The sequence below is a fragment of the Microbacterium jepli genome (assembly GCF_047237905.1).
GTDB lineage: Bacteria > Actinomycetota > Actinomycetes > Actinomycetales > Microbacteriaceae > Microbacterium.
Genome location: NZ_JBDFLW010000005.1, coordinates 1,536,313 through 1,593,983 on the forward strand (window position 1 = coordinate 1,536,313; position 57,671 = coordinate 1,593,983).

Annotated in this window: 50 protein-coding genes (2 of these 50 only partly in view); 31 read left to right on the forward strand and 19 right to left on the reverse strand. The window is 71.4% G+C overall.

Features of this window, described 5'->3' with window-relative positions; all coding sequences use genetic code 11:
- Positions 1 to 353, reverse strand: the start of a protein-coding gene (locus ABC304_RS11475; protein ID WP_412930777.1) for a CPBP family intramembrane glutamic endopeptidase. The gene continues 520 nt to the left of window position 1, outside the view; the window shows 353 of its 873 coding nt (coding positions 1-353); it begins with the start codon at positions 351 to 353; its stop codon lies off the left edge, out of view.
- A 143-nt stretch (positions 354 to 496) separates the two neighbouring features.
- On the opposite strand from ABC304_RS11475, the gene ABC304_RS11480 reads away from it, so the two are divergent.
- The 10 genes from ABC304_RS11480 to typA all read left to right on the forward strand — a co-directional run bounded on the left by ABC304_RS11480 (position 497) and on the right by typA (position 14,551).
- Positions 497 to 2,122 (forward strand): peptide ABC transporter substrate-binding protein, encoded by a 1,626-nt coding sequence (locus tag ABC304_RS11480; protein ID WP_412930778.1) that lies wholly within the window; start codon positions 497 to 499, stop codon positions 2,120 to 2,122.
- Positions 2,123 to 2,283: 161 nt separating this feature from the next.
- Positions 2,284 to 3,213, forward strand: coding sequence for an ABC transporter permease (locus tag ABC304_RS11485; RefSeq protein WP_412930780.1), 930 nt, complete (start codon positions 2,284 to 2,286; stop codon positions 3,211 to 3,213).
- On the forward strand, positions 3,203 to 4,150 hold the full coding sequence (locus tag ABC304_RS11490) for an ABC transporter permease (RefSeq protein WP_412930782.1): 948 nt from the start codon (positions 3,203 to 3,205) through the stop codon (positions 4,148 to 4,150). The genes ABC304_RS11485 and ABC304_RS11490 overlap by 11 nt, the downstream gene beginning before the upstream one ends.
- Entirely contained in the window at positions 4,147 to 5,817 is a 1,671-nt protein-coding gene (locus ABC304_RS11495) for a dipeptide ABC transporter ATP-binding protein (RefSeq protein ID WP_412930784.1), read from the forward strand. The genes ABC304_RS11490 and ABC304_RS11495 overlap by 4 nt, the downstream gene beginning before the upstream one ends.
- Positions 5,818 to 5,873: 56 nt before the next feature.
- On the forward strand, positions 5,874 to 6,419 hold the full coding sequence (locus ABC304_RS11500; protein ID WP_412930786.1) for a PH domain-containing protein: 546 nt from the start codon (positions 5,874 to 5,876) through the stop codon (positions 6,417 to 6,419).
- A gap of 238 nt (positions 6,420 to 6,657) precedes the next feature.
- Positions 6,658 to 7,641 carry an ABC transporter permease gene (locus ABC304_RS11505; protein WP_412930788.1) on the forward strand — a complete coding sequence of 328 codons (984 nt, stop codon included), beginning with the start codon at positions 6,658 to 6,660 and terminating at the stop codon, positions 7,639 to 7,641.
- A gap of 10 nt (positions 7,642 to 7,651) precedes the next feature.
- Entirely contained in the window at positions 7,652 to 8,569 is a 918-nt protein-coding gene (locus tag ABC304_RS11510; RefSeq protein WP_412932925.1) for an ABC transporter permease, read from the forward strand.
- A complete protein-coding gene (locus ABC304_RS11515; RefSeq protein WP_412930790.1) occupies positions 8,562 to 10,706 on the forward strand; it encodes an ABC transporter ATP-binding protein in 2,145 nt (714 codons plus the stop codon). The genes ABC304_RS11510 and ABC304_RS11515 overlap by 8 nt, the downstream gene beginning before the upstream one ends.
- Before the next feature lie 64 nt (positions 10,707 to 10,770).
- A complete protein-coding gene (locus tag ABC304_RS11520) occupies positions 10,771 to 12,453 on the forward strand; it encodes an ABC transporter family substrate-binding protein (protein ID WP_412930792.1) in 1,683 nt (560 codons plus the stop codon).
- Between the two features lie 184 nt (positions 12,454 to 12,637).
- Positions 12,638 to 14,551: a translational GTPase TypA gene (typA, locus tag ABC304_RS11525; protein WP_412930794.1), complete on the forward strand. Its 1,914-nt coding sequence runs from the start codon at positions 12,638 to 12,640 to the stop codon at positions 14,549 to 14,551.
- 31 nt (positions 14,552 to 14,582) lie between these two features.
- On the opposite strand, the gene ABC304_RS11530 is transcribed toward typA, so the two are convergent.
- Positions 14,583 to 14,924, reverse strand: a complete 342-nt coding sequence (locus tag ABC304_RS11530) for a DUF2200 domain-containing protein (protein ID WP_412930796.1) — start codon at positions 14,922 to 14,924, stop codon at positions 14,583 to 14,585.
- 70 nt (positions 14,925 to 14,994) lie between these two features.
- On the opposite strand from ABC304_RS11530, the gene ABC304_RS11535 reads away from it, so the two are divergent.
- The 7 genes from ABC304_RS11535 to ddaH all read left to right on the forward strand — a co-directional run bounded on the left by ABC304_RS11535 (position 14,995) and on the right by ddaH (position 20,295).
- Entirely contained in the window at positions 14,995 to 15,750 is a 756-nt protein-coding gene (locus ABC304_RS11535) for an AzlC family ABC transporter permease (protein ID WP_412930798.1), read from the forward strand.
- The gene (locus ABC304_RS11540) at positions 15,747 to 16,061 is read left to right on the forward strand and encodes an AzlD domain-containing protein (RefSeq protein WP_412930800.1); all 315 of its coding nucleotides are present in this window, start codon (positions 15,747 to 15,749) and stop codon (positions 16,059 to 16,061) included. The genes ABC304_RS11535 and ABC304_RS11540 overlap by 4 nt, the downstream gene beginning before the upstream one ends.
- Before the next feature lie 25 nt (positions 16,062 to 16,086).
- On the forward strand, positions 16,087 to 16,509 hold the full coding sequence (locus ABC304_RS11545) for a histidinol dehydrogenase (protein ID WP_412930802.1): 423 nt from the start codon (positions 16,087 to 16,089) through the stop codon (positions 16,507 to 16,509).
- 9 nt (positions 16,510 to 16,518) lie between these two features.
- Positions 16,519 to 16,839, forward strand: a complete 321-nt coding sequence (fdxA, locus tag ABC304_RS11550) for a ferredoxin (protein WP_127095816.1) — start codon at positions 16,519 to 16,521, stop codon at positions 16,837 to 16,839.
- A 22-nt stretch (positions 16,840 to 16,861) separates the two neighbouring features.
- On the forward strand, positions 16,862 to 17,965 hold the full coding sequence (gene dapC / locus ABC304_RS11555; protein WP_412930803.1) for a succinyldiaminopimelate transaminase: 1,104 nt from the start codon (positions 16,862 to 16,864) through the stop codon (positions 17,963 to 17,965).
- Between the two features lie 205 nt (positions 17,966 to 18,170).
- On the forward strand, positions 18,171 to 19,502 hold the full coding sequence (locus tag ABC304_RS11560) for a citrate synthase (RefSeq protein WP_412930805.1): 1,332 nt from the start codon (positions 18,171 to 18,173) through the stop codon (positions 19,500 to 19,502).
- Positions 19,503 to 19,533: 31 nt separating this feature from the next.
- On the forward strand, positions 19,534 to 20,295 hold the full coding sequence (ddaH, locus tag ABC304_RS11565) for a dimethylargininase (RefSeq protein WP_412930806.1): 762 nt from the start codon (positions 19,534 to 19,536) through the stop codon (positions 20,293 to 20,295).
- 12 nt (positions 20,296 to 20,307) lie between these two features.
- On the opposite strand, the gene dapD is transcribed toward ddaH, so the two are convergent.
- Positions 20,308 to 21,264 (reverse strand): 2,3,4,5-tetrahydropyridine-2,6-dicarboxylate N-succinyltransferase, encoded by a 957-nt coding sequence (gene dapD / locus ABC304_RS11570; RefSeq protein WP_412930807.1) that lies wholly within the window; start codon positions 21,262 to 21,264, stop codon positions 20,308 to 20,310.
- Positions 21,265 to 21,317: 53 nt separating this feature from the next.
- Between dapD and dapE the strand changes: the two genes are divergently transcribed.
- The 3 genes from dapE to ABC304_RS11585 all read left to right on the forward strand — a co-directional run bounded on the left by dapE (position 21,318) and on the right by ABC304_RS11585 (position 23,866).
- On the forward strand, positions 21,318 to 22,394 hold the full coding sequence (gene dapE, locus ABC304_RS11575; RefSeq protein WP_412930808.1) for a succinyl-diaminopimelate desuccinylase: 1,077 nt from the start codon (positions 21,318 to 21,320) through the stop codon (positions 22,392 to 22,394).
- Positions 22,376 to 23,602, forward strand: coding sequence for a hypothetical protein (locus tag ABC304_RS11580; RefSeq protein ID WP_412930810.1), 1,227 nt, complete (start codon positions 22,376 to 22,378; stop codon positions 23,600 to 23,602). Before dapE ends, ABC304_RS11580 begins: the two co-directional genes overlap by 19 nt.
- A 90-nt stretch (positions 23,603 to 23,692) precedes the next feature.
- Positions 23,693 to 23,866: a DUF3117 domain-containing protein gene (locus tag ABC304_RS11585; RefSeq protein WP_127095811.1), complete on the forward strand. Its 174-nt coding sequence runs from the start codon at positions 23,693 to 23,695 to the stop codon at positions 23,864 to 23,866.
- Positions 23,867 to 23,946: 80 nt separating this feature from the next.
- Here the strand turns inward: ABC304_RS11585 and ABC304_RS11590 are convergent, their stop codons facing one another.
- Entirely contained in the window at positions 23,947 to 24,588 is a 642-nt protein-coding gene (locus ABC304_RS11590) for an O-methyltransferase (protein ID WP_412930812.1), read from the reverse strand.
- 62 nt (positions 24,589 to 24,650) lie between these two features.
- Here ABC304_RS11590 and ABC304_RS11595 point away from each other — a divergent pair, with 62 nt between their 5' ends.
- Positions 24,651 to 25,037 carry a twin-arginine translocase TatA/TatE family subunit gene (locus ABC304_RS11595; RefSeq protein WP_412930813.1) on the forward strand — a complete coding sequence of 129 codons (387 nt, stop codon included), beginning with the start codon at positions 24,651 to 24,653 and terminating at the stop codon, positions 25,035 to 25,037.
- A 1-nt stretch (position 25,038) separates the two neighbouring features.
- Here ABC304_RS11595 and ABC304_RS11600 read toward each other — a convergent pair whose 3' ends face one another.
- The 3 genes from ABC304_RS11600 to ABC304_RS11610 are packed head-to-tail and all read right to left on the reverse strand — an operon-like array spanning position 25,039 to position 28,051.
- On the reverse strand, positions 25,039 to 26,184 hold the full coding sequence (locus tag ABC304_RS11600) for an Mrp/NBP35 family ATP-binding protein (RefSeq protein WP_412930814.1): 1,146 nt from the start codon (positions 26,182 to 26,184) through the stop codon (positions 25,039 to 25,041).
- Positions 26,181 to 26,756, reverse strand: coding sequence for a DUF1003 domain-containing protein (locus ABC304_RS11605; protein WP_412930816.1), 576 nt, complete (start codon positions 26,754 to 26,756; stop codon positions 26,181 to 26,183). Before ABC304_RS11605 ends, ABC304_RS11600 begins: the two co-directional genes overlap by 4 nt.
- Positions 26,756 to 28,051, reverse strand: coding sequence for a magnesium transporter MgtE N-terminal domain-containing protein (locus ABC304_RS11610; RefSeq protein ID WP_412930818.1), 1,296 nt, complete (start codon positions 28,049 to 28,051; stop codon positions 26,756 to 26,758). The genes ABC304_RS11605 and ABC304_RS11610 overlap by 1 nt, the downstream gene beginning before the upstream one ends.
- A gap of 84 nt (positions 28,052 to 28,135) precedes the next feature.
- Here ABC304_RS11610 and ABC304_RS11615 point away from each other — a divergent pair, with 84 nt between their 5' ends.
- Both ABC304_RS11615 and ABC304_RS11620 read left to right on the forward strand, forming a co-directional pair.
- Positions 28,136 to 28,960 carry a YflT domain-containing protein gene (locus ABC304_RS11615; RefSeq protein ID WP_412930820.1) on the forward strand — a complete coding sequence of 275 codons (825 nt, stop codon included), beginning with the start codon at positions 28,136 to 28,138 and terminating at the stop codon, positions 28,958 to 28,960.
- A gap of 5 nt (positions 28,961 to 28,965) precedes the next feature.
- The gene (locus tag ABC304_RS11620) at positions 28,966 to 29,661 is read left to right on the forward strand and encodes an alpha/beta hydrolase family protein (RefSeq protein ID WP_412930821.1); all 696 of its coding nucleotides are present in this window, start codon (positions 28,966 to 28,968) and stop codon (positions 29,659 to 29,661) included.
- Here ABC304_RS11620 and ABC304_RS11625 read toward each other — a convergent pair.
- The 3 genes from ABC304_RS11625 to ABC304_RS11635 are packed head-to-tail and all read right to left on the reverse strand — an operon-like array spanning position 29,643 to position 33,931.
- Entirely contained in the window at positions 29,643 to 31,442 is a 1,800-nt protein-coding gene (locus tag ABC304_RS11625) for a gamma-glutamyltransferase family protein (RefSeq protein WP_412930822.1), read from the reverse strand. The genes ABC304_RS11620 and ABC304_RS11625 overlap by 19 nt on opposite strands.
- A gap of 2 nt (positions 31,443 to 31,444) precedes the next feature.
- The gene (locus ABC304_RS11630) at positions 31,445 to 32,884 is read right to left on the reverse strand and encodes an aminopeptidase P family protein (RefSeq protein ID WP_412930823.1); all 1,440 of its coding nucleotides are present in this window, start codon (positions 32,882 to 32,884) and stop codon (positions 31,445 to 31,447) included.
- Between the two features lie 27 nt (positions 32,885 to 32,911).
- Positions 32,912 to 33,931 carry an endonuclease/exonuclease/phosphatase family protein gene (locus ABC304_RS11635; RefSeq protein ID WP_412930825.1) on the reverse strand — a complete coding sequence of 340 codons (1,020 nt, stop codon included), beginning with the start codon at positions 33,929 to 33,931 and terminating at the stop codon, positions 32,912 to 32,914.
- Between the two features lie 101 nt (positions 33,932 to 34,032).
- On the opposite strand from ABC304_RS11635, the gene ABC304_RS11640 reads away from it, so the two are divergent.
- Entirely contained in the window at positions 34,033 to 34,896 is an 864-nt protein-coding gene (locus ABC304_RS11640; RefSeq protein ID WP_412930827.1) for a PHP domain-containing protein, read from the forward strand.
- Between the two features lie 84 nt (positions 34,897 to 34,980).
- Here the strand turns inward: ABC304_RS11640 and ABC304_RS11645 are convergent, their stop codons facing one another.
- Positions 34,981 to 36,468, reverse strand: coding sequence for a DEAD/DEAH box helicase (locus tag ABC304_RS11645; protein ID WP_412930829.1), 1,488 nt, complete (start codon positions 36,466 to 36,468; stop codon positions 34,981 to 34,983).
- A gap of 179 nt (positions 36,469 to 36,647) precedes the next feature.
- On the opposite strand from ABC304_RS11645, the gene ABC304_RS11650 reads away from it, so the two are divergent.
- A complete protein-coding gene (locus ABC304_RS11650) occupies positions 36,648 to 37,361 on the forward strand; it encodes a ferritin-like fold-containing protein (protein WP_412930831.1) in 714 nt (237 codons plus the stop codon).
- Here ABC304_RS11650 and ABC304_RS11655 read toward each other — a convergent pair.
- Positions 37,358 to 37,648 (reverse strand): hypothetical protein, encoded by a 291-nt coding sequence (locus ABC304_RS11655; protein ID WP_412930832.1) that lies wholly within the window; start codon positions 37,646 to 37,648, stop codon positions 37,358 to 37,360. The genes ABC304_RS11650 and ABC304_RS11655 overlap by 4 nt on opposite strands.
- Positions 37,649 to 37,650: 2 nt before the next feature.
- Positions 37,651 to 37,875: a DUF3107 domain-containing protein gene (locus ABC304_RS11660; protein WP_127095797.1), complete on the reverse strand. Its 225-nt coding sequence runs from the start codon at positions 37,873 to 37,875 to the stop codon at positions 37,651 to 37,653.
- A 164-nt stretch (positions 37,876 to 38,039) separates the two neighbouring features.
- Between ABC304_RS11660 and ABC304_RS11665 the strand changes: the two genes are divergently transcribed.
- Complete coding sequence (locus ABC304_RS11665; protein WP_412930834.1) at positions 38,040 to 41,213, forward strand: ATP-dependent helicase; 3,174 nt, start codon at positions 38,040 to 38,042, stop codon at positions 41,211 to 41,213.
- Between the two features lie 59 nt (positions 41,214 to 41,272).
- Positions 41,273 to 44,590, forward strand: a complete 3,318-nt coding sequence (locus tag ABC304_RS11670) for an ATP-dependent DNA helicase (RefSeq protein ID WP_412932927.1) — start codon at positions 41,273 to 41,275, stop codon at positions 44,588 to 44,590.
- 68 nt (positions 44,591 to 44,658) lie between these two features.
- On the opposite strand, the gene ABC304_RS11675 is transcribed toward ABC304_RS11670, so the two are convergent.
- Positions 44,659 to 46,044 carry a phosphotransferase gene (locus ABC304_RS11675; protein WP_412930836.1) on the reverse strand — a complete coding sequence of 462 codons (1,386 nt, stop codon included), beginning with the start codon at positions 46,042 to 46,044 and terminating at the stop codon, positions 44,659 to 44,661.
- Between the two features lie 86 nt (positions 46,045 to 46,130).
- On the opposite strand from ABC304_RS11675, the gene nudC reads away from it, so the two are divergent.
- Positions 46,131 to 47,048, forward strand: coding sequence for an NAD(+) diphosphatase (nudC, locus tag ABC304_RS11680; protein WP_412930838.1), 918 nt, complete (start codon positions 46,131 to 46,133; stop codon positions 47,046 to 47,048).
- Positions 47,045 to 48,844 carry an ATP-dependent helicase gene (locus tag ABC304_RS11685; RefSeq protein ID WP_412930839.1) on the forward strand — a complete coding sequence of 600 codons (1,800 nt, stop codon included), beginning with the start codon at positions 47,045 to 47,047 and terminating at the stop codon, positions 48,842 to 48,844. Before nudC ends, ABC304_RS11685 begins: the two co-directional genes overlap by 4 nt.
- A gap of 866 nt (positions 48,845 to 49,710) precedes the next feature.
- On the opposite strand, the gene ABC304_RS11690 is transcribed toward ABC304_RS11685, so the two are convergent.
- On the reverse strand, positions 49,711 to 51,162 hold the full coding sequence (locus ABC304_RS11690) for a zinc-dependent metalloprotease (RefSeq protein ID WP_412930840.1): 1,452 nt from the start codon (positions 51,160 to 51,162) through the stop codon (positions 49,711 to 49,713).
- Between the two features lie 126 nt (positions 51,163 to 51,288).
- Here ABC304_RS11690 and ABC304_RS11695 point away from each other — a divergent pair, with 126 nt between their 5' ends.
- Together ABC304_RS11695 and ABC304_RS11700 are read left to right on the forward strand one after the other, a co-directional pair.
- On the forward strand, positions 51,289 to 52,410 hold the full coding sequence (locus ABC304_RS11695) for a YlbL family protein (protein ID WP_412930842.1): 1,122 nt from the start codon (positions 51,289 to 51,291) through the stop codon (positions 52,408 to 52,410).
- An 89-nt stretch (positions 52,411 to 52,499) separates the two neighbouring features.
- Complete coding sequence (locus ABC304_RS11700; protein WP_412930844.1) at positions 52,500 to 55,418, forward strand: UPF0182 family membrane protein; 2,919 nt, start codon at positions 52,500 to 52,502, stop codon at positions 55,416 to 55,418.
- Between the two features lie 99 nt (positions 55,419 to 55,517).
- On the opposite strand, the gene ABC304_RS11705 is transcribed toward ABC304_RS11700, so the two are convergent.
- The 4 genes in view from ABC304_RS11705 to crtI are tightly spaced (at most 1 nt apart) and all read right to left on the reverse strand, a layout consistent with a single transcriptional unit that may run on beyond the window.
- A complete protein-coding gene (locus tag ABC304_RS11705; RefSeq protein WP_412930845.1) occupies positions 55,518 to 56,414 on the reverse strand; it encodes a prenyltransferase in 897 nt (298 codons plus the stop codon).
- On the reverse strand, positions 56,411 to 56,770 hold the full coding sequence (locus tag ABC304_RS11710) for a lycopene cyclase domain-containing protein (RefSeq protein ID WP_412930846.1): 360 nt from the start codon (positions 56,768 to 56,770) through the stop codon (positions 56,411 to 56,413). Before ABC304_RS11710 ends, ABC304_RS11705 begins: the two co-directional genes overlap by 4 nt.
- Positions 56,767 to 57,132: a lycopene cyclase domain-containing protein gene (locus ABC304_RS11715; RefSeq protein WP_412930847.1), complete on the reverse strand. Its 366-nt coding sequence runs from the start codon at positions 57,130 to 57,132 to the stop codon at positions 56,767 to 56,769. Before ABC304_RS11715 ends, ABC304_RS11710 begins: the two co-directional genes overlap by 4 nt.
- 1 nt (position 57,133) lies before the next feature.
- Positions 57,134 to 57,671, reverse strand: partial view of a phytoene desaturase family protein gene (gene crtI / locus ABC304_RS11720; protein ID WP_412930849.1) — the 3' end only. 1,061 nt of this gene lie beyond the right edge of the window; the window shows 538 of its 1,599 coding nt (coding positions 1,062-1,599); its start codon lies off the right edge, out of view — the gene reads right to left on this strand; its stop codon occupies positions 57,134 to 57,136.

The following is a 57,671-nucleotide window of genomic DNA, read 5'->3' on the forward strand; positions in this document are numbered from 1 at the left end:
CCGATCCGCCGGAGCGCGCTCTTCCCGGGCTCCCAGAGCAGATAGATCACCAGGGCGACGAGGGCGAGGTCGAAGAAGACGGCCAGCGTCCGGTAGAGGACGTCCCAGAGCGCGGCGGAATCCTGCGTCGGGTTCAGCTGCGTGGTCTGCTGCCCGAGGGGAGCGGGCGCCAGCAGTCTGCGCACCAGCGTGAGCACCGAATAGAGCGCGGACTGTCCGACCGTGACGGCGAGCACCAGGCCGATCTCCCACCAGCGGCGCGTGCGGGCAGCCTGTCCCCAGGAGGCGTCGACCGCGGCATCCTGCCCCGCATCTGCGGGTCGATCGAGCGACATGTTGTCAGATTGCCACATCAGTGTGAATTCGAGTTAAGGGTTTGTAACGTTTTCGCCGATCGTTTTGACCATCGCGAACCGTTTACCTAGTGTTCTCGTATCCGCGCCCCAGCATGCTTTGGCATTGCTGTGTGCGCATCATCCCTGCACAGGAGGATTCCTTGAAGCGCAACAAACTCGCCCTCATGGGCGCAGCGCTGCTCGCAGCCGGGAGCATCGCTCTCGCCGGCTGCGCGGGCGGCGGCGGCAGCAGCACTCCCAGCTCCGCGACCGGCGCCAGCACCGCCGTCATCACCACCAACGGCTCCGAGCCCCAGAACCCGCTGATCCCCACCAACACCAACGAGGTGGGCGGCGGAAAGATCCTCGACTCGATCTTCGCCGGCCTGGTGTACTACGACGCCGACGGCAAGCCGGTCAACGACATGGCGGAGTCGATCACCACCGACGACCCGCAGAACCTGACGGTCAAGATCAAGCAGGGCCAGAAGTTCACCGACGGCACCGAGGTCAAGGCCGACAACTTCATCAAGGCGTGGAACTACGGCGCGCTGCTGTCGAACGAGCAGCTCAACAGCTACTTCTTCGAGGACATCGAGGGCTTCAGCTACGACGAGGACTCCGAGCTCACCGGGCTCAAGAAGGTCGACGACTACACCTTCACGATCGCGCTGACCAAGCCCGCGTCCGACTTCGCGCTCCGCCTCGGGTACTCGGCCTTCTTCCCGCTCCCCGACTCGGCCTTCGACGACATGGCCGCCTTCGGCGAGAACCCGATCGGCAACGGACCCTACAAGCTCGCCAGCGACAGCGCGTGGCAGCACAACGTGCAGATCGACCTGGTCAAGAACGACGACTACCAGGGCGGGCGCACCGTGCAGAACGGCGGTCTGACGATCGTCTTCTACGCCTCGCAGGACGCGGCCTACGCCGACCTCCTCGGCGGCAACGTCGACGTGATCGACGGCGTTCCGCCGTCGGCGCTGGCGACCTTCGAGTCGGACCTGGGTGACCGTGCGGTCAACCAGCCCGCGGCCGTCTTCCAGTCCTTCACCATCCCCGAGCGCCTCGCGCACTTCTCGGGCGACGAGGGCAAGCTGCGCCGCCAGGCGCTGTCGATGGCCATCAACCGCGACGAGATCACCCAGACGATCTTCCAGGGCACCCGCACCCCCGCCAGCGACTTCACCTCCCCGGTGATCGCGGGCTGGTCGGACTCCCTCGAGGGCGCCGACGTGCTCAAGTACAACCCCGACGAGGCGAAGAAGCTGTGGGCCGAGGCCGACGCCATCTCGCCGTGGTCGGGCACGTTCCAGATCGCGTACAACGCCGACGGCGGACACCAGACGTGGGTCGACGCGGTGACCAACTCGATCAAGAACACGCTGGGCATCGACGCGTCGGGCAACCCCTACCCGACGTTCAAGGAGGCGCGCAGCGCCATCACCGACCGCAGCATCCAGACGGCGTTCCGCACCGGCTGGCAGGCGGACTACCCGGGTCTGTACAACTTCCTCGGGCCGCTCTACGCGACGGACGCCTCGTCCAACGACGGTGACTACTCCAGCGCCGACTTCGACAAGCTCCTCTCCGACGGCATCTCGGCCACCGACGCCGACACCGCCAACGGCGACTTCCAGAAGGCTCAGGAGGTCCTGCTGAAGGACCTGCCCGCCACGCCGCTCTGGTACTCGAACGTGACCGGTGGTTACGGCGAGAACGTCCAGAACGTCAAGTTCGGCTGGAACTCGGTGCCGCTCTACTACGAGATCACCAAGTCCGAGTAACACCTGCTCCATCCGCGAGGCGGTGACGATTTCGTCACCGCCTCGCGGCCTGCTCAGCCACACCCCTCGCGCTGCGCCGTCCGACGGGGCACGATGCTCTCATCGGCTCGTGACCTCGCGCCGCAGCGGTGGGGCAGCCCCCTTGTTCGGAAAGAGAGCGGATGCTCGGCTACATCCTCAGACGCCTGCTGCAGGTGATCCCCGTCTTCTTCGGGGCCACGCTGCTCATCTACTTCATGGTCTTCGCCATGCCAGGCGATCCCATCCTCGGTCTCTTCGGAGATCGCACCCCCGCGCCGCAGGTCGTCGAAGCCCTGCGCGCCCAGTACAACCTCGACAAGCCGTTCATCGTGCAGTACTTCCTGTACATCGGCGGCATCTTCCGCGGCGACCTCGGCACCACCTTCTCGGGTCAGTCCGTCAGCGAGGTCCTCGCCCGCACGCTGCCCGTGACCGGACGTCTCGCCGTCATGGCCATCGCGATCGAGTTCATCCTGGCGATCATCATCGGAACGGTCTCGGCCATCCGCAAGGGCAAGGTCTTCGACAACGTCTCCCTGGTCGTGGCGCTGCTGTTCGTCGCCCTGCCGATCTTCGTGGCCTGCTTCCTGGCGCAGTACTTCCTCGCCATCCAGCTCGGCTGGTTCCGGCCCACGGTCGGTGCGCAGAACGGCTGGCTCGATCTGTCCCTGCCGGCGCTCGTGCTCGGGTTCAGCCTCTTCGCGACGAGCATGCGCCTCATGCGCGGCTCGGTCATCGACACGCTCAACCAGGACTGGGTGCGCACCGCGTACAGCAAGGGCCTGCCACGTCGCCGCGTCATCCCCGTGCACGTGCTGCGCAACTCGCTGATCCCGGTGATCACCAACTCCGCCACGAACTTCGGCGTGCTGCTGGTGGGCGCCACGGTGACCGAGGGCATCTTCAACATCCCGGGCGTCGGAAACACCCTCTACCAGGCGACGATCCGCGGCGAGGGACCGACCGTCGTGTCCTTCGTCACGGTCTTCGTGATCATCTACGTGCTGGTGAACCTCGTCATCGACCTCCTGTACGGCTTCCTGGACCCGAGGATCCGCTATGTCAAGTAGTCCCCGTCCGACGACGCACTACGTCGCACCCATCAAGACCGAGACCATCACGGTCGACGCCGTCCGCGTCGCCGAGAAGAAGAGCAACCTCTGGCTCGACGCCTGGCGCGATCTCCGCCGTCGTCCGACCTTCTGGATCGCCCTGGCTGTCATGGCGGTCGTCGTGCTCATGGCCATCGCGCCGACGCTCTTCACCCAGGCGCCGCCCGACAACGACTGCCAGCTGTCCAACAGCAACGGCGGTCCGGCCCCCGGGCACCCGCTCGGCTTCACCTTCCAGGGCTGCGACACCTTCGCCCGCATCGTGTGGGGTGCGCGCACCTCGCTCCTGGTCGGACTCCTGGCCACCTTCATCGGCACGGTCATCGGCCTGATCATGGGCGCCCTCGCCGGGTTCTACGGCGGCTGGCTCGACGGTCTGCTCTCGCGCATCGGCGACATCTTCTTCTCGATCCCGTACATCCTCGCGGCGATCGTCGTGATGAGCGTGTTCTCGCAGTACCGCAACGTCTTCACACTGGCGTTGGCCATCGGCGGATTCGCGTGGGCATCGACGGCCCGTGTCGTCCGCGCGGAGGTGCTCAGGGTGCGCCAGGCCGACTACGTGACGGCATCGCGCGCGCTCGGGCAGTCGCGCTTCCGCACGCTGCTGAGCCACGTGATCCCCAACGCCATCGCCCCGCTGCTGGTGGTCACGACCATCAGCCTCGCCGCGGCCATCGTCGCGGAAGCCACGCTGTCGTTCCTCGGCGTCGGACTCGGCGGCAGCACGATGTCGTGGGGCAACGACATCAGCCAGGCGCAGCAGTCGCTGCGCGTCGCGCCGATGGCGCTCATCTGGCCGTCGATCGCGCTGACCGTGACGGTGCTGGCCTTCATCCTGCTGGGCGAGCTCATCCGAGACGCCATCGACCCGAGAGCGAGGGCACGACGATGACCGACGCACCACTGCTGGCCATCCGCGGCCTGAAGGTCGCCTTCGACACCGAGGCCGGCGAGCGCGAGGTGCTGCACGGCATCGACCTCGACATCTACCCGGGCGAGACCGTCGCCATCGTCGGCGAGTCGGGCTCGGGCAAGTCCACGACGGCCTCGGCCGTGGTGAACCTGCTCCCCGGCACCGGTCACGTCACTGCGGGCAGCATCACCCTCGACGGACGCGAGCTGACGGACCTCAACGCCGCCGAGATGGAGCGCGTGCGCGGCCGTGACATCGGGTACGTGCCGCAGGACCCCATGTCCAACCTGAACCCGGTGTGGAGCATCGGGTTCCAGGTCAAGGAGGCGGTCCGCGCGAACGGCATCGCCCAGGGCAAGCGCGAGGTCGAGCAGCGCGCGATCGAGGTGCTGAAGCAGGCGGGTCTCGCCGACGCCGAGCGCCGGCTGCACCAGTACCCGCACCAGTTCTCCGGCGGCATGCGGCAGCGCGCGCTGATCGGCATCGGACTGGCCGCTGACCCGCAGCTGCTCATCGCCGACGAGCCGACCTCGGCCCTAGACGTCACCGTGCAGCGCGTGATCCTCGACCACATGGCGACCCTCACGCGTGACAAGGGCACATCGGTGCTGCTGATCACGCACGACCTCGGCCTGGCGGCCGAGCGCGCCTCGCGGATCGTCGTGATGAACCAGGGCGAGATCGTGGAGGCCGGGCCCAGCCGGGAGATCCTCGAGAACCCGCTGCATCCCTACACGCAGCGTCTCGTCGCCGCCGCCCCCTCGATCGCCTCGCAGCGCATCCAGGCCCGGGTGGAGTCCCGCGGTGTGGAGCGTCTCGCCGACGTCACGGCGCCCCCCGTGATCGAGGTGCGCGATCTGGTCAAGGAGTACAAGATCCGCATGGGCGGGTTCCGCAGCGAGCAGTTCCGCGCCGTGGATGAAGTCTCCTTCGAGATCCCGCGCGGCAAGACGCTGGCATTGGTGGGGGAGTCGGGTTCGGGCAAGTCCACCGTCGCCAAGCTGCTGCTGAAGCTCGAGGAGCCCACGTCCGGCGAGATGCTGGTCGACGGTCGCTCGCTGTCCGCGCTCTCGAACAAGGATGCGTTCGCCCTGCGCCGCCGCATGCAGCCGGTGTTCCAGGACCCCTACGGATCGCTTGACCCGCTGCGCAACATCGGCAACACGATCGCCGAGCCGCTGGTCATCCACAAGGTCGGCGACGAGAAGTCGCGCCGGGCGCGGGTGCGCGAGCTGCTCGACCAGGTGTCGTTGCCGCAGGAGCTGGCCTCGCGCTACGCGAACGAGCTCTCCGGCGGTCAGCGCCAGCGCGTGGCGATCGCCCGCGCCCTGGCGCTCAAGCCCGACATCGTCATCCTCGACGAGGCGGTCTCCGCGCTGGACGTGCTCGTGCAGGACCAGGTGCTCCAGCTCCTCGCCGAGCTGCAGAGCGAGCTCGACCTCACCTACCTGTTCATCACGCACGACCTCGCGGTCGTCCGCGTCGCGGCCGACCTGGTGTGCGTGATGGAGAAGGGACGCGTCGTGGAGAAGGGCACCGTGGACGAGATCTTCGCGAACCCCTCGCAGGAGTACACGCGTCGCCTGCTCGACGCCATCCCGGGTGCGTCCATCCCCCTCGGGGGCGGCGCCGGCGGCGGACTCTGAGCGGCCGCTCCTCCGCCGCCGGCCCCCGAGGGGCCGGCGGCGCGCCGGCGCGGCGGGTGTTCCGCGCCACCTCCGGCACGATCGCGCTGATCGCCGCCGGCGTCGTGGCGCTGCTCCTCCTCGGCGACGCCGTCGTGCGCGCGGGCTGGGCGCAGATGCTGCTGCTCGCCCCGTGGGTGCTCCTGGTGGTCTGGCTCATCTATGTCGCGATGTACGCGTCGGCGATCGAGACGGATGCCGCGGGTGCCACCGTGCAGAACTTCCTGCGTCGCACGCGCGTGCCGTGGGCGAAGGTGCAGGACATCCGCCTCCGCTACCAGGTCGTCTTCGATCTCGATGACGGCCGGCAGCTGAAGGCCTACGGCGGCCCCGTGGCGGGGCGGCCCGTCCGCGACCGCGGCCGCATGGGCTTCCAGATGCGCCGGGAGCCCCCCGCGCTGCGGGAGCTCGCCCTCATTCAGGAGCAGTGGGAGACCGCTCGCGAGCAGGGCGCCCCCGACACGCCCGTGACGAGATCCTGGGATCTGCCCGCGCTCGTCGCTCTCGCGGTCATCGCGGTGGGTGCACTTGTCGCGGTGATCATCACGAACGCGCCGGCGTGACGATTCTGATGAATCGGTGAGAGCCGGATAGAGCACTTTGCCAACAGGTCACCGAATGTTACGGTCGTGAAAAGACTCCCTTTGACTCCCGGTCACAGCCGATCGCGGGGTTAGGGTCGATTCACCGGGTTGCGGCTCGGTGACTTCCCGAAGCCGTGATCCACGAGACCGCGGCCGCACAGCAAGGAAAGACGATGATGCGTCTGACTGTTCAGCAGCGGAACCCGAGGCCCGCTCGATGACCCTGTACATCGTGCGGAGGTTCATCAACTACGCGATCCTGAGCCTCGTCGCCACCTGCCTCGCCTACATCCTCGCCAGCGTCGTGCTCGACCCGGCCGAGCGCTTCTACGGCAAGAACCCCCGTCCGCCGCAGTCCTCCATCGACGCGTCGCTGAACGCGCTGGGCGTGAACCCCGACGTGCCGGTGCTCGTGCGGCTGTGGAACTGGCTCGTCGGACTGTTCACGCAGTTCTCGCTGGGTCAGACCGTCGGCGGCCAGTCCGTGACCGAGGAGATCATCACCCGCTCGGGCGCCAGCCTCCGGCTCCTTCTCATCGGGTCGCTCATCGGCGCGGTGCTCGGCGTCGTCCTGGGTGTGTGGGGCGCCGTGCGCCAGTACAAGGTAAGCGACCAGGTGGTCACCTACAGCTCGTTCCTCATCTTCGCCACCCCGACCTTCGTCATCGGCGTCCTGCTGATGATCGCCGCGACCGCGTTCAACAACGCGGTCGGCTCGCAGGTGATCCAGTTCACGGGGGAGTACACGGCCGGCATATCCGGAAGCTGGTGGGATCTCGCGCTGGACCGCGGCATCCACCTGCTCCTGCCGACCATCGCGCTCGCTCTCATCGGCGCCGCGTCGTACTCCCGCTACCAGCGCAGCGTCATGCTCGACGTCCTCGGCGCCGACTACATCCGCACCGCCCGCTCGAAGGGCCTGCAGCGCAACGCCGCGCTCGTGCGCCACGGCGTGCGCATCGCGCTCATCCCCATGACCACCTTCTTCGCGTACAGCTTCGGCACCCTCATCGCCGGCTCCGCGATGCTCGAGATCGTCTTCAGCTGGCGCGGCATGGGCCAGTTCACGCTCGAGGCGGTCACCAAGAACGACATCAACGTGATGGCCGGCTCCACGCTGTACATCGCCGTGCTGGTGCTGCTGTCATCCACCCTGTCCGAAGTGCTGTACGCGGCTCTGGACCCTCGAGTGAGGAGCTGACGTGAGCGTCATGCAGGAAGACGTCATCGAGGCATCGCTCGACGACGACAAGGTGATCACCCAGGCTCGCCGGCCGCTGTCGCGCAACGGACTCGTCTGGCTCCGGCTGAAGCGGATGCCGCGGTTCTGGGTCGGCGCATCGGTGCTGGTCTTCATCGTGCTGTGGGCCTTCCTCGGACCCCTTCTGTACCAGTGGACGCCGACGCAGCGCGACCCGTACAACATGAACCTCGGCCCGACGATGATGCACTGGTTCGGCACCAACGCGATCGGGCAGGACATCTACGCCCAGACGCTCTCTGGCCTGCAGAAGTCGCTCGTGATCGGCCTCATCGCGGGTCCGGCGGCCACGATTATCGCCGCCATCGTCGGATCGACGGCGGGATACCTCGGCGGCTGGGTCGACAAGACCATCGGATGGTTCGTCCACCTGCTGCTGGTCATCCCCGCGTTCTTCATCCTCGTCCTGCTCAGCCCGCTCTACAAAGGCCTGTCGTGGGTGGCGCTGACGGTGTTCCTGGCGATCTTCAGCTGGATGATCATGGCCCAGGTCGTGCGGAGCCAGACGAGATCCCTGCGTAATCGGGACTTCGTGCGGGCGGCGCGCTACATGGGCATGCCGACCGGCGCGATCCTGCGGCGCCACATCATCCCCAACATCGCGTCGCTGCTGATCATCGACGCCACCCTCGGCGTCGTGGCGGCGATCATGTCGGAGACCTCGCTGAGCTACTTCGGCTTCGGCGTGCAGAAGCCCGACGTGTCGCTCGGCACGCTCCTGGCCGACGGCACCGCCGCGGCGCTGACGCGTCCGTGGCTCTTCGTCTTCCCCGCGATGGTGCTGATCGCGCTCCTGTTCGCGATCAGCCTCATCGGCGACGCCCTGCGCGACGCCATCGACCCCACCTCCGGAGTGAACCGTGGCTGAACCCGTCTTCGCCGGTCTCTCGAGCCGCGGAGCGCGCTCCGGCGCGCCCCTGCTCTCGGTCCGCGACCTGAGCGTCACCTTCCCGCAGCGCGACGGCAACGACGTCGAGGCCGTCCGCGGCATCTCCTACGACGTGCACCCGGGCGAGTTCCTCGGCATCGTGGGGGAGTCGGGCTCGGGGAAGTCGGTCTCATCGCTCGCCGTCATGGGCCTGCTGCCCTCCAGCGCCCGCATCCAGGGCGAGATCGAGTTCGACGGCCGCTCCCTGCTGTCGATGGACGACGCCCAGCTGTCGCGCATCCGCGGCAAGGAGCTGGCGATGGTCTTCCAAGACCCGCTGTCTGCTCTGACCCCCGTCTACTCGGTGGGCCAGCAGATCGGCGAGGCGCTGCGCCTGCACGACCGCCGGCTGTCGGCGCAGGGCGCCGAGGCGCGCGCGATCGAGCTGCTCAAGACCGTCGGCATCCCCGACGCCGAGCGCCGTGCGCGGGCCTTCCCGCACGAGTACTCGGGCGGAATGCGCCAGCGCGCCATGATCGCCATGGCGATCGCGAACGACCCGAAGGTGATCATCGCCGACGAGCCGACGACGGCGCTCGACGTCACCATCCAGGCGCAGATCCTCGAGGTGCTCGAGAAGGCGAAGGACATCACCGGCGCGGCGGTCGTGCTCATCACGCACGACCTGGGCGTCGTGGCCGGCCACGCCGACCGGGTGGGCGTCATGTACGCGGGCAAGCTCGTCGAGATCGGCACCACCGACGAGATCTTCCACGAGCCGCACATGCCCTACACGATCGGCCTCCTGCGCTCGGTGCCGAACATGCTCACCGCGGGCTCGCAGCGACTCGTCCCGCTCGAGGGGCGCCCGCCGTCGCTGAGCAGCCTGCCGTCGGGCTGCCCGTTCGCGCCGCGCTGCCCGATCGCGATCGACGAGTGCCGCACCATCGAGCCGCCCCTCCAGGCCTACGACCCCGGCAGCGAGCCGCCGCACCTGGCGGCGTGCATCCGCTCGGGCGAGATCGCGCGGGGCGAGCTGACGCGCGCCGACGTGTTCCCCCGGCCGGAGCCGCTGCCGGAGGAGGAGATCGCCGAGACCGGCAACGCCCCCGTCATCGTGGTCGAAGACCTGAAGCGCCACTTCCCGCTCATGAAGGGTGCCGTGTTCCCGCGTCGCATCGGCACGGTGCGCGCGGTCGACGGCGTCAGCTTCGAGTTGCGCCCCGGGCGCACCCTCGGCCTCGTCGGCGAGTCGGGCTGCGGCAAGACCACGACGATCCTCGAGGTCATGGAGATGGCCAAGCCCCAGCACGGGCGCATCACCATCCAGGGCAAGGACGTCTCGTCGGTCTCCGGCAAGGACCTCAAGGGCCTCCGCCGCGACGTGCAGATCGTCTTCCAGGACCCGATGGGCGCCATCGACCCCCGTCTGCCGATCGGCGAGGTCATCACCGAGCCGCTGCTCGTGCAGGGCGCGTCGAAGGCCGCGCGCGACCAGCGCGTCGGCGAGCTGCTCGACCTCGTGGGCCTCGACGGATCGATGGCCGACCGCTACCCGCACGAGTTCTCCGGCGGACAGCGCCAGCGCATCGGCATCGCCCGCGCGCTCGCGACGAATCCGTCCGTGATCGTCCTCGACGAGCCGCTGTCGGCTCTCGACGTGTCGATCCAGGCCGGCGTCATCAACCTGCTCGAAGACCTGAAGGAGCGGCTCGGCCTGTCCTACATCTTCGTCGCGCACGACCTCGCGGTCGTGCGGCAGATGGCCGACGACGTCGCGGTGATGTACCTCGGCGCCGTCGTCGAGCAGGGGCCCATCGCCGAGGTGTTCAACAACCCGCGGCATCCGTACACGAAGGCCCTCATCTCGGCGGCGCCCATCCCCGATCCGCGGATCGAGCGTGGGCGTGCGCGCATCCTGCTGAAGGGCGACCTGCCGAGTCCGACGCAGGAGATCACCGGATGCCGCTTCCGCACCCGGTGCCCGCTGTACGAGCTCGTCGACGAGTCCCGCAAGCAGAAGTGCCGCGAACTCGACCCGTCGCTGCTGCCGCACGGCGGCGCACGCGTGGCCTGCCACCACGTCGACCAGTCGTCGCTCGTCGACGTGGTCGCCGTCGCGGCGGCCACCCCCTGAGACCCCCCGGCCGGCCGCACCAAGCCGTGCCGGGGCTCCCCAAAGAAACGAGAGGAACGATCACATGAGAACTCGGAGTGTGAAGACGCTCGGTTCCCTGGCGATGCTCGGCGCTGCGGCGCTCATCGTCTCGGGCTGCGCAGCCGGAAACTCGGCCGCCCCCAGCGCCGACCCGTCGGAGGTCGCCGCGCTGCCCGCCACCGCCTGGGTGCGCGCGGACGCCGCGGACGTGCAGGACGGCGGCACGCTGACGCTGGCCGTGAGCTCCCTGCCCGTCCAGTTCAACATCAACGAGGTCGACGGCAACGAGGCGGACACCGTCGACATCGCCGAGCTCAGCACCGGCGGTCCCATCAAGATCGAGGAGGACGGCACCCCCGTCCTCGACGAGAACTACGCCTCCTCGGCCGAGGTCACGCAGGACGACCCCCAGGTCGTCACGATCAAGCTGAACCCGTCCGCCGTCTGGCAGGACGGCACGCCCATCACGGTCGCCGATTACCAGGCGTTCTGGGCCGCCCAGAACGGCACGAACCCGGCGTACACCGCGGCGTCGAACGCCGGCTGGGAGGACATCTCCTCGATCGAGCAGGGTGCCGACGAGTACGAGATGGTCATCACCTTCTCGTCCGTCTACGCCGACTGGCAGGCGCTCTTCACCGGCGGACTGCTGCCGGCCGCCATCTCCAGCGACGTCGAGGCCTACAACAACGGCTACCGCACGCAGGCGCCGCCGTCGAGCGGGCCGTTCATCATCTCGAGCATCGACACGACCGGCCAGGTCGTCACGCTCGAGCGCAACCCGAACTGGTGGGGCGAGACCCCCAAGCTCGAAACCGTGCTGTTCAAGGCCGTGAGCCAGGACCAGCAGGGCTCGTCGTTCGCGAACAGCGAGCTGGACGCACTGTACATCTCGGCCAACGCCGACCTGTACTCCACGGCCCAGACCCGCTCGGACGCCGCCATCCAGACCTCCGGCGGCACCACCTGGACGCACGTCACCATGAACGCGAAGTCCGGCCCGCTGGCCGACGTCAACGTCCGCAAGGCCGTGGCGTCGATCGTCAACCGCGAGCAGATCGCGGCCTCCGCGAACACGCCCGTGGACGCGCCCCCGGTCACCAACGGCGACTACATCTTCATGCCCGGCCAGAACGGCTATGAGGACAAGGCGCTGCCCTACGACCCCGAGGCCGGCGCGCAGTTCCTGACCGACGCGGGCTACACCAAGGAGGGCGACAGCTGGACGAAGGACGGCGAGGCCCTCAAGCTGAGCATCACCGTTCCGGCCGACACGGCGACGAACATCCAGCGCTCGGAGCAGGTGCAGGCCGACCTGACCGAGGCCGGCATCCCCGTCGAGCTGAACACCGTCCCGGCTCAGCAGTACTTCAGCGACTACGTCATCCCGGGCAACTTCGAGATGGTGTCGTTCTCCTGGGTCGGCACGCCCTTCCCGATCTCGTCGTCGGAGGCGCTGTACTACCCGCTGGACTCCGAGTCGAACTTCACCGGCACCACCGATGACCGCCTCGAGGCGCTGTTCGACAAGGCGAACTCCGAGCTCGACGCCGACGCGCGCATCGAGACGGCGAAGGAGATCAACGACGTGATCTGGGACTACGTGCCCATGTTCCCGATCGCTCCGCTGCCGAACGTCTACGCGGTCAAGGACGGTCTCGTGAACTGGGGCGCCACCCAGTTCGAGACCATCGACTGGACGAAGGTCGGCTGGGCCACCTCCTGATCGACTGACGCGCGGCCACGGCCGCTCAGTCCTGCAGACGGCGGGGCGGGGATCCTCCGGGACCCCGCCCTGTCGGCGCGCTCCCGGAAGTTCCCAGGGACGCCTGCGGTAGGCTGGTCATCCGGCCACGGGACTTCTCCCTCATCCGCCGGCTCTCTTCTTTCCCCTTCTGCAAGGATTCTCCATGGCGCGCGCCCTCCGTTCAGATCTCCGCAACGTCGCGATCGTCGCCCACGTCGACCACGGCAAGACGACCCTCGTCGACGCCATGCTCCGTCAGACCGGCTCGTTCGGCGAGCACGCGCACGTCGACGAGCGCGCGATGGACTCGAACGACCTCGAGCGTGAGAAGGGCATCACGATCCTGGCCAAGAACACGGCCATCACCTACAAGGGCGTCCACGCCGGCGGCGAAGAGATCACCATCAACGTCATCGACACGCCGGGCCACGCCGACTTCGGCGGCGAGGTCGAGCGCGGCCTGTCGATGGTGGACGGCGTCGTCCTCCTCGTCGACGCGAGCGAGGGTCCGCTGCCTCAGACGCGCTTCGTGCTGCGCAAGGCCCTCGAGGCCAAGCTCCCCGTCATCCTGCTGGTCAACAAGACCGACCGCCCCGACGCCCGCATCGCCGAGGTCGAGGAGGAGGCCCACGACCTGCTGCTGGGTCTCGCGTCCGACCTCGTCGACGACGTGCCCGACCTCGACGTCGACGCTCTGCTCGACGTGCCCGTGGTCTACGCCAGCGGCCGCGCCGGCGCCGCGTCGCTCAACCGGCCCGCCAACGGCAGCCTGCCCGACAACGACGACCTCGAGCCCCTCTTCGGCGCGATCCTCGAGCACATCCCCGCCCCCTCCTACGACGACGACGCGCCGCTGCAGGCCTGGGTCACCAACCTCGACTCCAGCCCGTTCCTCGGCCGCCTCGCCCTCCTGCGCGTGTTCAACGGCACGCTGAAGAAGGGTCAGACCGTCGCCTGGGTGCGTGCGGACGGCACCGTCAGCAGCGCCCGCATCACCGAGCTGCTCAAGACCCGCGCCCTCGAGCGCTACCCGGCCGAGAGCGCGGCCCCCGGCGACATCGTGGCCATCGCGGGCTTCCCCGACATCACCATCGGCGAGACCATCGCCGACCCGGAGGACGTGCGGCCGCTGCCGCAGATCCACGTCGACGACCCGGCCATCTCGATGACCATCGGCACCAACACCTCGCCGCTCGCCGGCAAGGTGAAGGGCCACAAGCTCACCGCCCGTCTCGTGAAGGACCGCCTCGACCGCGAGCTCATCGGAAACGTCTCGCTCAAGGTCGTCGACATCGGACGCCCCGACGCGTGGGAGGTGCAGGGCCGCGGAGAGCTCGCCCTCGCCATCCTCGTGGAGAACATGCGCCGCGAGGGCTTCGAGCTCACGGTCGGCAAGCCCCAGGTGGTCACGAAGAAGGTCGACGGCAAGACGTACGAGCCCTTCGAGCACCTCACGATCGACGCCCCCGAGGAGTACCTCGGCGCCATCACACAGCTGCTCGCGACCCGCAAGGGCCGCATGGAGAACATGACCAACCACGGCACCGGCTGGGTGCGCATGGAGTTCGTCGTCCCCTCGCGCGGCCTCATCGGCTTCCGCACCGAGTTCCTCACCACCACCCGCGGCACCGGCATCGCCAATGCCATCTCGCACGGCTACGAGCCCTGGGCCGGTCAGATCGTCACGCGCCAGAACGGCTCGATCGTCGCCGACCGCTCCGGTGTGGTCACGCCCTTCGCGATCATCGCGCTGCAGGAGCGCATGTCCTTCTTCGTGCAGCCCACGCAGGAGGTCTACGAGGGCATGGTCATCGGCGAGAACTCGCGCAACGACGACATGGACGTCAACATCACGAAGGAGAAGAAGCTGACCAACATGCGTCAGTCGACCTCCGACACGTTCGAGTCGATGACGCCGTCGCGCGTGCTGTCGCTGGAGGAGAGCCTCGAGTTCGCCCGCGAGGACGAGTGCGTCGAGGTCACCCCCGAGACGGTCCGCATCCGCAAGGTGAACCTCGACGCGACCGAGCGCGCCCGCGCGACGGCCCGCCTCAAGCGCCAGGACGCCTCGGTCTGACCTTCGCGTGAGGCTGCTGAGGGCGGTGGCGTCAGGATCTGAGGATCTTCGCCATCGCCTTCCCCTTCGCCACCTCGTCGACGAGCTTGTCGAGATAGCGGATCCGCTGCATGAGGGGATCCTCGATCTCCTGCACGCGCACACCGCAGACGACGCCGGTGATGAGGGATGCGGCGGGGTTCAGCCGCGCCTGCGCGAAGAAGTCGCGGAACGTCGTGTCGGCCGACAGGTGCGCGTCGATCTCCTCCTGCGAGTAGCCGGTCAGCCACTGCGTGACCTCGTCCACGTCCGCACGCGTGCGTCCCTTGCGCTCCACCTTCTGCACGTAGAGCGGGTAGACGCGGGACACCGGCATGGCGAAGATGCGCTCCATGTCGTCGAGGGTAGACCCGCGGCATCCGCTCGTGTCGATGGGTCGGCCGGCGGCCCGACATGATGGGTCGGTGGCCTCCGATCTCCCCGTCGTGCCCGACCCCGGTCGGGCGGAGCGTCGCGCATGGCGCGACGGGCTGGGCGTCGCGCTCGCGACGAGCGCCTACGGGATCTCCTTCGGGGCGCTGAGCGTGGCCTCCGGGCTCGACGTGTGGCAGACCTGCGTGCTCAGCCTGCTGATGTTCACGGGCGGATCGCAGTTCGCCTTCGTCGGCGTGATCGGCGCCGGTGGGCTCGCCGCGGCTCCCGCCGCCATCGCGTCGGCGTCGCTGCTGGGCGTGCGCAACGTCGCCTACGGCATGCGGATGTCGCCGGTGATCGGCCGCGGCTTCTGGCGACGGGCCGCTGCGGCGCAGTTCACGATCGACGAGTCGACGGCGGTGTCGCTCGCACAGGATTCCCCGCGCGCGCGGACCATCGGCTTCTGGGTCACCGGCCTCGGCATCTACGCGGGCTGGAACCTGTCGACCCTCGCCGGCGCGCTGCTGGGTGACGTGCTCGGGGATCCGAAGGCGTACGGACTGGATGCCGCGGCCGCTGCGGCGTTCCTGGCGCTGCTGTGGCCGCGGCTGCGCGCGCTCCAGCCGATCGCGGTCGGCGTCGCCGCCGCCGTCCTGGCCGTCGTCCTCACCCCCGTGCTCATGCCCGGTCTGCCCGTCATCGTGGCCGCCCTGGTGGCCGTGGTCGTGGGGTGGCTCAACTGGCTCGGCCGCGAGGACCGCTCCGCCGAACCCGACGACGTGCCCGAGCTCGAGGGCCTGCCGTGACCCTGTGGACGGCCGTGCTGCTCTCGGCGATCATCTGCGTGGCGCTCAAGACGCTCGGCTACCTCGTGCCGCCCCGGGTACTGGAGGCGCCGCGGCCGTCGCGCATCGCCGACCTCCTCACCGTCGCGCTGCTGGCCGCCCTCGTCGGCGTGCAAGCGCTCGGCGTCGGTCAGGACGTCGTGGTCGACGCGCGTGTGCCGGCGCTGCTGATCGCCGCGGGACTGCTGCTCGTGCGTGCGCCGTTCCTCGTCGTGGTCGCGGCGGCCGCGGCATCGGCCGCTCTTCTGCGGCTCTGGGGCTGGGCGGCCTGAGAGGCGACGCGCCTACACTCGGAGCATGAGCTCGCTGCTGCCCCGCCTCGTCACCTGGGTGATCGCGGTCGTGGTCGGCGTCGTCTACGGCCTGGCCGGCACGATCGCACAGGGCTTCTCCGTCGGCGTCTTCCCGCTGGGGCTGATGCTCGCGATCATCGGCAGCGCGGCCCTGCTCGCCGCGGTGCGCCTGCTCACCGGCGATCGCTGGTCGACCCTGCTCGTGGGTCTCGGCATCATGACGGCGACCCTGATCTTCTCGGGGGCCGGACCGGGCGGTTCGGTCATCGTGCCGCAGCCGCCCGAGGGCACCATCGGCACCGGCATCATCTGGACCATCGCGGTCCCGGTGCTCGTCGCCGTGGTCCTGGCGTGGCCGGATCTCTCGGCCGCACGGGACTCCGGCGCGCCCTCCGCCGCGCGGAGCGAGGACGCCCGACCGAACTAGACTGGGGGAGTGACCTACGTGATCGCCCTCCCGTGCGTCGATGTGAAGGACCGTGCCTGCATCGACGAATGCCCCGTCGACTGCATCTACGAGGGTGACCGGATGCTGTACATCCACCCCGACGAGTGCGTGGACTGCGGCGCCTGCGAGCCTGTCTGCCCTGTCGAGGCGATCTACTACGAGGACGACCTCCCCGAGGAGTGGGCGGACTACTACAAGGCGAACGTCGAGTGGTTCGAAGACGTGGGGTCCCCGGGCGGCGCAGCCAAGGTCGGCGTGATCCACAAGGACCACCCGGTCGTCACCGCCGTTCCTCCCCAGGGCTCGTGATCCTCCGCCGGAGCGCGCGCTGATGGCGGTCACCGATCTGGCCGACTACCCCTGGGACGCGATGGCGCCCTACGCGGCGCGCGCACGCGCGCACGCCGACGGCATCGTCGACCTGTCCATCGGCTCGCCGGTCGACCCGACGCCGACGCTCATCGCCGACGCCCTCACCCGCGCGACCGACGCGCACTCCTACCCGCAGACCGTGGGGACGCCCGCGCTGCGCGAGGCGATCGTCGCCTGGTACGCGCGCCGCCGCGGTGTGCCGGGGCTGACCCCGGAGAACGTGCTCCCCACGATCGGCTCGAAGGAGCTCGTCGCGCTGCTGCCGCTGCTGCTGGGCCTCGGCGACGGCGACATCGTCGTGCACCCGCGCGCGGCCTACCCGACGTACGAGGTCGGCGCGCGCCTCGCCGGAGCGACACCGGTCGCCGCCGACGATCCCGCGCAGTGGCCGGAGGGGACCCGGCTCGTCTGGGTCAACTCGCCGGGCAACCCCGACGGCGCGGTGCGCGATGCGGCCGACCTCGCCCTCGCGGTCGCGCGGGCACGCGAGCTCGGCGCGGTGATCGCGTCGGACGAGTGCTACGCGGAGCTGGGGTGGGACGAGCCGTGGGCGGATGCCGCGACCCCCAGCATCCTGGATCCCGCCGTCGTCGGCGACGACCTGCGCGGGGTGCTCTCGGTTTACTCGCTGTCGAAGCAGTCCAACCTCGCCGGCTACCGCGCGGCGTTCCTCGCCGGCGATCCGGAGCTCGTGGCGCGCCTGGTCGCCGCCCGCAAGCATCTGGGGCTGATGGCGCCCGGCCCCGTTCAGGCGGCGATGATCGCGGCGCTCGGCGACGACGAGCACGTCTGGGCGCAGAAGGCGCTGTACCGTGCCCGACGCAACGTGCTGAAGCCCGCGCTGGAGGCCGCAGGCTTCCGCATCGACCGCAGCGAGGCGGGCTTGTACCTCTGGGCGACCGAGGGCCGGGATGCGTGGGAGAGCGTCGAGCGGATGGCCGGGCTCGGCATCCTCGTCGGCCCCGGTCACTTCTACGGACCGCACTTCCCGCAGCACATCCGGCTGTCGCTCACCGCGACCGATGAGCGCATCCGCGCCGCCGCGGAGCGCCTTGCGGCCTGATGCCGGTGGTGATCTGGAGGTTTCCTCCAGGGGATGCCTCCGCGCGTTGGGCGGAACGGAGGGAGGCCGGCAGGCCCACTAGGCTGTATGAACGCGGCGGTGCGGCATCCCCGGCCCCGCACGCCGGAACCTCGGATGACGCGTCCCTTGCGAAGCCGACGGGTCGAAGGCACCCCTGACCGACCAGAAATCGCATGGAGGCTTCGTGAACGACGCGGGCACCCCCAAGGACACGTCCACTCCGGCTGAGGCCGCGCCGACGACGGCCCGGCTCACGATCGGGGATCGGACCGCCGAGTTCCCGGTGCTCACCGGCACGGACGGCATCCCGAGTGTCGACATCTCGACCTTCACGCGCCAGACCGGCCACACGACGCTGGACTACGGGTTCGTGAACACCTCCGCGACGAAGTCGGCCGTGACCTTCATCGACGGCGACAAGGGTATCCTGCGCTATCGCGGCTACCCGATCGAGCAGCTCGCGCAGAACAGCAGCTACCTCGAGGTGGCCTGGCTGCTGATCTACGGCGAGCTCCCGACCGCCGATGAGCTGGGTCAGTTCGACGAGCGCATCCGCCGTCACACGCTGCTGCACGAAGACCTCAAGCGCTTCTTCCCCGCCCTCCCGCACACCGCGCACCCGATGTCGGTGCTGTCCTCCGCGGTCTCGGCGCTCTCGACCTACTACGAGAACCAGTCCGACCCCCACAACCCCGAGCACGTCGAGCTCAACACGGTGCGGATGCTCGCTAAGCTCCCCGTGATCGCGGCGTACGCGCACAAGAAGAGCGTCGGGCAGGCCTTCCTCTACCCCGACAACTCGCTGAGCTTCGTCGACAACTTCCTCAAGCTGAACTTCGGCGTGCTGTCCGAGGTGTACGAGGTGAACCCGGTCATGTCGCGGGCGCTGGAGCGCCTGCTCATCCTGCACGAGGACCACGAGCAGAACGCGTCCACCTCGACGGTGCGGCTCGTCGGCTCCACGGGCGCCAACCAGTTCTCCTCGATCTCCGCGGGCATCAACGCCCTGTACGGCCCGCTGCACGGCGGCGCGAACGAGGCCGTCCTCGAGATGCTCGGGCGCATCCGCGACTCCGGAGAAAGCGTGCAGCGCTTCGTCGAGCGGGTCAAGAACAAGGAGGACGGGGTGAAGCTCATGGGCTTCGGACACCGCGTCTACAAGAACTACGACCCGCGCGCCAAGCTCGTCAAGGAGTCCGCCGACGAGGTGCTCGAGGCGCTGGGCATCAGCGACCCGCTGCTGGACCTCGCCAAGGAGCTCGAGCAGATCGCGCTGGAGGACGACTACTTCAAGGAGCGTCGCCTCTACCCGAACGTCGACTTCTACACCGGCGTGATCTACAAGGCGATGGGCTTCCCGACGCGCATGTTCACGGTGCTGTTCGCCATCGGCCGCCTGCCGGGCTGGCTGGCGCAGTGGCGCGAGGCGATCAACGACCCGCAGACGAAGATCGGCCGCCCGCAGCAGCTGTACACGGGTGCGCCCGCGCGCGACTACCCCGGTCTGTCCGCCTGAGGCTCCGGCGGCGGATCGGTAGGGTCGGGGGATGCCCCGCCTTCTCGTCCGTCGTCCCTCGCCCCGCCTCGCCGACGGGGAGCTGACGCACCTCGAACGCGTCGCCGTCGACGCCGACCTGGCGGCGCGTCAATGGGCGGGATACGTCGACGTCTTCCGCTCGCGCGGGTGGGAGGTCGTGGAGGTCGAACCTGCGGACGACCAGCCCGACGGCGTCTTCGTGGAGGACGCGATCATCGTCTTCGGCGACCTGGCCGTGCTGTGCCGGGCGGGAGCGGAGTCGCGGCGGGGCGAGGCCGACACCGTGCGGGCGGCGGCCGAGGCCGTGGGATTGCGGCTCTCGACGATCACCGCCCCGGGGACGCTCGACGGCGGCGACGTGCTGAAGGTCGGCCGCACCGTGTACGTGGGCGCATCGTCGCGGACCAACGCCGACGGCATCGCGCAGCTGCGCGCCGCGGTGAAGCCGGCGGGGTGGGAGGTCGTCGAGATCCCGGTCTCGCGTGTGCTGCACCTCAAGTCGGGTGTGACGTCGCTGCCGGACGGCACGGTCATCGGCTTCACGCCTCTCGTCGACGACCCGGCGCTGTTCCCGGAGTTCCTCGCCGTGCCCGAGGAGCACGGCACGGCCGTCGTCGTGCTCGATGAGAGCACCGTGCTGATGTCATCGGACGCTCCGCAGACGCGCGCCCTCCTGGAGGACCGCGGCCTCGACGTCGTGACCGTCGACGTGAGCGAGTTCGAGAAGCTCGAGGGGTGCGTGACCTGCCTGTCGGTGCGCCTGCGGGAGTGAGCCGGCCGCGCCTCAGGCGTGCAGCGCCTCATTGAGCGTCACGCCGGCACCCGCGCGGCGGACGGCCTCGATCGCTCCGCTCAGCGAGTTGCGGCGCAGCAGCAGCCCGTCGCGGCCCGACAGCTCCGCGCCCTTGACGGAGGGACGCCGCCCATCGGCGGTCGGCGGCTCGTCAGCCAGGACCACCTTCGAGCCCGCCGTGATGTAGAGGCCCGCCTCGACGATGCAGTCGTCGCCGAGGGAGATGCCGATGCCGGCGTTGGCTCCCAGCAGCGTGCGCGCGCCCACGGCGATCCGGTGCGTGCCGCCACCCGACAGGGTGCCCATGATCGACGCACCGCCGCCGATGTCGCTGCCGTCGCCGACCACGACGCCCTGTGAGATGCGCCCCTCGACCATCGAGGCGCCGAGCGTGCCCGCGTTGAAGTTCACGAAGCCCTCGTGCATGACGGTGGTGCCGGGGGAGAGGTACGCGCCGAGGCGGACGCGCGAGGCGTCGGCGATGCGCACCCCGGGTGGCGTCACGTAGTCCAGCAGCCGCGGGAACTTGTCGAGGCCCTGGATCTGGATGCCGTCCCGCTGGAGGAAGGGCCGGAGGCGCGTGGCGTCGTCGGGGTGCATCGGTCCGGCGCTGGTCCAGGCGACGTTCGGCAGGTGGCCGAAGATCCCCGTGAGGTCGATCTCGCCCGGCGCCACCAGGCGGTGCGACAGCGCGTGCAGGCGCAGATAGGCGTCCGAGGTGGAGGTGGGCGCGGCATCCGCGTCGATCTCGACGGCCACCACGTCGACCGTCACCGCGCGTCGCGGGTCAGGGACGGCGAAGCGATCGAGCTCCGCAGGGGGCAGAGCGGGGTCGAAGCCGAGCGGCAGCCGACCCAGCTGGGGCTGGGGGAACCACGTGTCGAGCACTGTTCCGTCGGCGGCCGTCGTCGCGAGGCCGAGGCCCCAGATCCATCGCTGTCCGGTCATGCCTCCACGCTAGCGAACCCGGGCGGCACACCCGTCGCCGGTACACTCGGGGCATGCCGGTGCTCGATCTGTCCGCGTCCTCCGTCGACCTCACCCGGGCGATCTGCGACATCCCGAGCGTCTCAGGAGACGAGGTCGCCCTCGCCGACGCGATCGACGCCGTGATCCGGCCGCTGAGCCACCTCACGCTGCACCGCGACGGCGACACGATCGTCGCCCGCACCGAGCTCGGGCGGGCGCAGCGCGTGGTCATCGCGGGCCACATCGACACCGTGCCCGTCAACGGCAACCTCCCCACGCGCGACGTCGTCGTCGACGGAGAGCCGCACCTCTGGGGACGCGGAACCGTCGATATGAAGGCCGGCGTCGCGGTGCAGCTGAAGCTCGCCGCCGAGCTGGTCGCGCCCCGGGTCGACATCACCTGGATGTGGTACGACCACGAGGAGGTCGACGCCGATCTCAACGGGCTCACGCGCCTGTCGCGCACGCGCCCCGATCTGTTCGCGGGCGACTTCGCGATCCTCGGCGAGCCGTCCGGCGGCGAGGTCGAGGGCGGCTGCAACGGCAACCTCCGCGCCGTGGTGCGCACGCACGGCGTGCGGGCGCACAGCGCGCGCTCGTGGATCGGCGAGAACGCGATCCATCGCGCGGCTCCCATCCTTGCGCGGCTGGCCGAGTACCGCCCGCGGGACGTGGCCGTTGAAGGGCTCACCTACCGCGAGGGTCTCAACGCCGTGCGGATCGGCGGCGGAGTGGCCGGCAACGTCATCCCCGACCTCTGCGAGGTCGAGGTCAACTACCGCTTCGCACCGAGCCGGAACGCCGATGAGGCGAGCCGCCACGTCCGCTCGGTCTTCGACGGGTTCGACGTCGAGATCGTCGATCTGGCGGAGGGCGCTCGTCCCGGGCTCGATGCGCCGCTCGCTCAGGAGTTCGTGGCCGCGGTCGGCGCCGTCCCCCGTCCCAAGTACGGCTGGACCGACGTCGCCCGTTTCAGCGCCCTCGGCGTGCCCGCCGTCAACTACGGACCCGGCGACCCGCACCTCGCGCACCACGACGAGGAGCGCGTGCCGCTCGCGCAGATCGAGGCGGTCGAGCGCGGACTGCGGTCGTGGCTGACGGCACACTGACGGCTCCCCGCGCGCTGCGGCGCTGGTCGGGCCTGCCGGTCGCCGCCCGCATCGCGATCGTCTACGTCGCGGCGCGGCTGGTCACGACGGCGTTCTTCCTCCTCGCGTCGGCCCTGGCCGTACCCGGGTCGCGCTTCGGCGCGTCGCCGTCGCTCGGATCCTTCGTCGTGGGGTGGGATGCCACGTGGTACTGGTTCACGGCGGTGAACGGCTACCCCGACGTGCTCCCGCGCACCGCCGCGGGACTCGTGTCGGAGAACCAGTGGGCGTTCATGCCCGTGCACGCCTACCTCTCGGCCGCGGTCGGTCTGCCGCTCGGATCGTGGGGCGCCGGCGCGCTCGTGATCTCGCTCGTCGCCGGCTACCTGTCGTGCCTCGTGCTGCACCGCATGCTCCGGCCGCGGATCGGCGCCCGCGCGGCGTTCTGGGCCGTGCTGCTGTTCTCGTGCGCGCCGCTCGCGGCGATGTTCCAGGTCGGCTACGCCGAGTCGCTCTTCCTGCTGTGGATGCTGCTGGCCCTGGATGCGGTGCTGCGGCGGCGCTACGGGCTGCTGTACCTCCTCATCCCGCTGATGGGATTCACCCGCCCCGGCGTGCTGGCCTTCGCCCTCTTCCTCGGGCTCTTCGGTATCTGGCGCTTCGCGACCCGGGTCCGGGAGCCCCTGCGGATACGCGAGGTGGTGCACATCATCGGCACCGGCGCGCTCGCGGTGATCGTCGGGTTCGCCTGGCAGGTCATCGCGGGCGTCGTGACCGGGGATCCGAACGCCTACCTCGCCACCGAGCTCGCATGGCGGCGCAACTGGCTGCCGGGCGGCGACAGCGGCTTCGTGCCGTTCGAGGGGTTCGTGCAGGCGGCCGCGTTCTGGTTCACGTCGTGGGGACTCGGCCCGGTCGTCGGGTACGTGGTGCTCGCGGCATCCGTCGTCGTCATCGCCGTGCTACTGGTGGCGAACCGCCCCGTACGCAGACTCGGCGTGGAGCTGCGGCTCTGGTCGGCGAGCTATCTGCTGTACATCCTGCTGGTGTTCTTCCCGCAGTCGAGCATCTTCCGGCTCCTCCTCCCGCTGTCCCCCCTGTGGGGCGCCGTCGCCGTGCCGCGGTCGAAGCTCTGGCGCTTCGGCGTGCTGGCCGTCAGCCTGCTCGCGCAGTGGTGGTGGATCTACAACATGTACGCCCTCGGGTACACGTACTGGCAGATTCCCTGAGCCTCGCGGCCGAGGTCGGCCGCGGTCGTCCGGGGTGCCCGAGCGCACGATAAACTTTCACGTGAAGACATTCGACGAAAAGGAGCCGCGATGGCAGCGATGAAGCCGAGAACCGGAGACGGACCTATGGAGGCCGTGAAGGAGGGGCGCCTGATCATCGTGCGGGTGCCGCTCGAGGGCGGCGGTCGCCTCGTCGTCTCCGTGAACGACGCTGAGGCCAAAGAGCTCTACGACGTGCTGGGCGGAGTCGTCGCACCCGCCTGATCGACGCCTCGACGCGGCCGGTTCCCACTCGGGAGCCGGCCGCGTCGTCGTTCGCGGAGAGTGAGCCGAGCCGAGCCGTGTCAGGAGGTGCGGTCGGGCACGGTGGTGAGCTGCAGCAGCCCCTCGCCGACGATCGACAGTGCGCCGATGACGGCGGGTGAGGCCTGCGTCTCGCGGATCAGGGTGCGATACGCGGTCGTGACCGCGTCGCGGCGCACCGGGTCCGCCACAGCGCCGCCGCCCAGCACACGCGGGACGAGTACCGTTCCACCGACGCGCACGAGGCGCAGGGCGTGCTCGACGTAGTCCATGACGCCCGCCGGGTCGGCGTCGACGAGCACGATGTCGTAGGACGCCTCGTTCATGCGCGGAAGCACATCGGCCGCCCGCCCGGTGATGAAGCGGGCGCGCGCGGCCGGGATCTTCGCATCGGCGAAAGCGCTGCGCGAGACGGCCAGGTGCTCGGGCTCGTTGTCGATGGTGGTGAGGGTCGCCCGGGGCGACCCGTGCAGCAGCCACAGGCCGGAGACACCGGCGCCGGTGCCGATCTCGACGATGTTCAGCGCGTTCGAGACCGCCGCGATCACGGCGATCTGCGCACCCACCGGCGCGCTGACGGGCGCTGCGCCGAGCTCGAGCGCATGCGCACGGGCACGGGTGATGTGGTCGGGCTCGATCGTCGCCTCGGCAGCGAATCTGCGGTCCGCGTCGTGATCACCCATGCCCGCCAGCCTACGTCGCCGCGTGCGGACCGACCCCCAGGCGCGGCGGGTAACCTGTGAGCATGTTCTTCGGCCTGACCATCGAGAAGGTTCTGGTGATCGGCGTCATCGCCGCGATCCTGATCGGTCCCGAGCGTCTCCCGCGCTACGCCGAAGGACTCGCCCGCTTCACCACCCGTGCCCGGGAGTTCGTCAAGGGCGCGCGCTCGCGCGTCAAGGAGGAGATGGGCGACGACTTCGACGACGTCGACTGGCGCAAGCTCGACCCCCGGCAGTACGACCCGCGGCGGATCATCCGCGAGGCCCTCCTCGACGACGCGCCGGTGCCGACCGTCACCGCCGCCTCGACCGCCGCGACGATGCTCGCCGCCGGGGCCGCTGCGACCTCGCTGACGCCCGGCCAGCGGGCCGAGGCGGGCCCGACCCCGTTCGACTCCGAAGCGACCTGAGTCAGCGCGGGCGGACCGTCAGGCTCCGCCCCGAGAGCCCGCGCGGCATCGTCGCGACGCGCTCCGCGAGCGCCCTGACGGCGAGGGCGGCGGGGTCGGCCGCGGACGCCGCGACCACCGGCGTCCCCGCGTCGCCGTCCGCCCGCAGCGTCGTGCTGAGCGGGATCGACGCGAGCAGCGGCACGTGCTCCTCCGGTGTCGACAGCCGTTCGGCGACCTCCGCACCGCCTCCCGCACCGAAGAGATCGAGCGTGGAGCCGTCGGGGAGGGTCATCGCCGCCATGTTCTCCACCACGCCGATGACGCGCTGACCCGTCTGCCTGGCGACGAGAGCACTGCGGATCGCGACATCCGACGCGGCGGACTGCGGCGTCGTGACCACGAGCACCTCGGCGTGGGGGAGCAGCTGCCCGACCGAGATGGCGACGTCGCCGGTACCCGGTGGCATGTCCAGCAGCAGCACGTCGAGATCGCCGAAGAAGACGTCGGTGAGAAACTGCTGCACGGTGCGGTGCAGCAGCGGCCCGCGCCACGCCACGGCCCCGAGCGGGCCGTCGGTGCTCCTGCGCAGGAACATGCCGATCGAGATGGTCTTCACGTCGTAGGCGACGGGCGGCAGCATGAGGTCGTCGATGCGGGTCGGCGAGGGCGGCAGGCCGTCCGGCCCGACGAGGCCCAGCAGACCGGGGATGGAGAACCCGTGCACGTCGGCGTCGACGAGGCCCACGGAGAGCCCGCGCTGGGCGAGCGCGACGGCGAGGTTCGCGGTGACGGTGGACTTGCCCACGCCGCCCTTGCCGCTCGTGACCGCGATCACCCGGGTCAGCGAGTCCGGTCCGAATGGCATCTCGCGCGCCGCGCGTCCTCCCCGCAGGCGCTCGGTGAGGGACTTCCGCTCCTCGGGGCTCATCACGCCGACCTCGATCTCCACGCGGGAGATGCCGGGGGCGGATGCCGCGGCCGCACGCACGTCCGCCTCGATCCGGGTCGCCGCCGGGCAGCCGACGATCGTGAGCGCGATGGCGACGCGCGCGACGTCGTCCGTCACCTCGACGCCGCGGACCATCCCCAGCTCCTCGAGGGGACGCCGGAGCTCGGGGTCGGAGACGGCGCCGACGCGGCGCCGGACGTCGTCGGCGTCGCTCACGACGAAGCGCGCTCCGCGCGGTGGGCGCGCTCGCCTCGCACGGTGACGCGCTCCTCGGTCTGCTCGGTGCGCTCGTCCTTCTCCAGGTGCTCGAGGAGGGTCTTCAGCTCGCCGCGCAGCACGTCGCGCGTCACCATCTCGCTGGAGCGCTCCGTCAGCGCCATCCGCAGCGCGACGATCTCGCGGGCCAGGTACTCGGTGTCGGCGAGGTTGCGCTCGGCGCGCTGGCGGTCCTGCTCGATCTGCACCCGGTCGCGGTCGTCCTGACGATTCTGCGCGAGCAGGATGAGCGGGGCGGCGTACGAGGCCTGCAGCGACAGGATGAGCGTCAGCAGCGTGAAGTTGGTGGCCTTCGGGTCGAACTGCAGCTCGACCGGCGCCAGGCTGTTCCACAACAGCCACACGGCGACGAAGACCGTCATGCCGATCAGGAACCCACTGGTGCCCATCGCCCGGGCGAACGACTCGGAGAACCGTCCGAAGCGGTCGCGGGACTGCTGCGGGTTGCGGGTGAGCTTGCTCCCGCGCCCGAGGGGCGCGTCGAGCGAGACCTGGCGCGACTGGCGGGGCATCAGCGCCTCCGCGGGGTCATGGCGGTGGTGACCGGGACGGGGAATGCCGCAGCATCCTCATCGGAGTCCTGCGAGCGCCAGTCGTCGGGCAGGAGGTAGTCGAGCACGTCATCGACGCTGACCGCTCCGACGAGCCGGTGCGCGGCGTCCACGACCGGGAGCGAGACGAGGTTGTAGCTGGCGAGCATGCGGGCGACCTCGGCCGCCGAGGCGTCCGCGGGGACGGGCTCGAGGGAGTCGTCGATGATCGTGCCCAGACGCTCGTGCGGGGGGTAGCGCAGCATCCGCTGGAAATGCACGGTGCCCAGCAGCCGGCCGGTGGGCGTCTCGTACGGCGGCAGGGTGACGAAGACGGCGGCGGCCAGGGCCGGGTGCAGCTCGTGCCGACGGATCAGGGCGAGCGCCTCGGCGACGGTGGCGTCGGCGGAGAGCACGATCGGCTCCGGCGTCATGAGGCCGCCCGCGGTGTCGGGCCGGTACATCAGCAGCGCGCGCACGTCTTCGGCCTCTTCGGGCTCCATCAGCTCGAGGAGCTCCTCGCGCTGCTCCTCGGAGAGCTGACCGAGCACGTCGGCGGCGTCGTCGGGCTCCATGGCGTCGAGGATGTCGGCGGCGCGCTCATCGTCGAGCGACTCGAGGATGTGCACCTGCTCGTCTTCGGGCATCTCCTCGAGCGCGTCGGCGAGCCGGTCGTCGGAGAGCTCGTCGACGACCTCGAGCATGCGCTCCTCGGGGAGGTCGAGGAGGGTGTTGGCGAGGTCGGCCGGCCGGAGCTCGGAGTAGCTGGCCACCAGCTGCTCGGCGGACTGCGCCTCACCGGGCGTGGCGTTCTCGCGCACCTCGCTCCAGTTGGCGAACGTGGTCGGCCCCTTCGCGAAGGGCGACGCGCTCGTCTTCGGCTTGCGCAGGAAGAGCTGTCCGACATCCCACTCGCCGGTGCGGCTGTGCTCGATGGCGACGTCCTCAATGACGGCCTGCACGGAGCCGGAGTCGAGGTAGACCTTTCGGCCGAGCATCTCGGCAAGCACCCGCACCTCGCCGCCGCGCTGCTGGAAGCGGCGCACGTTGATGAGTCCCGTGGTGATGACCTGTCCCGTGGCGATCGAGGTGACGCGACCGATCGAGACGAAGACGTGGCGCCTGCCCGGGATCTCCACGACGAGACCGATGACGCGGGGCGGATCATCCTTGCGATAGATGACCACGACGTCGCGCACACGCCCGAGCCGGTCACCCGCGGGGTCGAAGACCGTGCACCCCGCCAGGCGTGCGACGAAAACCCTCTGCGTGCTCACCGGTCCAGCGTAGTCCGGTGCGCCCGCAGTTCCGGTGGCGTCCACGCCCGGAGAGGCCACAGGACCCCGTGAGAGGATGGGGCCATGAGCATGGTGGGTGGACGGGTGCCGGCGGGACGCGAGGACGTCGGGCAGACGGTGGCGGAGTTCCCCACCTACGAGGCGGCGCAGAAGGCGGTGTCGGCGCTCATCGCCGCCGAGGTGCCGGCGCGCGACATCGCGATCGTCGGGCAGGGGCTGCGCTCCATCGAGCGCGTCACCGGGCGTCTCGGCTACGCCGCCGCCGCGCGCTCCGGAGCGGTCAACGGTCTGCTCCTCGGGCTGCTGTTCTCTGCGATCTTCGTGCTGGGCACGCCCGCGGCGCCCATCCAGGCGTTCGTGGGCGTCATGTTCATCGGCATCGCCGTGGGCATGCTCCTCAGCATCATCACCTTCGCGATCGTGCGCCGCCGCCGCGACTTCGCCTCCGTCATGCAGGTGGCCGCCGAGCGCTACGAGGTGACGGTCACCGACGGCAACATCCACCGCGCCCGTCAGGTGCTCGGCCGCGACGGCGTTCCGCCGGTCGCCCACTCCGCCGCACCCGCCGCGCAGCCCGCGCCCGCACCCGAGCCGTGGCGGCCGGCCCCGGAGCCGACCCCCGAGGAGCCGCCGCGCTACGGCGAGCGCATCCCGCCGGTGCCGGCCGGCAGCCCCGCCTCGGGCCCGGCCGCCACCGGCGAGCCCGCGCCCGGCCCTGATTCCGCGCCCCCTGCACCTCCCGCTCCGGGCCCGGCGTCGCCCGGCGCCGATGGACCCGGCGAGATAGCCCCCGGCCCCGGCGAGCCCTCGCCGACGCCTCCCGGCGTCGCTGACCCGGGCGCCGCTCTGCCGCCGACCGCCGATCCAGGCACTCCGCGGCCCCTCTGACCGGTATGGACGGCCCGACCGCCGACCGCGTGCGCGTCGATCTGCCCGCGGGGCCAACGGATGTCTCGATCGGGATCAGCGCACCCGCCGAGCCCTGGGCCGTGGCGGGCCTCGCACACGGAGCGGGCGCGGGGATGCAGCATCCGTTCCTCGTGGGCTTCGCCGACGCGCTGGCGGCGGAGGGCGTGGCCGTCGTCCGCTTCGCCTTCCCCTACAGCGAGGCCGGCCGGCGGATGCCGGGGCCCGCTCCGCACGCCGTCGCCACCTGGCGCGCGGTCACCCGGCGGATGACGGAGCTGCTCCCCGGGCTGCCGGTGGTCGCGATGGGGAAGTCCTACGGCGGTCGGATGGCGTCGACGGCCGCAGCGGAGGGAGTCATCTCACCCGGCGCGCTCGTCTACCTCGGCTACCCGCTGCATCCGCCGGGGCGTCCCGACAAGCCGCGCGTCGAGCACCTGCCGCTCGTGACGGCACCGCAGATCTTCGTCGAGGGGTCGAACGACCCGTTCATCGATCCGCACGCGCAGCTGGAAGAGGCCGTGGAGAGCTGCCGGGATGCCCGCATCGTCTGGATCGAGGGCGGCGGCCACTCCTTCGAGGTCAAAGGAAGCCGCGCGCCGGCGGAAGAGGTCGGCGCCGCCCTCGCGCCCCTCGTGGCGCGGGAGCTGCGACAGGCGCTCGGCTACCGTCCGGCCGCGTAGCCCTGCATGCCGCGGGGATTGGCGGCGGCCCACAGCAGCCCGGTCTCCGGGTCGCGCCCGACGGCCGACACGCGGCCGAGCGACCAGTCGCCGGCGCGCGTGACACGGTGCCCGCGGGCCTCCAGACCCCGGATGAGCTCGTCGCCGAGACGGCCTTCGACCACGGCGCCGGCGGGCGTCCATGTGCGCGGCCAGAACGAGTCCGCGAGCGCGGTGGTGTGCAGCGCCGGGGCGTCGATCGCCTGCTGGGGCGAGTAGCCGCCGACGGTCATCCGCAGCAGCACCAGTAGCTGCCACTGCTCCTGCTGATCGCCGCCGGGGGAGCCCAGCGCGAACTCCGCCCGACCGTCGCGCAGCACCAGCGTGGGCGTGAGCGTCGTGCGCGGCCGGCGTCCCGGCGAGAGCGACGACGGATGTCCCGGCTCGAGCCACGTCATCTGCAGACGCGTGCCCAGGCAGAACCCGAGCGCGGGGATCGCGGGAGAGGACTGCAGCCACCCGCCCGACGGGGTGGCGGAGATGATGTTGCCCCAGCGGTCGATCACGTCGAGGTGGCAGGTGTCGCCGCGCGTGCGGCCGTCGGGGGCGACGGTGGGCTCGCCGGACGCGACGGAGGATGCGTCGTGGGTCTCGCGCAGCGGCGGGTGGAACGCGGTGCGCCCGGGGAGGGCCCCGGGGCGGAACTCGGCGGATGCCCTGTCCCCGATGAGTGCGCGGCGCGCGGCGAGGTAGTCGTCCGAGAGCAGCGTGTCGAGGTCGACCTCGTCGTCGCCGAACCAGGCGTCCCGGTCCGCGAAGGCGAGCTTCTGCGCCTCGAGGATGGTGTGCGCGCCGCGCTCCTGCGACGGGTCGAGCAGATCGTGGTCGAGCGGCTCGAGCATGCCCAGCACCTGCAGGAGCGTCGGTCCCTGCGACCAGGCGCCGGCCTTCGCCACCGTGAGGCCGCGGAACCCGCGCGTGACGGCCTGCTCCCAGCCGGCGTCGAACGCGGCGAAGTCGTCGGGCGTGATGACGCCCGCGTGCACGCCCGTGCCGCCGTGGCGATGCGGAGCGGACAGGAAGGCGGAGGCCTCCTGCGCGACCATGCCGGTCTTCCACTCCCGTCGTGCGGCGTCGATGCGCGCGGCGCGGCCGACCGGTCCGTCGTCGCGGATCGTGCACGCGGCGTGGGTGAGCGCGTCGAGCACCGCGGCGTAGGCGGGGTTGCGCACGATGCGGCCTGCGGGCGGAGGCGAGCCGTCCGGCATCCAGAGCGCGGCGGAGGTCGGCCAGTCCGTGCGGAACAGCTCGGCGACGCGGGCGATGGTGGCGGCCGCCCCGGTGCTCAGCGGATGCCCGTCGCGGGCGTAGCCGATCGCGTACGCGAGGACGTCGTCCAGCTCCCACGTGCCGTGGTCGCGCAGCAGGAGGAGCCAGGCGTCGACCGCCCCGGGCACCGCCGCGGCGAGGCCGCCCGCACCGGGCACGAGATCTAGGCCCTCACCGCGCAGGTGCTCGATGCTTGCACGCGCCGGCGCCGGGCCCTGGCCCATCAGCACGGCGGGGGCCGCGGCATCCGCCGTCTGCACGATCGCCACCAGGTCGCCGCCGGGGCCGTTCAGGTGCGGCTCGACGACGTGCAGCACGAAGGCCGCGGCCGCAGCCGCGTCGAAGGCGTTCCCGCCCCGCTCGAGCACGGACTGCGCCGTGCCGGTCGCCAGCCAGTGCGTGGAGGCCGACATGCCGAACGTGCCCTGCAGGTCGGGCCGGGTGGTGAAGGACTCCGGGGCGGTGTAGTCCACGATCAGCGTCCGGCGCGGGCGATCCACTCCTCGACGTCGTCGGCCGTCCGCGGGATGCCGGCCGAGAGGTTCACCGGGCCGTCGGAGGTCATGAGGATGTCGTCCTCGATGCGCACGCCGATGCCGCGGAACTCCTCGGGCACGGTGAGATCGTCGATCTGGAAGTAGAGGCCCGGCTCGATGGTGAAGACCATGCCGGCCTCCAGCACGCCGTCGTAGTACATCTCGCGCCGCGCCTGAGCGCAGTCGTGCACGTCGATGCCCAGGTGGTGGCTCGTGCCGTGCACCATGTAGCGGCGGTGCTGGCCTCCAGCGTCGGCGTCGAGCGCCTCTTCGGCCGTCACCGGCAGGAGGCCCCACTCGTGCACCTTCGCCGCGATGACCTTCATCGCGGCCTCGTGGACCGTGCGGAACCGGACACCGGGCACGGCTGCTTCGAAGGCCGCGTCGGCGGCTTCGCGGACGGCCTCGTACACCCGGCGCTGCACGGGGGTGAAGGTGCCGCTGACGGGGATCGTGCGGGTGATGTCGGCCGTGTAGAGGCTGTCGACCTCGACGCCGGCGTCGATGAGGATGAGGTCGCCGGGCACCACGGCGCCGTCGTTGCGCGTCCAGTGCAGGTAGCAGGCGTGGGGACCGGATGCCGCAATCGTGCTGTATCCCTCGGCGTTGCCGTCGCTGCGGGCACGGGAGTGGAAGACGCCCTCGACGATCCGCTCGCCGCGGGGGTGCTCGATGATGCGAGGCAGGTCGGCGACGATGTCGTCGAACCCGCGGGCGGTCACCTCGACGGCGAGCCGCATCTGCGCGATCTCGTACTCGTCCTTCACGAGGCGCAGCTCCGACACGAAGCGCGTCAGGTCGTCATCGGTGTCGATGACCCGGTCGTCGTCGCCCGCGGTGAACTCGTCGATGTGCGCGGTCGCGACGCCGAGGTCGGCGGCGACGCCGTCGAGGGAGGGGCGGGGACCGATCCAGAACTCGCCGATGGAGGCGTCGCCGTAGAACTCCGTCGTCGTCCGGTCGGCGCGCTCGCGGAAGTAGAGGGTGACGTCGTGCCCGCTGTCGCCGGACGGCTCGAACACGAGCACCGCTCCGGGCTCGGCGTCGGCGGCCCACCCCGTGAGGTGGGCGAACGCGGAGTGCGCGCGGAAGGGGTAGTCGGTGTCGTTGCTGCGCACCTTCGCGTCACCGGCGGGGATGACGAGGCGGGCACCGGGGAAGGCGGCGGACACGACGTCGCGGCGGGCGGCCGCGTAGGCGGCCTGGTCGCGCTCCGGCGGAGTCGACTCGGGCCGCTCCGCCCAGCCCGTGGAGATGGTGTCGAGGAAGCCGCGGGGGAAGGGCTGCTTGCGGTTGGTCGTCGCCGCCTGCGCCGGCTGTGCCGTCTCGGTCGTGGTGTCCGTCGTGGCGATCGTGTCGCCGTCTCCCGTGGTGGTCATCGTCCCAGTCTTCCACCCGCCGCGCGGTCAGTCGACCGGTTCGATCTGCACCACGAGAGGTCGGTGGTCGCTGCCCGAGCCGTCCAGGTTGGGGACGACCATCGAGCCGGTCGCGCGCCAGTGCGAGGAGGTCATCACGTGGTCGATCGGTGCCCCCGCGAGGGCGGGGAAGCTCGTGGACCACGTGCCGACGCCCCCGTTGCCGGTCTCGGCCGCGGCGTCGTGGCAGCGACCGAGAGTACCTCCGTCGACGCCGAGTCCGCTCATGTGGTCGAGCGTCGCGTTGAAGTCGCCCGCCATGATGACGTCCGCATCGGCGCACTGGTTCGCGAGCCACTGCAGGTCGTCGCGCCAGTGCTGCATGTAGCTCTGGCGGGGCGCGACCGCGTGGGCGGCGACGACGATGGGGCCCGTGCCGCTGACGGGCATCGCCACGGCGCTCGGAACCGTGGAGGTGTTGCTCGTGCCGTCCTGCGAGGACTCGATCACGCTGTAGTCGCCCAGGTCGGGGGAGATGAGGAGCGTCGTCGAGCGCGCGTCCCAGCCGTCCGTGCCGTACTCCGCGTGGTGGGCCCACATGCGATGCCCCAGGTCGCGCATGGCGATCGCCACCTGCTCGCCGGTCTCGATGGTCGTCTCCGGGAGCGTGACGATGTCGGCGTCCATGGCCACCGCGATCTGCGCCACGGTGTCGGGGGAGGTGGCGCTGCCGGCGGTGTTCCAGGTCATGACCCGGATGCTGCCCGGTGTCTTCTCGGGCAGGGTGTCGGCTCCCATCCCGCGCACCATGACGAGACCCGCGTTGGCCGCCGCCGCGATGCCCGCGACGAGCGCGAGCGACAGAGCCAGCGTGCGGAGGGGACGCGCGAACGCGAGCAGCAGCAGGAGCAGCAGCAGCACCGCGAAGGCCACGGCGATGAGCCCCCGGAAGGAGACGAGCTGCGCGATCGGCCAGGTGCGCTCGAGGTGGAAGAGCTGGGGCCAGGTGAGAACGGCCGCCGCGACGGCGCAGAGCGCGGTCAGGAGGACTCCCAGCACGCGCAGCACCCCGCGACTCTATGTCAGGTGCCTGAGAGATCCCGGCGCGGCTTCGGAGCGCCCGGTGGGAGGCGGGCGCCGTCCACGAGGGGGAGCGATACGCTTCGAGGATGCCGTCTTCGCCTCGTTTCCATGGGCCGAGCGACCTGCACCTGCATTCCGTGCACTCCGACGGCACCGAGTCCGCCGGCGACGTCATGGCCGCGGCTCACCGGCACGGCCTGCGGACGGCCGCCCTGACCGACCACGACACGACGTCCGGCTGGGCGGAGGCGGCCGAGGCGGCCCGGTCGCTCGGCATGACGTTCCTGCCCGGGATGGAGCTGTCGGCCGAGCACGAGTGGCGCAGCATCCATGTCCTCGCGTATCTCGTCGACCCGGACAATCCCCACCTGCGGACCATGACCGACCGCATCCGCGCGTCGCGCCTCGACCGTGCCCGCCGGATGGCGGACCTCATCGGGCGCGACTACGACCTGACGTGGGAGGACATCGTCGACCAGACCCAGGACGGAGCGACCGTGGGGAGGCCGCACATCGCCGACGCGCTCATCGCCCGCGGCCTGGTGCACGACCGCACCGAGGCGTTCGGCGGCATCCTGAGGGCCGGCGGCGACTACTACGTGCCGCTCTTCTCGCCCGATCCGGTGACCGCCGTCGAGCTGGTGGTCGGCGCCGGCGGCGTGCCGATCATCGCGCACCCGGCGGGGCGCGCCGGCGTGCTGCCGATGCCGTTGCTGGAGCGCCTGCTCGACGCGGGCCTCGCGGGTTTCGAGCTCGATCATCGCGAGAACCGCGCGTCGGGCGTGAAGATCCTGCGCCGCCTCAGCCGGGACCGCGACCTGATCGTCACGGGCTCGAGCGACTACCACGGGGCCGGCAAACCGAACCTCCCCGGCGAGAACACGACCGCCGACGACATGGTGGCGCGCATCATCGACCGCGGGACGGGCTCGGCGCCGGTCTACGGGTAGGCGGAGGCCCTCACCGGGCCCCCGCCGGTGACGGAAGCCCCGGACCCGCGTGCGCGGATCCGGGGCGACGGACACCTTCTGGCGTCAGGCTCCCGCGGGAGCACCACCGCCCGAGCCGCCGCGACGACGACGACGGCGACGGGGAGCCGCGTTGCCGTCGTGGTGCTGCGATCCGCCGCCGTCGTGCGTGCCGGCGCCGTCGTTGCCGTCGTCCGAGCCGTGCTCAGCGGGCACCACGGGCGCCGAGGTGGCCGGCGCCGCAGCGCCGGTCGAGGACTCTCCCCGACGGCGACGGCGGGGCGGGCGGTCGCCCGAGCGCTCGGAGGAACGATCCGAGGAGCGTGCCGGTGCGGCATCCTGGGTCGTCACGGTCTGCGTCCGCGGGGCCGTCACGAGGCGTCCCTTGGTGCCGACGGGGATGTCGAGATCCTCGAAGAGGTGCGGGCTCGAGGAGTAGGTCTCGACGGGCTCGGGCTGGCCGAACTCGAGGGCGCGGTTGATGAGCGCCCACTTGTGCAGGTCGTCCCAGTCGACGAACGTCACCGCGATGCCGGTCTTGCCGGCGCGGCCGGTGCGGCCGGCGCGGTGCAGGTAGGTCTTCTCGTCGTCGGGGATCGTGTGGTTGATGACGTGGGTGACGTCGTCCACGTCGATGCCGCGCGCCGCGACGTCGGTCGCGATCAGCACGTCCTTCTTGCCGGCCTTGAAGGCGGCCATCGAGCGCTCGCGCGCCTCCTGGCTCATGTCGCCGTGCACGGAGGCGGTGTTGAAGCCGCGGTCGCTGAGCTCGTCGGAGAGCTTCTGCGCGGCGCGCTTGGTGCGCGTGAAGATGACCGTCTTGCCGCGACCCTCGGACTGGAGGATGCGGGCGATGACCTCGTCCTTGTCGAGCGAGTGCGCGCGGTAGACGAGGTGCTTGATGTTCGCCTGCGTGAGCCCTTCGTCGGGGTCGGTCGCGCGGATGTGGATCGGGTTGGTCATGAACCGGCGCGCGAGCGCGACGATCGGACCGGGCATCGTCGCCGAGAACAGCTGCGTGTGACGGACGGCGGGCACCTTCGAGAAGATCTTCTCGATGTCGGGCAGGAAGCCCAGGTCGAGCATCTTGTCGGCCTCGTCGAGCACGACCTCGGTGGCGTTCGAGAGGTCGAGGAGACGCTGGTTGTTGAGGTCGATGAGGCGACCGGGGGTGCCCACGACGATCTGCGCGCCGGCCTTGAGCTGGTCGATCTGACCCTCGTAGGCCTTGCCGCCGTAGATGGCGACGACGCTGGTCGCGCGACCGGAGGTGAGCATGTCGATGTCCTCGTAGACCTGCACGCACAGCTCGCGCGTCGGGACGACGATGAGCGCCTTCACGCCGGGGGCGGGCTCGGGTCCGAGGCGCTGGACGACGGGGATGCCGAAGCCGAACGTCTTTCCGGTTCCGGTCTTGGCCTGTCCGATAATGTCCTGGCCGGGGAGGCCCAGCGGGATGGTCTGCTCCTGGATGGGGAAGGCATCCACGATGCCCTTGGCCGCGAGGACATCCACGATGTCCTGATCGACGCCGAGCTCGGCGAAGGTCGTCACGATGTTCTGCCTGTCTGGCGGTGAGATCTCCGCCGGGGTGAGAGGTCCACGCCCTTCACTCATCCACAGGCGCAGGGGCCCCGATCCGATGCCGGGACCGGTCCAGGATACCGGAGGAGGCCGCGATGGCCCGGTTCGGGATGCCACGGCGTGGCCGGGCCCGCCAGTAGGCTGGCCGCGTGGTCACCTGGTTCTGGCAGCGACGCCCGCAGGGTCGTGTGCTCACGCTGCGCTCCCGCGGCGAGATGAGCGACACCACCCGCGTGGACTTCGAGGAGCTCGCGCCCGAGATCGACACCTTCCTGGGGCAGGCCGCCTACCTGCAGCTCGGCTACTTCGAGACGCTCAGCGAGCTGATCGCCTCGACGCCCGAGCTCGCGCAGAAGGAGTCGCTCTCTCGGGCGGCCGGCGCCGCCCTCACGAAGCACGAGGAGCTGGTCGCGCTCATCCGTGCCCGCGGCGACGATCCGACGGCGCTGATGCTGCCGTTCCGCGAGCCGCTCGACGCGTTCCGCCGCGCGACCCACGGCGTGCGCCCGCAGGAGACGATGCTCTCCGTACACATCACGGCCGGGATGCTGGACGACTTCTACCTGGCGCTGTCCGCCAGCTACGGCGAGACCGGCGACCGCGTCGCGAAGATCCTCCGCGGAGACGACGACCGCCAGGCGATCGTCGACATCATCGGCGAGACGATCTCCAGCGACGAGCAGTGGCGCTCTCTCCTCGCGCTGTGGGGGCGCCGACTCGTCGGCGACACGCTGCTGATCGCGCGGGCGGCGCTGCGCCCCGCGACCCTGGCCGCGGCCGAGGAGAAGAAGGTGGAGCCCGTCTTCACCGAGCTGATGTCCGCTCATTCGCGTCGCATGGACGCGATGGGGCTCGCCGCCTAGGAGATCTTGAGGCGCACGCGCTCGCTCGCGTCGTGCTTCACACGGGCGCGGCCGAGGAGGGCCAGCACCGGGTACGTCACGACGAACGGCAGGGCGAACGAGACCAGCCAGATGAGCGGGTTCTCCGTGGTGACGCCGCTCCAGGTGAAGGCCGCCCACACGGCCCCGCCGACGATCGCACCCAGCACGGGCCCGACCGCGGTGCCCCGCGTCGCGCGGTGCGGGGCCGCGAAGTGGGCGGCGATGCCGAGCGCCGCGCCCACGATGAAGGCGAGGAGGATGTCCACAGTCAGGCGACGAAGCCGATGCGGCGGGACTCCTCCGTGCCGATCTCGATGTAGGCCAGTCCCGCGGTGGGGACGATGTACGAGTTGCCCTTGGCGTCGGTGAAGCTCACGTGCGTGGCGGCCGCGTCGAGGGCGTCGGCGACGGACTTCTTCACGTCGGCGGCGGCCTCGTTGGTCTCGAAGCTGAGCTCGCGGCCGGTCTGTGCGATGCCGATGCGGATCTCCACGGATGAACTGCCTTTCCCTTGCGGGGCGGGCCTGCGGGGCGTTCCCCGGTGGCCCGGGATCCCCGGCGCAGACCAACTCTATGACACCGTCTCACCGCCCCGGCGCGGGTCGCGCACGCTCTCGGCGAACGGCGGTGTCGTCGGGTGCGGATAGCGTTGCGGGCATGGGGGAGACCGTCGCGGAACGTCACGAGGCGGAGCGACGGATGCCGGTGGCCGCAGCATCCGGAGTCGTCCACGACGAGGCGCAGCACGCCGTCATCACGCTGCCCGCCTCCGCCTCGGGGGTCGTGGTCGGCGCTCCCGGCACGGGGAAGACGCGCACCCTGGTCGCTCGCGTGGCAGAGCTCGTGGCGTCGGGTGTCGACCCCGACGCGGTGCTGGTGCTGACCCCCTCCCGGCAGACGGCGACGGCGCTGCGCGACCGGCTGGCGCTGGCGGTGGGCCGGGCGACGTCGGGTCCGCTGGCGCGGTCGGTGGCGTCGTTCGCGTTCCAGCTCGTGCGCGGTGCGGAGGTGCACGCGGGCAGTGAACCGCCGCAGCTGCTGACCGGCGGCGATGAGGATCAGATCCTGCAGGACCTCTTGTCCGGCGATGCCGACGACGAGGCGGCGGGCGGCGCGAGCCGGTGGCCGGACTGGCTCGGCGCCTCGATCCGCTCGACGCGGGGATTCCGCGGCGACCTGCGCGCCTTCCTCGCCGAGTGCACCACGCTCGGCATCGAACCGGGGCGGCTGCGCGCGCTCGGGGAGTCCCTCGATCTGCCCGCGTGGGTGTCTTTGGCGTCGTTCGCCGAGGAATACCTCCAGGTGCGGGCCGACATGCGCGGCGCGCACCGCGACGCCGCGGGCCTCGTGCGCGAGGCGCTCGGGCTGCTCCGCCACGCACCGGCCGGCTCGCCCGTCGTCGCCGCGTTCGACCGGCTGCGCGTGGTGCTCGTGGACGACGCGCAGGAGCTCACGCTCGGGGGCGTCGAGCTCATCGAGGCCTGCGCGGCGCGGGGAGCCGCGGTGATGGCCTTCGGCGACCCCGACGTGGGCGCGGGGGCGTTCCGCGGCGCGACGCCGGAGAACTTCGCCCGCGTGACGCGCGCGCTCGGCGCCGTCCATGTGCTGCCCGTCAGCCACCGCGGCACGACCGCGCAGGCCGACCTGCTCCGCGAGGTGACGCAGCGGATCGGTGCGGTCGGACTCGTGTCGCACCGGCGACCGCCGTCGGGCGCTCCGGCCGACGCCACCGTCCGTGCGCTGGCGCTGCGCTCGGCCTCCGAGGAGTACGACGTCATCGCGCGCCTGCTGCGCGAGCGCCACGTCCGCGACGGCGTGCCGTGGTCGCAGTGCGCCGTGATCGCGCACGACACCCGGCAGGTGTCGGCCCTGGAGGCGGAGCTCACCGCGCGCGAGGTGCCGGCGCGCGCCAGCGGACCGGGGCGCGAGCTCGGCGCGCTCCGGCCGGCGCGCGACCTCCTCCGTCTCGTCGAGATCGGCATGCGCGACGCCGCGACGTGGACGCCCGACGAGCTCACCGACGCCCTCCTGGGCACCTGCGGTGGCATGGATCCCATCGAGGTGCGGCGTCTGCGCACGGCTCTGCGCCATGCCGAGCTCGCCGCCGGCGGGGAGCGCCCGGGACGCGAACTCATGGCCTCCGCCATGGCCCAGCCGCTCGAGTTCGACCTGATCGACACGCGGGAGGCGCGGCGGGCCGCCCGCACGGCGCGGGCGCTCGGGCTCGTCGCCCGCCGGGCGGCCGAGGGCGCCACGGCGCACGAGCTCCTCTGGACGGCGTGGGAGGAGTGCCGCCTGCAGCGGCCGCTCGTCGAGGCCGCCGGCGGCTCCGGCCCGCTGGCCGAGCAGGCGCACCGCGACCTCGACGCCGTCGTGGCGCTCTTCGAATCGGCCAAGCGGTTCGTGGAACGCGGCACCGACGCCGATCCGCGCGTGTTCGTCCGCGGTCTGCTCGACTCCGATGTCGCGGAGGATCGCCTGTCCGCCCCTCCGCCGCAGCAGTCCGTCCGCATCCTCACGCCCGCCGGCGCCCTGGGCACCGAGTTCGACACGGTCGTGGTGGCCGGCGTGCAGGACGGCGTCTGGCCCAACACCCGCCTGCGCGGCAGCCTGCTGGAGACGTGGCGGCTCGCGGATGCCGCGGTGCGGGCCGACGCGCCCGCCCCGGGTGTGCTCGACCGCCGCCGCGCGGCGATGCACGACGAGCTGCGTCTCCTCGCGCGCGCCGTCTCCCGCGCCCGGGCTCAGCTCATCGTCACGGCGGTGGACGACGACGACACAGGGCCGAGTCCCTTCTTCGAGCTCCTCCCGACGGCGGAGTCCGCCGGCAGGGACATGGAGCACCCGCTCTCGCTGCGCGGCACGGTCGCACGGCATCGTCGCACCCTCACCGACCCGTCATCGGCGGTGCGGCTGAGGGAGCGCGCGGCGTCTCAGCTCGCGCTGCTCAGCGACGCCGCGGTCCCGGGCGCGCATCCGCTCGACTGGTACGGCGTCGCCGAGCCCACCTCGGCGGCGCCGCTGCGCGACCTCGACCGTGAAGACGTCCGGGTCTCGCCGTCGCGCCTGCACGCCCTCGAGGAGTGCGAGCTGAACTGGGTCATCGGCGACCTCGGCGGCGACCCGGGCAACACGACCGCGGGCATCGGCACCATCATCCACGCGGCGCTCGAGCACGCCGCGGGCTCCGACGAGGAGTCGCTGTGGCGCGAAGTCGAAACGCGCTGGGGACAGCTGACCTTCGAGGCGCCGTGGCGCGACCGTGCCGAGCAGGCTCGGGCGCGCGACCTGGTGCGCCGCCTGCACCTCTACCTGCGCCGGTTCGAGCACGCCGGGGGCACGCTCATCGGCGCGGAGCCGCATTTCGAGGTGCCGATCGCGGTCGAGGGCGCGGAGGACCACGCGCACGGCGTCGTCCTGTCGGGCTACATCGACCGCGTCGAGCTGACCCCCGAGGGCACCGTGCTCATCCTCGATCTCAAGACGGGCAAGCGCGAGCCGCAGACCGACGCCAAGGTGGTCGACAACCCGCAGCTCGCGGCGTATCAGCTGGCGTTCGAGTCCGGCGCGATCCCCGAGGCGGCGGGGCTCCCGCCCGCGGGCGCGGCGCTCCTCGTGCTGCGCCCGACCGCCGCGTCGAAGGACTACGTCATCCCGCACCAGCCGCCGTTCGACCCCGAGCGCCGTGACGCGTTCCTCAGGCGCGTGCAGGACGCGGTGACCGTCATGCGCGGCCTCCGCTTCCGCGCGCCGTTCGAAGAGCACTGCCGCGACGACCACTCCTACGGCCTGTGCCGCATCCACACCATCTCGGCGGTGAGCGCCTCGTGAGCGAGCGGTGGAGCGTCGCGACGGCGGAGGCGACGAGTGCTCCCGCGGCGGACACATCGATGCGGACGGATGCTGCGCCGCCGACGCTCTCGGCGGCCGTGATCGCCGCCGCTCTCGGCCAGTTCCCGCCCACGGTCGAGCAGACCGCCGTGATCGAGGCGCCGCTGGCCCCCGCACTCGTCGTGGCCGGCGCCGGCAGCGGCAAGACCGAGACGATGGCCGCCCGTGTGGTGTGGCTCGTCGCGAACGGGATCGTGCGCCGCGACGAGGTGCTCGGACTCACGTTCACCCGCAAAGCCGCGGGCGAACTGGCCGAACGCATCCAGAAGCGTCTCGCGCGGCTGTCGGAATTCGAGCGTCGCGGACTCCTGCCCGCCCTTCCTGCACTGCACCGCGAGGGACTCCTCGATGTCTTCGGCCGGCTGGAGCGGGAAGGCGCGCCCGACGCCGCGCGCGGGGCCGCGATGACGGAGCTGGCGGAACGAGCCGGCGCGGTGGCCGTGGACGCGGGCGACGACGCCCTGCTGCACCGTCCGACGGTCTCGACCTACAACAGCTTCGCCGACGCGATCGTGCGGGAGCACGCGGTGCGGATCGGCTGGGACGCGGAGGCGGCGATCCTCTCCGAGTCGGCGGCCTGGCTCCTCATGCGGCGCGTGGTGTTCGGTTCCGACGATCCCCGCCTGGAGGAGCGGCAGGAGGCCCTGCGCTCCATCATCGACGGCGCGCTGCGCATCGCCCGCGACAGCGTCGACAATCTCGTCGACCTCGACGAGCTCGAGGCGTTCCCCGAGCGCTTCGCCGACGTCCGCGAGCGACCTTCGACGCGGCGCGCGACGGTCGTCTACGCCGACATCGCCACGGCGGCCGACAACGTCACCGCCCTGCAGCTCCTGGCGGGGCTCGCGCGTCAGTACGCCGCCGAGAAGCAGCGCCTCGGCGTGCTGGACTTCTCCGACCAGGTCGCCGGCGCGATGCGCATCGTCCGCTCGCACCGGGCCGTCGTCGACGAGCTCCGCGCCCGCTACCGCGTGGTGCTGCTGGACGAGTACCAGGACACGTCGGTCGTGCAGACCGACCTGCTCGCGACGCTGTTCGGCGGAACCGGCGTGATGGCGGTCGGAGATCCCCATCAGGCCATCTACGGCTGGCGGGGGGCGAGCGCCGGAAACCTCGGCGGCTTCCCCGCCGCCTTCGCCCCCGGCGCCGTGTGCGCTCGGTTCGCCCTCGCCACGAGCTGGCGCAACAGCTCCCGCGTGCTGGATGCCGCCAACGCCGTGCTGGCTCCGCTGGCCGCGTCCGCGCCGGTGCCGGTCGAGGAGCTGCGGTCGCGTCCGGGCGCTCCGGCGGGCGATGTCGAGGTGGTGTTCGAGGCCGACATCGACACTGAGGCGGATCGGGTGGCCGACTGGTTCCACCGCGTCCGCGGCGGCCGCGCCGCGCAGGGGCGGCCCACGTCGGGCGCCGTGCTGTTCCGCAACAAGAAGCACATGGTGCGCTTCGGGGACGCGCTGGGTCGTCGCGGCATCCCGCACCGCATCCTCGGCCTCGGCGGGCTGCTGTCCACGCCCGAGGTGGTCGACGTGGTCTCGGCCCTGCGGGTGATGGTCGACCCGTCCGCCGGTTCGGCACTGATCCGTCTGCTCGCCGGGCCACGCTGGAGCATCGGCCTCGCCGACCTGCGCGTGCTGGCCCAGCTCGCGCGCCGCATCGCCCGCCACGACGCCGCTCTCCAGCCGCTCGCCCCCGACGTGGCCGAGCAGGTCAGGGCGGGGGCGGGGGAAGACCAGGGGTCACTGGTCGACGCCCTCGACTTCGTGCTGCAGCACCGCGGCGACCACGGCTGGCTCGAGGAGTTCACCCCGGGCGCCCGCGAACGGCTGCGGGACGCGGCATCCGTCTTCGCCGGCCTTCGGCAGGCCGCCGGGATGCCGGTGCCCGAGCTTGTGCGGCTCATCGAGCTCGAGCTGCGGCTTGACATCGAGCTGGCCGCCAATGAGGCGCGAGGGCCGGCGCGCATCGCGTCCGCGCAGCTGCGCGCCTTCGTCGACGAGCTGCACGGCTTCCTGGCCGCCGACGAGAGCGGCTCCCTGTCGAGTCTCCTGGCCTGGCTCGACCACGCCGAGCAGCTCGACGAATTCGCCCCGCGCACGGAGCCGCCCGAGGACGACGTCGTGCAGCTGCTGACGATCCACGGCTCCAAGGGCCTGGAGTGGGACGCCGTGGCCGTCGTGCGCCTCGTGAAGGACGAGCTGCCCTCGGCGGCCCGCGACACGAAGGCGTGGTTGGGGTTCGGAGTGCTGCCGTACGCATTCCGCGGCGACAGCGCGTGGCTTCCCGCCTTCCGCTGGGAGGCCCACGATGCGCCGACCCAGCAGGACCTCAAGGAGGCGCTCGAGACGTTCGTGGCGGCCAACCGCGCCCGCCAGCTCGAGGAGGACCGACGCCTCGCCTACGTGGCCGTGACCCGCGCGCGCGATCACCTGCTGCTCAGCGGCGCGAGCTGGTCGGGCACGAAGAAGCCGCGCGAGCGGAGCGCGTTCCTCGCCGAGATGGCGGAGGCGCTCGAGGTCGAGCTTCCCGACGACGACCCGGGGGACGATCCCTACCTGGGGGAGCGGCGCACGCTCGAATGGCCCATCGATCCGCTCGGCGAGCGGCGCGAGCGCGTGCTGCGCGCCGCCGACGAGGTGCAGCGGGCGCTGGAGCGCGAACGTGTCGAGCCCGATGCGGACGTGCAGCTCCTCCTGGCCGAGCGGGCGGGGCGAGCGGCGCCTGCGACAGGCGCCGCCCCCACGCGCATCCCCGCCTCGCGCTACAAGGAGTTCGTCACCGACTACGAGGGCACGGTGGCCCGGCTGGCCCGCCCGCTGCCCGAGCGCCCCTTCCGCCAGACGCGGCTCGGCACGCTCTTCCACGCGTGGGTGGAGGCGCGCTCCGGCTCCGTCGGCACGAGCGGCTCCCTCGACGACGGCCTGTGGGAGAGCGACGAGGAGACGTCGGCGTCGGCGGCCGCCGCGGAGGATGCGGCCGACCTGTCCCGCCTCCAGCAGAACTTCGAGGGCTCGGAGTGGGCGATCCTCCAGCCGATCGAGGTGGAGACCGAGATCGACTTCGCGCACTCCGGCCTCGACGGCGTGCCGCACGTCGTCATCTGCAAGCTCGACGCGGTGTACCGACGGGACGACCGCGGCGGCCGCATCGAGATCGTCGACTGGAAGACGGGCCGGCCACCGGCATCCGACGCCGAGAAGGACGAGCGGATGCTGCAGCTCGAGCTCTACCGGCTGGCGTACGCGCAGAAGCACGGCATCCCGGAGGAGGAGATCGACGTGGCGCTGTACTACGTCGCGCACGACCTCGTCCTGCGCGGCTGAGCAGACTCGCGGTCAGCGGGTCAGCGGGTCAGCGGGTCAGCGGGTCAGCGGGTCGGCGGGTCGGCGGGTCAGCGCGTGCCGCCCTCGCCGCGCTCGGCCTGATCGGTCCAGTGCCGCAGGGCGGCCTCTGCGGAGCGACCCGCGTCCGCCTCGGGGTCGTCGTCGGCGGGCCGCACCAGGGCCGAGATGTCGATGGGGGCGGTGGCCAGGTCGTCCGCGGGCGCGGGGGCCGCGGCATCCGTCGCGCCCCTGCGGGGCGGGCTCGCCAGGGCGGTCGGCGCCTCGCGGTACGCCGGAGCGCCCTCGGGCGACGAGGTGAGAACCTCGGGTGCCGCGCGGCGGACCTCGCCCGTACGGCTGTCGTCGCGGCCGGCGGCCTCCTCATCGTCCGCGAGGAACAGCGAGAGCATCGCCGGGTCGTAGGCGTCGGTCTGCATCGACGTGTCGATGTCGGCGGGGGGAGCGGCGTCGGGCGTGCGGCCGAGGAGCGCGATCGCGTCGTCGACGTCGAGCTCGTCGTCGGACACCAGGTCTTCCCCGGCTACGCCCTGCGCGAGCGACTCGAGGAGACCCACGGCGTCGTCGACCACGTCGTCGCGGCCGGAGTCGAAGCCGTGCACGAGCCACTTCGCGAACTCGAGCTCGGCGTACAGCCGCGCGCGCTCACGGACGAGCGCATCGGGGGCCCGCGAGCTGCGCGCCGAGTACGCGGCGTACACGTCCTCGGCGGCGGTCGGCGCGGAGGCGAGCCACTGCAGGTCGGTCGCGGGGTCGCCGACCGAGAGTCCATGCCAGTCGAGCACGCCCGTGACGGTCGGTGCGCCGCTCTCGGCATCTTCGAAGAGGAAGGATGCCGCACCGGCACCGCCCAGCACGACCGCCGACTCGAAGCGCCACAGGGTCTCGGCGGCCACCGCGCGACGCCAGCGCACGATGAGCGGAATCGGCAGGCGGTGCGTCGACTCCGCGCGATCGAGCAGCCGGGAGACGTCGTCGCGCACCTGGGCGGGCGTGCGCACGGGCAGGCCTTCAGTGCGGACGATCGAGAGGGGGAGGGCATGGAGGGCCGCGAGCGCCTCGCCGATGGAGGTGGCGGCACCGCGCCCCGGGGGGAGGTGAGCCGCGTCGACGCGGTACCCGGGGAGGAAGTCGACGACGACGGCGGGCGTGTCGCCGATGCCCGTCTCGCCGAGGAGCTCGGGGGCGCGGAAGGGGAGGAGGCCGCGCACGCCCGGAGTGAGCGCGCGCAGCGCGCGGGCCTCGGCGGTGAGCTCGGCGACGCCCTCGGAGTCGGCGGGGGCGCGCACCACGACGCGGCGTCCGTCGTCGAGATCCGCCACCGCGGTGTCGTAGCGACCGGCCGCCCTCTCGGTCAGGATGGCCACCCCGACCACCCCCGCACGGGGCAGAGCCGAGGTCACGGACGCGGCTAAAGTGAGAGGTGAGCGTGCCATGTGCCCAGGGTAGGTCGGGTCCGCTCCAGCGCCACGGCGCCACGCCCGTCTTGTCGACCGTGTCGACCCGTTCTGGAAGGTCCTAGATGCCGGGTCCCCGTTCCTTCGAGCCGTTCCCCACCGCCGCCGGCATCGACCGGTCCGCCGACGAGCGTCGCACCGAAGGTCTGGTCGAGACGCTGCGCTCCGACGCCGGCACGCGCGTGCTCGTCCTCCAGGGCGATGCGGCGCCGCTCCGCGACGAGGGCGGACTGCACCTCGTCTCCGCGGACGAGGTGCCGGGCGGCGCCGAGTGGGCGTTCCTCGGGCGCGACGCGCGCCGCGCGGGCGTGCTCGCCGCGGTCTTCCCCTCCGTCCCCGAGCAGACCCCGCCGATCACGGCACCCGCCGGGTGGGGTGCCCTGCGCGCCGTCGGCGGCGACCTCGATGCGACGGACTCCGGCCTGTTCGTGGAGGCGCTGAGCCTCGGCCGGTGGCTGCTGGATGCCGCGTTCTGCCCGTTCTGCGGCACCCGCACCGAGCTGCGCAACGGCGGATGGTCTCGGAAGTGCCCGCACTGCGGGCGCGAGCACTTCCCCCGCACCGATCCGGCGGTCATCGTCGCGGTGGGCGGGTCGCAGCATCCCGACCGTCTTCTGCTCGGCGCGAATGCGATGTGGGGCGGGGAGCGCTTCTCGTGCTTCGCGGGCTTCGCCGAGGCGGGGGAGTCGCTCGAGTCCACCGTCGCGCGCGAGGTCTCCGAGGAGGCCGGCGTCGACCTGGTGGACGTGCGCTATCGCGGCTCGCAGGCCTGGCCCTACCCGCGCTCGCTCATGCTCGGCTTCCACGCGACGGCGGCCGACGAGGACGCCGCGCGTCCGGACGGCGAGGAGATCGTCGCCGTCCGCTGGTTCACGCGCGACGAGATCGGCGCCGGGCTGGCCGGCGAGGGCGGCGTGCTGCTGCCCGGGCCCGCCTCCATCGCGCGACGGCTGATCGCGGACTGGCACACGGCGGCCGGATGATCGGCGACGCCCTCGACGGACTCGACGAGCGGCAGCGCGAGGCCGCCGCCACCCTGCGCGGCCCGGTGCTGGTGCTGGCCGGCGCCGGCACCGGCAAGACGCGCGTCATCACGCACCGCATCGCGCACGGCGTCGACACCGGCGCGTACTCGCCCGGGCGGGTCATGGCCGTGACGTTCACCGCGAAGGCGGCGGGCGAGATGCGCGGCCGGCTGCGCGCGCTGGGGGTGGAGGGCGTCTCCGCGCGCACCTTCCACGCCGCGGCACTCGCGCAGCTGAACTTCTTCTGGCCGACGCTCGCCGGTGACAGTGCGCCGGCCATCGTCGACAACAAGGTGCGTCTGCTCGCCCATGCCGCCGACGGCGTGGGCATCGACGCCGACAAGGCGACCCTCCGCGACATCGCGAGCGAGATCGAGTGGCGCAAGGTGACGCTGCGCAGCATCGACGCGTGGGCGGCGGCTCGTCCCGGCGGTGTGGGCAGATACGACGTGTCGCGCGTGGCGGATCTGCAGCGCGCGTACGAGAAGCTCAAGGACGAGCGTCGCCAGCTCGACTTCGAGGACGTGCTGCTGGCCTGCGCCGGCATGCTCGAGGCGGAGCCGCGCGTCGCCGAGGCGGTGCGCGAGCAGTATCGGCACTTCACCGTCGACGAGTTCCAGGACGTCTCGCCCCTCCAGCACCGCCTCCTGCAACTCTGGGTCGGCGAGCGGCGCGACCTCTGCGTCGTCGGCGATGCGAGCCAGACTATTTACTCCTTCGCCGGCGCCGACGCGCGCTTCCTGCTCGAGTTCCCGGCGCGTCACCCCGACGCCACGGTCGTGCGCCTCGAGACCAACTACCGATCGGATGCCGCGGTGCTCGCCGTCGCGAACGAGCTGATGCGCGATCGACCCGGCGCGCTGGAGCTCCGGCCGGCCCCGGACCGACGACCGGCCGCGCGGTCCGGAACCTCCGCCGCCGGCGAGTCGCCGGTGCCGACCGTGACCGCCTATCCGGACGATGCCGCGGAGGCGGCGGGCGTCGCCGGGGCGATCGCCGCGCGCATCTCGGCCGGCGTCGATCCGCGCAGCATCGCCGTGCTGTACCGGGCTCACGCCCAGTCGCCGGAGATCCTGCGCGCGCTGGCCGAGCGGGGCGTCGCGGCGACCGTGCTGGGCGGCCGCCGGTTCTTCGAGGTGCCCGAGGTGCGTCAGGCGCTCATGGCCCTGCGCGGCGCCTCGGTCGCCGCGCAGGAGCACGGCCTCGTCGACAGCGTGCGCGATGTGTTGCGCTCCCTCGGCATGACCGACGAGCCGCCGCCGGCGGGCGGTGCCCTCCGCGACGCCTGGGAGGCGCGCGCGGCCCTCCTCTGCCTGGCGGAGGAGGCCGCGCCCGGCACGAGTCTGCGCGCCTTCACGGACGACCTCATCGCGCGGGCGAAGTCGCAGCACGAGCCGGCCCTGCGCACCGTCACCCTCGCCACCCTGCACGCAGCCAAAGGCCTCGAATGGGATCATGTGCATCTCCTCGGGCTGAGCGAGGGCTTCCTGCCGATCTCCTACGCGACGACCTTCGAGCAGATCGACGAGGAGCGCCGGCTGGCCTACGTCGGCATCACGCGCGCCGGGCGCTCGCTCTCGCTGTCGTGGTCGCGGTCGGTCGGACAGCGGGAGCGGACGCCGTCGCGCTTCCTGCGAGAGATCGGCAACGGCACTCTGCGTGCGGCCGATGGGCGCGCCAGCGGCGGCGGAGGGAGCCGGCGCGCACCCGCACGGAGCGCCCCGGCGGCATCGTCGGCTCCCCGCTCGCGCTGAGCGCGCCGACGGCGTCGTGGTCGCCGGTCGTGAGCGCCGCATCGAGCAGGCCGGCGGCGAGCAGGCCCGCCTCGATCGCCAGGTCCTCGCGCGCAGGGACGGCACGGCGTCCCAGCAGCTGAGCGAAGATGTGCGGCCAGTCGGCGTCGTCGTCGCGCTCGCGCAGCTGCACACAGGTGAGGCAGGCGGAGCGACCGGGGACGACGAGGGGCCCGACCTCCACCCGGTCGGCGGTGAAGACGACCGGCAGGTGGGGGATGTCGCGGCTCATCAGCCGCGCGGTGCGGCGGGGATCGACCGCGTGGCAGGCGAGGAGGACGACGGGCGTCTCGTCGCCGGCGGATGACGACAGGGGGATCCGGCCCGCAGCCCGCAGCGCCGTCGCGAAAGACCGGGCCGTCGCCGCGTCGAAGGCGTCCGGCCCGTCGGGCACGTCGAGCACGGCCTGCGGCCGCAGCGGCCGCGCGTCGGGGGAGAGGGCGGGCGCCAGCATCCGCAGCAGTTCGCGAGCCTCGGGCACCGTCCCGCCCAGACCGACGACGGTGCCGTCGAATGCCGGCTCCGGAAGGCCGTGCTCGAGCTGCCGGACCAGCCGCTCCTGCCAGGGCTCCGGGGCTTCCAGCCGGGCGACCGCGTCCAGCCCGAACTGCAGGGAGGTGGCGCTCCGCCAGAGCGGCGGGTGCGCGGGATCGAGTCGCAGCATCCCCCGATCATGGAGGAGGCGACTCCTGCTCCGCGGCCGTCGTCCACAGCTCGCACGGAGCGGGCACGCGGAACGTCGGTGGGGAGGAACGGCGCCTCACGAGCCTCAGCGGGCGCATCGACCGTCCGGGCGCACTCCTCCGCCCGGACGGCGAAGCGGGCGCTCAGACTGGACGGGGATCCTCCGGACCGTCGTCGTCGCGACGAGGGTCGTCGTCGAGGTCCTCGAGCTCGGCGTCCAGGTCGTCGCCGCCGCCCTCGGCGACCGAGGGGTCCTGCGGCTCCTCGCCGGCGAGCAGCCGGGCCAAGGCGTCGTCGAACTCGTCGGGAGCCGGCTCCTCGCCGCGCGCCCGCGCCTGCAGTCGCGCGATGAGGCCGGCGGGGTCGTCGATGTCGGCGGGCTCGGGCATGAGGTCGGGATAGTCCCATAGGGCGTCCCGGGCCGCGATGCCGACGGCGTCGGTCACCGCGCGCCACATGGCGGCGGCCTCGCGCATGCGGCGGGGGCGCAGTTCCAGGCCGACGAGCGAGCCGAGGGCCTGCTCGGCCGGGCCGCCCACCGCGCGGCGGCGACGCACGGCCTCGCCGATGGCGCCGGACGTCGGAAGACGCGAGGTCGCGGCATCCGTCACCACATCGACCCATCCCTCGATGGTGGCCAGCAGGTGCTCGAGACGCGCGAGCGCGAGCTCCTGCGCCTCCGACTTCGCGGGGATGAGCGCGCCGCTCTCGAGCGCCTGCCGCAGCTCCGCCGGCTGGGAGGGGTCGAAGCGCGACGCGAGGTCTTCGAGGGCGCCGGTGTCGATGTGGATGCCGCGGGCGAAGTCGCCGACCTGCGACATGACCTGCAGGCGCAGCCACTTCGCGTGGCGGAACAGCCGCGCGTGGGCGAGCTCGCGCGTCGCGACGTACAGCGCGAGCTGATCGTCGGGGATGCCGAGGTCGCGCCCGAAGTCCGCGAAGTTCTGCGGAAGGATCGCCGCCTCGCCGGCCGGCATCACGGGGATGCCCACGTCGCCGCCGCTCACGACCTCCGTCGAGAGTCGTCCGATGACCTGGCCGAGCTGCGTGGCGAAGAGCGAGCCGCCGATGGTGCGCATCAGCCGCCCGGCGCCCTGGATGAGGCCCTGCATCTCGTCGGGTGCCTGCTCGCTCAGTGTGGCCGTCAGCGCGTCGGCGATGCTCGTCGCGACGGGCTCCGCCAGCTCCTGCCAGACCGGCAGGGTCTGCTCGACCCAGGCGCCGCGCGTGATCGTGCGCGGGGGGACGGAGAGGTCGGAGATCGCCGTCGCCTCGCTCAGCCAGAGGGTCGCGAGCGTGAACGCCTGGTCGAGGTCGGCGCGCTGCCCGGAGGAGATGGCCTGACCGTCCTGATTGGCGATGTGCAGCGCCTGCGTCTTGGCCGCGTCCCAGGAGATGCCCTCCGCGTCGGTGCTCGAGAAGGCGCTCTGCATCTGGCGCATGATGGCCTGCATCATGGCGGGGTCGACCTGCATGCCCGACAGCCGCGACAGGGCCTCGGCGTCGAGCTCACCGCCGGCTCCACCTGCTCCACCGAGGAGCTGTCTCATCAGCTCCTGGAACTCTTCCTCCGGGCTGCGATCATCGTCCGCCACTTCAGCCGCCTTTCAGCCGGGTCCTGAACTCGCGTTCTACGCTAGTCGCACGGATCATCGCAGTCCCCGGCCGAGACCCCCTCGACGTACGCCGGTCGCGAACGACCAGTCGAGGAAAGGGCTCTCGTGACGCTGTTCGACGAGAACGTGACGATCGCGCCTGCACCGCGGCGGCGCCGCAGCCGTCGCTCCCAGGCGGGGGTCTGGGCGCTGCTGGTGGCGCTGGTCGTGCTGCTGATCCTCACGTTCCTGCCGACCTCGTACGTCATCCAGCAGCCCGGTCCGGTCTACGACACTCTCGGCTCCGCGGCATCGGCCGACGGGTCGCAGGTGCCGCTGATCTCCGTCGACGGAGCGGAGACCTACCCCACCGACGGATCGCTCGACCTCCTCACCGTGCAGGTGGTGGGCAATCGGGAGCGCACGCCGTCGTGGTTCGAGCTGGCGACCGCCTGGTTCGATCCCTCGCGCGCCGTCGTGCCGCTGGATTCCGTCTTCCCCGCCGGCGAGACCACCGACCAGCGCAATCAGGAGAGCGCGACGATGATGGTCGACTCGCAGAAGGAGGCCACCGCGGCCGCCCTCACCGAGCTCGGCTACGACATCGGCACCAAGGTCACGGTCGTCGGCCTCACCGACGACTCCGCCGCGCAGGGCATCCTGCAGCAGGGCGACGTCGTCGAGACGGCAGACGGTCAGCCGGTGACGGATGCCGCGGCCCTCCGTGAGATCGTCACCGCCGGTCAGGACGCGCCGATCCGGCTCGAGATCGAGAGGGACGGCGCGACGCAGGACGTCACCGTCACGCCGCGCGAGGTCGAGGAGCAGGGGCAGAGCGTGTGGCGCGTCGGTGTGAGCCTCATGGCCGACTACGACTTCCCGATCGACGTCAGCATCCAGCTGAACAACGTGGGCGGCCCGAGCGCCGGCATGATGTTCGCCCTCGGGATCATCGACACCCTGACGCCCGACGATCTGACGGGCGGCCAGCGGATCGCCGGCACCGGCACGATCACCGCCGACGGCACCGTCGGGCCCATCGGCGGCATCCGGCAGAAGCTGTACGGCGCCAAGGACGCGGGGGCCACGTGGTTCCTCGCTCCCGCCGCGAACTGCGACGAGGTCGTCGGGCACGTGCCCGACGGTCTGCGCGTCTTCTCCGTCTCGAAGCTCGACGACTCGCTGACCGTGTTGCAGACCATCCGCGACGGCGGCGACCTCGATGCGCTGCCCACCTGCGGCTCCTGATCGCGGGCGCCGCAGGACGGCGCTGAACCTGCGAGTTCGTGAGGCAGACGCTCGGCGTTCCCTCAACATGCGCGACCTAGGATGAGACGGTGACATCGTCGACCGCCACCCGCCCGGCCGCCCCGAATCGTTCCCGAAGAATCATCGCGATCTCCCTCGCGATCATCGCCGCGCTGGTCGTGGCGTTCTTCGTCTTCGCGAACCTCTACGCCGACTGGCTGTGGTTCGCCCAGCTGGGCTTCCAGTCGGTGCTGACCACGCAGTGGATCGCCCGGGTGGTCATGTTCCTCGTCGGCTTCATCGGCATGGCGGTCCCCGTCTGGCTCGCCATACAGCTGGCCTACCGGCTCCGGCCCGTCTACGCGCGGCTGAGCTCGCAGCTCGACCGGTACCAGGAGGTCGTCGAACCGCTCCGCCGCCTGGCGATGTTCGGCATCCCCGTCTTCTTCGGGTTCTTCGCCGGCTTCGCGGCCTCCGCCCAGTGGGAGACCACGTGGCTGTGGTTCAACGGGGTCGCGACGACCACCACCGACCCGGAGTTCGGGCTCGACACCGGCTTCTACCTCTTCGCCATGCCGTTCTACAGCGCGGCACTCGGCTTCCTCTCCGCCGTCCTGCTGATCTGCCTGCTCGTGACGGCCGTCGTCTCCTACCTCTACGGGTCGGTGCGCGTCGGTCAGCGCGAGCTGCGCATCTCGAAGGCCGCCCGCATCCAGCTCGCGATCATCGCCGGCCTCTACCTCCTCGTGCAGGGCGCGAGCCTGTGGCTCGACCGCTTCAAGACGCTCGTCGAGCCGGGCGACCGCATCACCGGTCCCGGCTACGTCGGCGTCCACGCGACCATCCCCGGCCAGACGATCCTGGCGATCGTCGCCGTGCTCGTGGCCGTGCTCTTCTTCGTCACCGCCGTCATCGGCCGCTGGCGCTATCCGCTCATCGCCACCGCGCTGCTCGTCGTCTCGGCCATCGTGCTGGGCGCCGGCTACCCCTGGGTCGTCAACACCTTCCAGGTGCGGCCGAACCAGCTGGCGCTGGAGAGCGAGTACTACCAGCGCGGCATCGACATGACGCAGACGGCCTACGGCCTCGATGGGCTGGAGAAGAGCGACTTCGCCGCCGCGACCGACGTCGAGCAGGGTCAGCTGCGCTCCGACGCGCAGACCACCGCGCAGATCCGCATCATGGACCCGGCAATCATCAGCCCGACGGTGCGTCAGATCGAGCAGTACCGCCAGTACTACCAGTTCCCCGATGACCTCGACGTCGACCGCTACACGATCGACGGCGTCTCGCAGGACACGATCAGCGCGGTCCGCGAGCTCGACATCGACCAGCTCGGCGCCCCGTCCTGGCAGAACAACACCCTCATCTACACGCACGGCTACGGCCTCGTCGCGGCGAAGGGCAACGCGCGCACCGCCGACGGCAACCCGGTGTTCCTCGAGCGCGGCATCCCGGCATCCGGCTTCCTCTCCGACGAGGAGGACTTCGAGCCGCGCGTCTACTTCGGCGAGAAGTCGCCGCCGTACTCGATCGTCGGCGCCCCCGAGGGCACGGCCCCTGTGGAGCTCGACTACCCCGACGGTGAGGACGGCGCGACCGAGACGAAGACCACGTTCTCTGGCGACGGCGGACCGAGCGTCGGCAACGTCTTCAACCGCCTCATCTACGCGCTGAAGTTCCAGTCCGAGCAGATCCTCTTCTCCGACAACGTCAACGAGAAGTCGCAGATCCTGTACGACCGCACGCCGCGCGAGCGCGTGCAGAAGGTCGCCCCGTACCTCGAGCTCGACAGCGACCCGTACCCGACGGTCGTGGACGGCCGCATCGTGTGGGTCGTCGACGGCTACACGACGAGCAACTCGTACCCTTACTCGTCGAACGTCAGCCTGCAGCAGGCCATCGCGGACTCGAACAACACGGCGCCGCGCTTCGCTCTGGACAACATCAACTACATCCGCAACTCGGTCAAGGCCACCGTCGACGCGTACGACGGCAAGGTCACCCTCTACGCGTGGGACGACCAGGACCCGGTGCTCCAGACCTGGCAGAAGGTGTATCCGTCGACGATCAAGCCGATGACCGACATCTCGGCCGATCTGATGAGCCACGTGCGCTACCCGACCGACCTGTTCAAGGTGCAGCGGACGATGCTCGGCGTCTACCACGTCAACGACGCGCAGTCGTTCTACCAGCGCGACAACGCGTGGGCCACCCCGAACGACCCGCAGAACAACGACCGTCTGCAGCCGCCGTACTACCTGACGATGCAGATGCCCGGTCAGGATGCCCCGACGTACTCGATGTTCACGTCGTTCATCCCGTCGTCCTCCGGCGCGACGGCTCGCAACGTGCTGATGGGCTACCTCGGTGTCGACTCCAACGCGGGCGATCAAGCCGGTGTGAAGAGCGCCGACTACGGCAAGCTGAGGATGCTGGTGGTGAACGCCGACACTCCGGTACCCGGTCCCGGCCAGGTGCAGAACACGTTCGACGCCGATCCGAACGTCTCCGCCTTCATCAACATCCTGAAACAGGGCCAGTCGGACGTGCTCAACGGCAACCTGCTCACGCTGCCGGTGGGCGGCGGTCTGCTCTACGTGCAGCCCGTGTTCGTGCAGTCCTCGGGTGCCACCAAGCTCCCGACCCTCCAGAAGGTGCTGGTTTCCTTCGGCAGCCAGGTCGCCTTCGAGGACACGCTGAACGACGCGCTCGACGTGCTGTTCGGCGGTGACTCCGGTGCGAGCGCCGGTGACGGCGGAGTGACGCCGTCGCCCGGACCCACGGGCACGCCGTCACCCACCCCGTCGGCGACGCCGTCGCCCGGCGAGTCCACGGCGCCGACGACCCCGGCGGCCGACGACTACCAGGCCGCCCTGCAGGAGGCGCAGTCCGCCGTGCAGGCCAAGCAGGCCGCCCTGCAGGCCGGCGACCTGGCCGCCTTCGGCGAGGCTGACGCGCGACTGACCGCCGCCGTCCAGAAGCTCATCGAGCTCGGCGAGCAGTAAGCCGCAGCAACGAGGGAGAGGGTCGCGATCGAGGTCGTGGCCCTCTCCTCGTTTCGTGCGGCGGGCGGGTGTCGACGGCGGACCCGCCGTCACCCGGGCTCAGATGAAGAAGGCGTACCAGATCAGCAGGAGGGTCACCCCGGTGCCCGCGATCTGGTTGATCCACAGGAACCGGTCCCAGCCGCGCGTGACGGTCTCGGACTCGGCGTCGCTGACGGAGCGGTACGGCCACACGGCGGCGAGGTAGGGGAGCACGAGGAGACCCGCGAGCGGACCAGGCCACGGCGTCGCCAGCATGGCGATCCCCGCCAGGGCGTAGCAGGCGAGCGCGAAGCGCACCGTCCACCGCGCACCGCGCGCGGTCGCTATGGAGGAGATGCCCGCGGCGCGGTCGGCGACGACGTCCTGCACCGCGCCGAACGCGTGCGAGGCGACGCCCCAGAGCGCGAACGCCACCAGGAGCGCCACCAGCGACCAGGTCCACGTCGCGCCGGCCAGCACGAGCGCGTACACGGCGGGCGAGAAGAAGTGGATGCTGGAGGTCATCGAGTCCGCGAACGGCCGCTCCTTCAGCCGCAGTGGCGGAGCGGAGTAGAACACGACGAAGAACATGCTGATCGCGAGCACGGCCCAGGACAGCGGCGGGCCGACCACGACGAGGTAGACCAGGAACGGAAGACACGACAGCGCCGCCGCCCACAGGGTGACGGGATGCATCCGGCGGTCGAGCACTGCGCCGTGCACGCCGCCCTTCCGCGGATTGCGGAGGTCGGACTCGTAGTCGAACACGTCGTTGATCCCGTACATCGCGAGGTTGTACGGGATGAGGAAGAAGATCGTGCCGACGATCGCGGTCGCGTCGATGTCGCGGGTCGTCAGCAGGTAAGCCGCGGCGAAGGGGTACGCGGTGTTGATCCAGCTGATGGGCCGCGAGGCGAGGAAGAGCTCACGGAGCACGGTCGCTGCTCCGAGTGGCGAGGTGCGCGGGCCGCTCATGCGGCTCTGCCTCGCACCCGGGTGCTCGGCCCGCGTGCAGCGCTGCCTCGGCCGCCCGCGTGACGGGTGCGCAGCAGGGTGGCGACGGCGGGCACCAGGAAGGCGGCGCAGAGCGGGTAGGAGAAGTCCTCCAGAGGCGCGAGCCCGATCCGCAGGCCGCTGAGGTGCTCCGGGGGGTAGGTGAACAGGCCGGCGGCGATCATCAGGTTGTCGAACACCGCCGTCAGCGCGCAGAGCGCTGCGGCAGTGAGGGCCGAGGCGGCCATCCGCCGTCCGAAGCCCGGCCGCCGCACCGTGCACAGCACCACCACGGCGGTGAGGAGCACGAACGGCAGCACGATGAGGGCGTACGTCATGCCGCCTCCGCATCCCGGCCGGCGACGCCGTCGGCGGCCGACTCCGGGCGACGTCGCGCGAGGCGACGCCGCGCGGCCCCCCACACCACCAGACCGAGGTAGCAGAGGAACGCGAGGAAGACCGGCTCCTCGATCGGCAGGTGCGGCGCGAGATCGATGCCGAGCAGGAGGGGGCTGTCGCCCTTCACGAAGACGCCGGTCGCGATGCCGACGGCGTCCCACGCGAGGAAGAACGCGGTGCCGATGCCGACGGCCGCCGCCGTGCGGGCGGGGGCGGGCTGCCACGCCAGTCGGAACCTCGCATCGAGCGCGGCGACGCCGGCGAACGACACGAGGATCGCGAGCAGGTACAGCCCCGGCATGTCAGGCCCCGGGGGAGGCGATGCGGGCGGGCTCCGCCACCGGCCCGGTCGAGCGGTCGCCGCGGAGCCTCTTCAGCACGAGCTCGGCCGAGATGAGGCACATCGGTAGCCCGATGCCGGGAAGCACCGATCCACCGGCGTAGGAGAGGTTCTCGACCTTCTTCGACGCGTTGCGCGGACGGAACACCGCGCTCTGGCCGAGCGTGTGCGCGAGGCCGAGGGAGTTTCCCCGCCAGGCGTGCAGATCGGCCTCGAAGTCGCCGGGGGCGATGGTGCGCCGCACGACGATGCGGTCGGCGAGGTCGGGTACGCCCGTCCACTCCGCGATCTGCGCGATGACCCGGTCGGCGGCCGCTTCGACCGGCGCATCACCCGCGCCGTCCACGCCGCCGCGCCCGATCGACGGGTCGGCGGGAACCGGAACGAGCACGAAGAGGTTCTCATGTCCCTCGGGCGCGACCGAGTCGTCGGTGGCGCTGGGACGGCAGACGTAGATGGAGGCGGGATCGGGGATGTAGGTGTCCTTGCCGAAGATGGCG

Coding starts and splice junctions, on each gene's coding strand:
- ABC304_RS11485 (WP_412930780.1), top strand. CDS start 2,284: ATGCTCGGCTACATCCTCAGACGCCTGCTGCAGGTGATCCCCGTCTTC.
- ABC304_RS11490 (WP_412930782.1), top strand. CDS start 3,203: ATGTCAAGTAGTCCCCGTCCGACGACGCACTACGTCGCACCCATCAAG.
- ABC304_RS11495 (WP_412930784.1), top strand. CDS start 4,147: ATGACCGACGCACCACTGCTGGCCATCCGCGGCCTGAAGGTCGCCTTC.
- ABC304_RS11505 (WP_412930788.1), top strand. CDS start 6,658: ATGACCCTGTACATCGTGCGGAGGTTCATCAACTACGCGATCCTGAGC.
- ABC304_RS11510 (WP_412932925.1), top strand. CDS start 7,652: ATGCAGGAAGACGTCATCGAGGCATCGCTCGACGACGACAAGGTGATC.
- ABC304_RS11520 (WP_412930792.1), top strand. CDS start 10,771: ATGAGAACTCGGAGTGTGAAGACGCTCGGTTCCCTGGCGATGCTCGGC.
- typA (WP_412930794.1), top strand. CDS start 12,638: ATGGCGCGCGCCCTCCGTTCAGATCTCCGCAACGTCGCGATCGTCGCC.
- ABC304_RS11530 (WP_412930796.1), bottom strand. CDS start 14,924: ATGGAGCGCATCTTCGCCATGCCGGTGTCCCGCGTCTACCCGCTCTAC.
- ABC304_RS11545 (WP_412930802.1), top strand. CDS start 16,087: ATGAGCTCGCTGCTGCCCCGCCTCGTCACCTGGGTGATCGCGGTCGTG.
- dapC (WP_412930803.1), top strand. CDS start 16,862: ATGGCGGTCACCGATCTGGCCGACTACCCCTGGGACGCGATGGCGCCC.
- ddaH (WP_412930806.1), top strand. CDS start 19,534: ATGCCCCGCCTTCTCGTCCGTCGTCCCTCGCCCCGCCTCGCCGACGGG.
- dapD (WP_412930807.1), bottom strand. CDS start 21,264: ATGACCGGACAGCGATGGATCTGGGGCCTCGGCCTCGCGACGACGGCC.
- dapE (WP_412930808.1), top strand. CDS start 21,318: ATGCCGGTGCTCGATCTGTCCGCGTCCTCCGTCGACCTCACCCGGGCG.
- ABC304_RS11585 (WP_127095811.1), top strand. CDS start 23,693: ATGGCAGCGATGAAGCCGAGAACCGGAGACGGACCTATGGAGGCCGTG.
- ABC304_RS11590 (WP_412930812.1), bottom strand. CDS start 24,588: ATGGGTGATCACGACGCGGACCGCAGATTCGCTGCCGAGGCGACGATC.
- ABC304_RS11595 (WP_412930813.1), top strand. CDS start 24,651: ATGTTCTTCGGCCTGACCATCGAGAAGGTTCTGGTGATCGGCGTCATC.
- ABC304_RS11605 (WP_412930816.1), bottom strand. CDS start 26,756: ATGCCCCGCCAGTCGCGCCAGGTCTCGCTCGACGCGCCCCTCGGGCGC.
- ABC304_RS11615 (WP_412930820.1), top strand. CDS start 28,136: ATGAGCATGGTGGGTGGACGGGTGCCGGCGGGACGCGAGGACGTCGGG.
- ABC304_RS11620 (WP_412930821.1), top strand. CDS start 28,966: ATGGACGGCCCGACCGCCGACCGCGTGCGCGTCGATCTGCCCGCGGGG.
- ABC304_RS11630 (WP_412930823.1), bottom strand. CDS start 32,884: ATGACCACCACGGGAGACGGCGACACGATCGCCACGACGGACACCACG.
- ABC304_RS11640 (WP_412930827.1), top strand. CDS start 34,033: ATGCCGTCTTCGCCTCGTTTCCATGGGCCGAGCGACCTGCACCTGCAT.
- ABC304_RS11665 (WP_412930834.1), top strand. CDS start 38,040: ATGGGGGAGACCGTCGCGGAACGTCACGAGGCGGAGCGACGGATGCCG.
- ABC304_RS11670 (WP_412932927.1), top strand. CDS start 41,273: ATGCGGACGGATGCTGCGCCGCCGACGCTCTCGGCGGCCGTGATCGCC.
- ABC304_RS11675 (WP_412930836.1), bottom strand. CDS start 46,044: ATGGCACGCTCACCTCTCACTTTAGCCGCGTCCGTGACCTCGGCTCTG.
- nudC (WP_412930838.1), top strand. CDS start 46,131: ATGCCGGGTCCCCGTTCCTTCGAGCCGTTCCCCACCGCCGCCGGCATC.
- ABC304_RS11685 (WP_412930839.1), top strand. CDS start 47,045: ATGATCGGCGACGCCCTCGACGGACTCGACGAGCGGCAGCGCGAGGCC.
- ABC304_RS11705 (WP_412930845.1), bottom strand. CDS start 56,414: ATGAGCGGCCCGCGCACCTCGCCACTCGGAGCAGCGACCGTGCTCCGT.
- ABC304_RS11710 (WP_412930846.1), bottom strand. CDS start 56,770: ATGACGTACGCCCTCATCGTGCTGCCGTTCGTGCTCCTCACCGCCGTG.
- ABC304_RS11715 (WP_412930847.1), bottom strand. CDS start 57,132: ATGCCGGGGCTGTACCTGCTCGCGATCCTCGTGTCGTTCGCCGGCGTC.